The organism is Flavobacterium johnsoniae, assembly GCF_030388325.1.
GTDB classification, from domain to species: domain Bacteria; phylum Bacteroidota; class Bacteroidia; order Flavobacteriales; family Flavobacteriaceae; genus Flavobacterium; species Flavobacterium johnsoniae_C.
The window spans coordinates 4,152,350-4,210,020 of the sequence record NZ_CP103794.1; the positions used below are offsets into that span (position 1 = coordinate 4,152,350).

Annotated in this window: 40 protein-coding genes (2 of these 40 running past the window's edge); 14 read left to right on the forward strand and 26 right to left on the reverse strand. The window is 35.0% G+C overall.

Going from position 1 to position 57,671, the window contains the following annotated elements:
- The 10 genes from NYQ10_RS17815 to NYQ10_RS17860 form a co-directional block, all read right to left on the reverse strand.
- Window positions 1–669, reverse strand: the start of a protein-coding gene (locus NYQ10_RS17815; protein ID WP_289877574.1) for an aceric acid hydrolase. 1,353 nt of this gene lie to the left of the window's left edge; 669 of the gene's 2,022 nt are visible here — the first part of the coding sequence; it begins with the start codon at window positions 667–669; the stop codon falls past the left edge of the window.
- Between the two features lie 121 nt (window positions 670–790).
- Window positions 791–3,250: a pectate lyase family protein gene (locus NYQ10_RS17820; RefSeq protein WP_289877575.1), complete on the reverse strand. Its 2,460-nt coding sequence runs from the start codon at window positions 3,248–3,250 to the stop codon at window positions 791–793.
- 15 nt (window positions 3,251–3,265) lie between these two features.
- Window positions 3,266–5,593, reverse strand: a complete 2,328-nt coding sequence (locus NYQ10_RS17825) for a DUF5703 domain-containing protein (RefSeq protein ID WP_289877576.1) — start codon at window positions 5,591–5,593, stop codon at window positions 3,266–3,268.
- 165 nt (window positions 5,594–5,758) lie between these two features.
- Window positions 5,759–7,183 carry a sialate O-acetylesterase gene (locus NYQ10_RS17830; protein ID WP_289877577.1) on the reverse strand — a complete coding sequence of 475 codons (1,425 nt, stop codon included), beginning with the start codon at window positions 7,181–7,183 and terminating at the stop codon, window positions 5,759–5,761.
- Window positions 7,184–7,629: 446 nt separating this feature from the next.
- A complete protein-coding gene (locus tag NYQ10_RS17835; RefSeq protein ID WP_289877578.1) occupies window positions 7,630–11,019 on the reverse strand; it encodes a glycosyl hydrolase in 3,390 nt (1,129 codons plus the stop codon).
- Window positions 11,020–11,229: 210 nt separating this feature from the next.
- Entirely contained in the window at window positions 11,230–14,550 is a 3,321-nt protein-coding gene (locus NYQ10_RS17840; protein WP_289877579.1) for a glycoside hydrolase family 2 TIM barrel-domain containing protein, read from the reverse strand.
- 153 nt (window positions 14,551–14,703) lie between these two features.
- Entirely contained in the window at window positions 14,704–15,828 is a 1,125-nt protein-coding gene (locus tag NYQ10_RS17845) for a glycosylase (RefSeq protein ID WP_289877580.1), read from the reverse strand.
- Window positions 15,829–15,991: 163 nt separating this feature from the next.
- Window positions 15,992–17,671 (reverse strand): hypothetical protein, encoded by a 1,680-nt coding sequence (locus NYQ10_RS17850; protein ID WP_289877581.1) that lies wholly within the window; start codon window positions 17,669–17,671, stop codon window positions 15,992–15,994.
- Between the two features lie 132 nt (window positions 17,672–17,803).
- A complete protein-coding gene (locus NYQ10_RS17855) occupies window positions 17,804–19,990 on the reverse strand; it encodes an alpha-L-rhamnosidase C-terminal domain-containing protein (RefSeq protein WP_289877582.1) in 2,187 nt (728 codons plus the stop codon).
- Window positions 19,991–20,421: 431 nt separating this feature from the next.
- Entirely contained in the window at window positions 20,422–21,213 is a 792-nt protein-coding gene (locus tag NYQ10_RS17860; RefSeq protein ID WP_289877583.1) for an AraC family transcriptional regulator, read from the reverse strand.
- A 128-nt stretch (window positions 21,214–21,341) separates the two neighbouring features.
- On the opposite strand from NYQ10_RS17860, the gene NYQ10_RS17865 reads away from it, so the two are divergent.
- A complete protein-coding gene (locus tag NYQ10_RS17865) occupies window positions 21,342–22,556 on the forward strand; it encodes an MFS transporter (protein ID WP_289877584.1) in 1,215 nt (404 codons plus the stop codon).
- 325 nt (window positions 22,557–22,881) lie between these two features.
- Here NYQ10_RS17865 and NYQ10_RS17870 read toward each other — a convergent pair whose 3' ends face one another.
- The 3 genes from NYQ10_RS17870 to NYQ10_RS17880 all read right to left on the reverse strand — a co-directional run bounded on the left by NYQ10_RS17870 (window position 22,882) and on the right by NYQ10_RS17880 (window position 28,217).
- A complete protein-coding gene (locus NYQ10_RS17870) occupies window positions 22,882–24,462 on the reverse strand; it encodes a sodium:solute symporter (protein ID WP_289877585.1) in 1,581 nt (526 codons plus the stop codon).
- On the reverse strand, window positions 24,459–25,523 hold the full coding sequence (locus NYQ10_RS17875; protein WP_289877586.1) for a Gfo/Idh/MocA family protein: 1,065 nt from the start codon (window positions 25,521–25,523) through the stop codon (window positions 24,459–24,461). The genes NYQ10_RS17870 and NYQ10_RS17875 overlap by 4 nt, the downstream gene beginning before the upstream one ends.
- A gap of 177 nt (window positions 25,524–25,700) precedes the next feature.
- Window positions 25,701–28,217: an L-rhamnose mutarotase gene (locus tag NYQ10_RS17880; RefSeq protein ID WP_289877587.1), complete on the reverse strand. Its 2,517-nt coding sequence runs from the start codon at window positions 28,215–28,217 to the stop codon at window positions 25,701–25,703.
- A gap of 509 nt (window positions 28,218–28,726) precedes the next feature.
- Between NYQ10_RS17880 and NYQ10_RS17885 the strand changes: the two genes are divergently transcribed.
- Entirely contained in the window at window positions 28,727–30,403 is a 1,677-nt protein-coding gene (locus NYQ10_RS17885; RefSeq protein WP_289877588.1) for a glycoside hydrolase family 28 protein, read from the forward strand.
- Window positions 30,404–30,627: 224 nt separating this feature from the next.
- Here the strand turns inward: NYQ10_RS17885 and NYQ10_RS17890 are convergent, their stop codons facing one another.
- The 4 genes from NYQ10_RS17890 to NYQ10_RS17905 all read right to left on the reverse strand — a co-directional run bounded on the left by NYQ10_RS17890 (window position 30,628) and on the right by NYQ10_RS17905 (window position 34,526).
- Window positions 30,628–31,464: an amidohydrolase family protein gene (locus tag NYQ10_RS17890; protein WP_289877589.1), complete on the reverse strand. Its 837-nt coding sequence runs from the start codon at window positions 31,462–31,464 to the stop codon at window positions 30,628–30,630.
- Between the two features lie 6 nt (window positions 31,465–31,470).
- Window positions 31,471–32,268, reverse strand: coding sequence for an SDR family oxidoreductase (locus tag NYQ10_RS17895; protein WP_289877590.1), 798 nt, complete (start codon window positions 32,266–32,268; stop codon window positions 31,471–31,473).
- A 181-nt stretch (window positions 32,269–32,449) separates the two neighbouring features.
- Complete coding sequence (locus NYQ10_RS17900; protein WP_289877591.1) at window positions 32,450–33,463, reverse strand: zinc-binding alcohol dehydrogenase family protein; 1,014 nt, start codon at window positions 33,461–33,463, stop codon at window positions 32,450–32,452.
- A gap of 208 nt (window positions 33,464–33,671) precedes the next feature.
- On the reverse strand, window positions 33,672–34,526 hold the full coding sequence (locus tag NYQ10_RS17905) for a fumarylacetoacetate hydrolase family protein (RefSeq protein WP_289877592.1): 855 nt from the start codon (window positions 34,524–34,526) through the stop codon (window positions 33,672–33,674).
- Between the two features lie 366 nt (window positions 34,527–34,892).
- On the opposite strand from NYQ10_RS17905, the gene NYQ10_RS17910 reads away from it, so the two are divergent.
- The 7 genes from NYQ10_RS17910 to fucP all read left to right on the forward strand — a co-directional run bounded on the left by NYQ10_RS17910 (window position 34,893) and on the right by fucP (window position 42,648).
- Window positions 34,893–36,041: an ABC transporter substrate-binding protein gene (locus tag NYQ10_RS17910; RefSeq protein ID WP_289877593.1), complete on the forward strand. Its 1,149-nt coding sequence runs from the start codon at window positions 34,893–34,895 to the stop codon at window positions 36,039–36,041.
- A complete protein-coding gene (locus NYQ10_RS17915; protein ID WP_289877594.1) occupies window positions 36,038–37,189 on the forward strand; it encodes a CaiB/BaiF CoA transferase family protein in 1,152 nt (383 codons plus the stop codon). Before NYQ10_RS17910 ends, NYQ10_RS17915 begins: the two co-directional genes overlap by 4 nt.
- The gene (locus NYQ10_RS17920) at window positions 37,186–38,325 is read left to right on the forward strand and encodes a CaiB/BaiF CoA transferase family protein (RefSeq protein ID WP_289877595.1); all 1,140 of its coding nucleotides are present in this window, start codon (window positions 37,186–37,188) and stop codon (window positions 38,323–38,325) included. The genes NYQ10_RS17915 and NYQ10_RS17920 overlap by 4 nt, the downstream gene beginning before the upstream one ends.
- Window positions 38,325–39,581, forward strand: a complete 1,257-nt coding sequence (locus NYQ10_RS17925; protein ID WP_289877596.1) for an extracellular solute-binding protein — start codon at window positions 38,325–38,327, stop codon at window positions 39,579–39,581. The genes NYQ10_RS17920 and NYQ10_RS17925 overlap by 1 nt, the downstream gene beginning before the upstream one ends.
- Window positions 39,582–39,614: 33 nt before the next feature.
- Window positions 39,615–40,688, forward strand: coding sequence for a Gfo/Idh/MocA family protein (locus tag NYQ10_RS17930; protein ID WP_289877597.1), 1,074 nt, complete (start codon window positions 39,615–39,617; stop codon window positions 40,686–40,688).
- A gap of 97 nt (window positions 40,689–40,785) precedes the next feature.
- Entirely contained in the window at window positions 40,786–41,226 is a 441-nt protein-coding gene (locus NYQ10_RS17935) for a MaoC/PaaZ C-terminal domain-containing protein (protein ID WP_276173181.1), read from the forward strand.
- Window positions 41,227–41,340: 114 nt separating this feature from the next.
- Window positions 41,341–42,648, forward strand: a complete 1,308-nt coding sequence (gene fucP / locus NYQ10_RS17940; RefSeq protein WP_289877598.1) for an L-fucose:H+ symporter permease — start codon at window positions 41,341–41,343, stop codon at window positions 42,646–42,648.
- 281 nt (window positions 42,649–42,929) lie between these two features.
- Here fucP and NYQ10_RS17945 read toward each other — a convergent pair whose 3' ends face one another.
- The 4 genes from NYQ10_RS17945 to NYQ10_RS17960 form a co-directional block, all read right to left on the reverse strand.
- Complete coding sequence (locus NYQ10_RS17945) at window positions 42,930–43,403, reverse strand: hypothetical protein (RefSeq protein WP_289877599.1); 474 nt, start codon at window positions 43,401–43,403, stop codon at window positions 42,930–42,932.
- 179 nt (window positions 43,404–43,582) lie between these two features.
- Complete coding sequence (locus NYQ10_RS17950; protein ID WP_289877600.1) at window positions 43,583–44,989, reverse strand: efflux transporter outer membrane subunit; 1,407 nt, start codon at window positions 44,987–44,989, stop codon at window positions 43,583–43,585.
- Between the two features lie 18 nt (window positions 44,990–45,007).
- A complete protein-coding gene (locus NYQ10_RS17955) occupies window positions 45,008–48,178 on the reverse strand; it encodes an efflux RND transporter permease subunit (protein ID WP_289877601.1) in 3,171 nt (1,056 codons plus the stop codon).
- A 6-nt stretch (window positions 48,179–48,184) separates the two neighbouring features.
- Window positions 48,185–49,339: an efflux RND transporter periplasmic adaptor subunit gene (locus tag NYQ10_RS17960; RefSeq protein ID WP_289877602.1), complete on the reverse strand. Its 1,155-nt coding sequence runs from the start codon at window positions 49,337–49,339 to the stop codon at window positions 48,185–48,187.
- 266 nt (window positions 49,340–49,605) lie between these two features.
- Between NYQ10_RS17960 and NYQ10_RS17965 the strand changes: the two genes are divergently transcribed.
- The 4 genes from NYQ10_RS17965 to NYQ10_RS17980 all read left to right on the forward strand — a co-directional run bounded on the left by NYQ10_RS17965 (window position 49,606) and on the right by NYQ10_RS17980 (window position 53,270).
- Window positions 49,606–50,652 (forward strand): sensor histidine kinase, encoded by a 1,047-nt coding sequence (locus NYQ10_RS17965; RefSeq protein WP_289877603.1) that lies wholly within the window; start codon window positions 49,606–49,608, stop codon window positions 50,650–50,652.
- Window positions 50,649–51,380 carry a LytR/AlgR family response regulator transcription factor gene (locus NYQ10_RS17970; RefSeq protein WP_289877604.1) on the forward strand — a complete coding sequence of 244 codons (732 nt, stop codon included), beginning with the start codon at window positions 50,649–50,651 and terminating at the stop codon, window positions 51,378–51,380. The genes NYQ10_RS17965 and NYQ10_RS17970 overlap by 4 nt, the downstream gene beginning before the upstream one ends.
- Before the next feature lie 19 nt (window positions 51,381–51,399).
- Window positions 51,400–51,693, forward strand: coding sequence for a DUF3861 domain-containing protein (locus NYQ10_RS17975; RefSeq protein WP_276173173.1), 294 nt, complete (start codon window positions 51,400–51,402; stop codon window positions 51,691–51,693).
- 350 nt (window positions 51,694–52,043) lie between these two features.
- Window positions 52,044–53,270, forward strand: a complete 1,227-nt coding sequence (locus tag NYQ10_RS17980; protein ID WP_289877605.1) for a PQQ-dependent sugar dehydrogenase — start codon at window positions 52,044–52,046, stop codon at window positions 53,268–53,270.
- A 154-nt stretch (window positions 53,271–53,424) separates the two neighbouring features.
- Here NYQ10_RS17980 and NYQ10_RS17985 read toward each other — a convergent pair whose 3' ends face one another.
- From NYQ10_RS17985 to NYQ10_RS18000, 4 genes are all read right to left on the reverse strand, one after another.
- Window positions 53,425–54,039: a thioredoxin family protein gene (locus tag NYQ10_RS17985; protein WP_289877606.1), complete on the reverse strand. Its 615-nt coding sequence runs from the start codon at window positions 54,037–54,039 to the stop codon at window positions 53,425–53,427.
- A gap of 3 nt (window positions 54,040–54,042) precedes the next feature.
- The gene (locus NYQ10_RS17990) at window positions 54,043–54,519 is read right to left on the reverse strand and encodes a TlpA family protein disulfide reductase (protein ID WP_289877607.1); all 477 of its coding nucleotides are present in this window, start codon (window positions 54,517–54,519) and stop codon (window positions 54,043–54,045) included.
- A 132-nt stretch (window positions 54,520–54,651) separates the two neighbouring features.
- On the reverse strand, window positions 54,652–55,404 hold the full coding sequence (locus NYQ10_RS17995; protein WP_289877608.1) for a DKNYY domain-containing protein: 753 nt from the start codon (window positions 55,402–55,404) through the stop codon (window positions 54,652–54,654).
- Window positions 55,405–55,415: 11 nt separating this feature from the next.
- Window positions 55,416–56,036 (reverse strand): DUF1963 domain-containing protein, encoded by a 621-nt coding sequence (locus tag NYQ10_RS18000; RefSeq protein ID WP_289877609.1) that lies wholly within the window; start codon window positions 56,034–56,036, stop codon window positions 55,416–55,418.
- A gap of 380 nt (window positions 56,037–56,416) precedes the next feature.
- Here NYQ10_RS18000 and NYQ10_RS18005 point away from each other — a divergent pair, with 380 nt between their 5' ends.
- Window positions 56,417–57,334, forward strand: a complete 918-nt coding sequence (locus NYQ10_RS18005; RefSeq protein ID WP_289881047.1) for a DsbA family protein — start codon at window positions 56,417–56,419, stop codon at window positions 57,332–57,334.
- 284 nt (window positions 57,335–57,618) lie between these two features.
- Here the strand turns inward: NYQ10_RS18005 and tnpA are convergent, their stop codons facing one another.
- A protein-coding gene (gene tnpA / locus NYQ10_RS18010; protein ID WP_289877610.1) for an IS200/IS605 family transposase crosses the window boundary here: on the reverse strand, window positions 57,619–57,671 show its 3' portion. 409 nt of this gene lie beyond the right edge of the window; only the last 53 of its 462 coding nucleotides appear in the window; its start codon lies off the right edge, out of view; the stop codon is at window positions 57,619–57,621.

The following is a 57,671-nucleotide window of genomic DNA, read 5'->3' on the forward strand; positions in this document are numbered from 1 at the left end:
CATATAATGTGACGGGCAAATTGCATTTCGAGCCAATTCTGGTGAAGCTTTTTTGTAAAAATCATACAAGAAATCGGCAACACCTTTTGCGATGTTCAAAAAGTTTGTTTTTCCCGTGGCACGATAATGAACACAAGCTGCAGTCATTAAATGCCCCATATTGTATTTCTCAAAACCTAATTGTTTTTTAACTTCTTCTGGGCCTAAAGTTCCCCAACGTTCGTCGATTAAAACTGGCGTATGAATATAACCATCTTTGCGCTGTACTTTCGCGAAAAGCGCAATGGCTTTATCCATTTCTGCATCGAGTTTTTTATCTTTTGTAACGGCATAAGTCGCTGCCATTCCTTCAAAAATCTTATAGAAATCACCATCATGAAACGAAGGCCCTTTAAAAGTTCCTTTGCTTAATCCTGCAGCAATTTCGAAGTTTTTATAAGCATGAGAAGTTTCATTATGATACAAATCCCACATATATGGCAATGTGTTTTTGGTTTCTACATCAAATTGTTCTTTCCAAAAACCGTTTGTCCATTTTACGTCTTGTAAGCCTACACTTTGTAATTTAGAATACGGACTTTCTGAATTCGCAACCAAGCCTTTGTTTTGAGCAAACACTCCAGTGCTAACAAAAAACAATCCTAGGGAAACATTTAATATTTTTTTCATTCTTTTATAATTTTGAACCATATAAGCAATATAAGTTCATTTAAACTAACCTTTTTAAACTTTCGCAATACAGATTAAGTCAAACTTATAATATCTTATATCACTTATATGGTTTAATAATTTATTTTACGAAGAAATTAATCGTTCTGCTCATCGAATCTCCATCTGCATCTTTTACCGTTAAGACGAAAGATGCGAATCCTTTTTCAACTGTTGTAAACTGAATTTCTTTTCCTTTTAAAACAACTTTCCCATTTTTAACATCAGAGAAAGTATAAACCGGTTTGTTTTCGTATCCTTTAAAATAATCTGCAACACTTAAAGTTTTTTTCTCTCCCGAATTCACAAAATAATGAGGCTGAGCCAACCAATCTAAATAATTATCCAACTGCGTAAATCCGTCTTTATCAGTATCTGAATTTGCATCTGAAAAATCTCCTGCTTTAGAATTTTCATTCAAACCAAAAGCTTTTTCCCACCAGTTTGGCAAACCGTCATGATCTGTATCCCAATCTGTCGGACGAGTTTCCGATACAAAGTTTGGCCATCCACCTGCATCTTGTTCGTTATCAATCATTCCGCCTAAACCACTTTTACTTCCTTTATATGTGAAAGTACCTTTTAAAGTTTCCTCTACAATTCGGTTATCGTGTTTATCAAAAAACGGCTGATTGGCACCAACATCTGAAAGTACATTTTTATAAGCCGCTTTCGCTGATTGCGTTTCTACGTAAGAAGGAAAAAATGGTTTGTCTACAAAAGTTTCATATTCTACTTTCTCATTGTGACTTATAGTAGATTTTCTGCCTTTATCCTGAGATTTTTCATCAAAGTAACCTGGCATTATATTTCCGTTAAAATAATAACGTTGCATTCCTTTTCCAACACCTTCGTGCTGTGCATTTAACGCCACAAATATTTTAGTCGAAGCTCCTGGTTTGTAATAATTATTTACAAAATTCACTTCGTTAGCACCACCGTCAGTTGTTCTAGTTCCCCAGTTATAAACTACATTGTTTGTGATATCCAGTCTTCCCGTGTAATAACCGTCTCCATTTAAACCACCACCAATACTCCAGTTACGGCCTTGATTGTGCGCCAATAAATTGTGATGAAAACTACCAATATCTCCGCCAATTGTTGCCGCAAAACCATGCATTTTTCCAGCAGGATATTTGTCATGTCCGGCAATATTTAAAGCCTCTGAAATTAAAGTTCGCTGTAAAGTTATATGATGCGCGCCACGTGAACTAAACGATTCATCGATTGTCCAGCTAATTGAACAGTGATCTATAATACTGTAATCCGCGCCTGTTAATCCCATTCCGTCAAAAGTAGTTCCACCGCCAATGCGAACTGTCAAAAATCGAATTACACCATCATTTCCTGTCAATCCAATTGGAGCTCTACTGATCGTAATTCCTTCTCCCGGAGCCGTTTGTCCCGCAATAGTAATATAAGGCTGATTTGCGACTAATCTCGAAGCCAGTTTTATATTTCCCGAAACATTGAAAACAATCGTTCTCGGTCCAATTTCCTGATTAATCGCGTCACGTAAACTTCCTGGTCCGTCGTCATTTAAATTCGTTACTTCAATTACTTTTCCGCCACGACCTCCTACTGCATAACGTCCGTAACCTTCTGCACCTGGAAACGCCAATTGAGCAGGTTTAAACGACCAAACATTTCCTAATGTAACTTCACCATTATTATCTACTTCATCGACTCTCCAATAATAAGTTGTTCCCGAATATAAATCAGAAACCGTATACGATTTCTCAGTCAGTTTTCCTTTAAATTCTTTTGAAGATTCAGTTGCATTTTCTACCGCATTTTTATCTTCCCCGAAATATATTTTATGAGATGCTACATTTTTTACAGCGTCCCATTTTAGAGTTAAAGTTTTCCCAACTTCAACATGTTCGTCTCTATTTTTTGGTTCTGGAGTTCTGGCTTGATTCATTAAATTTGGCGTATCAATCTCAAAACCGTTGATTACAATCTGTTTTACAACATCAGGATTTGAAGTTGGATCAATTTCAAAACGAACGATTACATCTTTTCCTTTTTCAGCATTAAAAGTAATATATGCCATCGAAGCATCAATTTTAGCATTGGCTCTCTGACTTGCATTTACGGTTTCCTGAAGTTTTCCGTTTACGAAGATTTTTATCGGAGAAAATGTTTTTCCTGTAATGACATCAAAAGCGTTATGAAAAGTCAAAAGTGTATGTTTTCCCGCTTTTAGTCCACTGATTTTCAATTCTAAATTTTCGGCAGTAACCAAACCATCGCTTCCTAATTTGTTGTAAAACGGAGCGCTCATTCCAACTTTATACCATTTTGAAGTGAAGTTTCCTTTTAACTTAAATGACACATTATTAAATGATTTTTCGGCTTCTTTTCCTTCATTAATCACCCACGAATCATAACTTGGATCATGAACTTCTTCCAGTCTTCTTTGAAAAAAATCAAAGTCAACTTTTACAATTTGTTTATCAGTATTTGCGACTGATTGTGCTTGTCCATTTGTGGTCAAAAGCATGGACAAAACAGCACCACTTATTAATTTCTTTATCATTTTTGTTAGTAATAGTTAGTTTAATTTCGTTTTCTCTGCTTCAGATTTTCCAAGCAGATTTATAATGTCTTTTTTTCTTTCTTCTGGAATAACTTTTAAAACCTTTAATTCTCCGTTTAAGAGTTCGGCTTCAATTGTTGTATTTTGTTTGGCGTGTAATTTAAAATGTACATTCCAATCTTTCGGCCACGCTGGAAAAAGATAAATTTTTCCATCTGTTTCCTGCAAAAGCATTTCCTGCATGCCAATCATTCCTGATCCTCCCCAGTTATGATCTGGAACCCAGTCAAATCCAGGACCCCAAAAAGCTGGAAAACGTCTCTCTGAATTCGCCATTTTCATTGTATTATATTTCATTGCTTCTTCGGTTAAACCCAAACGAGCCGAAAAAATATTATCTTGTTTCCATCCTATGTGACTTCTGAATTTTATAGCATCAGAATCGTATTTCCAAGTATTTAAAGCCGTTTCTAAATCAGGTTTTCCAACGCCGTAAATTCCCCAAGGATAAACAGGATACAATTGCGGAACTTCAGAATTATTAACCCTTTCCCAAGTTTTAGCAGGAAGTAAAACTTTATGATTTTCAATCTGCCCGAAATTCAAAGGCGGAATTCTATTTTGAAATGCTTTTAAATATTCTGAGTCTTCTTTTGACAATTCATTTCCAGAAAGGTTTAAAAGGGTTCCTGTAATAATTTGTAACGCCGAAATCGTACTATTTGAGTTATTTGTCATTTTATAAGTTTCAGCACCAGAACCCGGATATAAAACTAATTTTCCATTTCCATCCAAAGCTTTTCTTCCTCTTTGTTTGGCTAAATATTGATAATGTTCATCAAAAAATCGAAGACAACTTATAATGAATTGATTGTATTTTTGAATGTCTTCTCCTGCATATTCTTTCTGTTGCAACATCATCTGGCAAAATTCCAAAACGGTATCCCATTCGTATTCCAGCCATGCATTATATTCCATTCCTGGATCGTAATCTGCTGGACGTTTCCATTCATATTCCGCTGGATTTGGCAAACCGAAATTTTCTAATTGTTCCGTAAATGATGCACCATTGTGTTTCCAATAGACTTTACTACGTAATTCAGCGTTTTTCTGTAAATCGAGATAAAAACTCAATTGTGATTTCATCATATCAAAATCACCGCTTTTAACCATTGGAAAATAAACCAATCGCTGGTTTTGAGCCGTCATCGTTCCTCCTCCCCAATTTCTAAAATCGGGTGTAAAATTCAGGTCTTTATTAGTATGAACAGGATCAACAGTAAAAAGTCCGCCGTTAAATTTTGTTGGATATTTTCCGTACGCATTGCACCCGAGCATATATCGAAACAACTGATAATTCTGTCCAATTTGATAAACTGAATCTTTTACAGTCGATTGATTTTTTTGCGTGAAAATAAAACTGCGGTTCCAGAAATTATTCCACCATTTTTGAGTATTTTTTTCTCCTTGTTTTGCTGTGTTTTTGTTTGCAGAAATCAGATTTTTCAATCCATTATCCCAAGTAGAAAAATCAGATTGATTGGTATTTAAATAAATTTCTAATGAATGTTTTTTGGATGGTTTTATGCTTGTTAAATTAAAACCTTTAAAATCGGTATCTTGATATTTTCCAAGATATGTTCCGTTTGGTTTTAAATTATTTCCAGTTATGAATCCGCCAAAAGTCAAATTTGCAATTGGATTCAGCATTTGGTCTTTTACCGATTCCATTTTTTGCTGTTTTACGGCAACATCAAAAACAGTATTTTCTCTATTTCTGTGATAGAATTTTATTCCATTATTTTCAAATGCAATCGAATCTTTAAAATTTATAAGATCACCTTGAGGTGCCCATTTATAAGAATTGGCATTGTTTTGTTTTCCTTTTGAAATACGATTTTGATAACGCCAACTTTCATACGAAGCAGTCATCTTAAGCGGATTTTTACTTGCTAAATCAACATGAATTATCGGTTTAAAAACATCTACCCAAAGTTTGATTTTAGTGTCGTTTTGCCCAACTAAAACATAACCATCTTTCAATTTTAATTCCTGATGAAATCCTTCTTTTCCTTCAAATGGATTAGGACTTAAAGTCACCTTCACACGACCTAATTTCAATAAAGTATTATGTTCATCGAAAGTTCCGCTTCGCGAAAAATAGAAATACAAATCACCTTTTTCTACCCAGACATTCATACCAATATCACCGCCGCCCAAAGGCATAGATTCTGATGAATTATTGCTTTGCGTTGTCCAAACCTGATTGTAATTATCAACCGCAGGAATTTGCGCTTTAAGGCAAAGCGTGGTGAAGAGAAGTATGTATTTAATATATTTCAATTTAATTTTTTTAGTATCGTTTGTCATTCTGAGGAACGAAGAATCTTCGCAAGTAGCTCCTCAATCAAAATCTCTAATCTTTGTCGATCCTGTAAACGAAGAATCTTCGTTTACAGCATCGACAAACTAGGTGTCAATTCACAATTCACAATTAACCATTATAAATTACCACTCATCCGTTCTAAATGAAGAAACCGGCAATCCTCCCGTGCTAAACAATTCCGCTTTAGCGAAATCTTTCCATAAATATCTTACGGCAACAGGATTTTTTACTTTATCTGAAGTCAGAACCACTGATTTTCTCCTTACAACCGTTTTCGCAGGATAAAAAACTTTGTCTGCTCCCGCTATTTCAAAACCCATAACTTCTTTTTCGTAAGATGTAATTCCGTTATTAACATCATCAAAAGAAACAGTTACAGCACCGTCTTTTATTTCCATCGATTTGTATTTCGGACTTTCGAATTCGAGACCTTCAATTCCGTACGTTCTTGCCAAAGCCTGAAAAGCCAGACGGTTTCCACCTTTTTCTTTGTCCATTGGATGAATACTGTTTTCTTCACCTACATCCATCAAAACTGCCATTGCTGAGTTCGGAATTGCTGTTGAAGCCTTAAACTGCGCTTCTCTCAAATATGCCGAATTGTATTTTTCCTGATAATCTTTTGGATGGAATGATGCGTAATTAAACGGTGCAATCTGAGCGAAATAAAAAGGAAAATCTCCCTGATTCCACAACGTTCTCCAACTGCTGACCATTTTCTTCATCAAAGCGGTATATTCATTCGCTCTTTCGTAATTTGATTCTCCTTGGTACCAAATACAGCCTTTGATTCCGTAACCAATTACAGGTGAAAGCATTCCGTTAAACAAAGTTGTCGGAACACGATTTGGATCTTTTGCCAATTCTTCTTTTGTGGTCGGAATTTTAGCGCTTGCAAAATCTTTCAGCATCTCTTTATTCATCCAAGCTTCCATGCTTGAACCTCCATAAGAAACATGAATTAATCCCACAGGAACATTTAAAACTTCCTGTAAAAGCGAACCAAAATACCAAGCTGTTGCGCTAAAACGAGAGGTAGATTTTGGAGAAGCTTCTTCCCATTTCCCCTCGAAATCTTGTAAAGGTTCCAAAACTGTTGCTCTTGGAATCGTAATTAAACGAATGTTTTTATTGGTTGATCTTACGATAATTTCATTTCCGTTTTTAACAGGTTGTCCCTGAAAACCTTTTAATGGCATTTCCATATTCGACTGACCTGAACAAAGCCAAACTTCACCTAACAAAACGTTTTTGATAGTTACTTTTTCGTTTCCTTCCGATACTTCAATCGTGTATGGTCCCCCAAAATCAGAAGTTTGTAATTCTGTTTTCCATTTTCCAGAATTATCTGCTTTTACTTTGTAAGTTTTAGAATCCCAAGAAGTTTTGATTACGATATTAGCATTCTTTTCTGCCCAGCCCCAAATTGGTGCGTTTGATTTTTGCTGTAACATCATGTTATCAGTAAACAATGCTGGCAGTTTGATTTTGGCATTGATTTGAAAATTCGCTAAAATCGCTAATAATACAATAATTGATTTTTTCATTTTTTATTTATTTTTTGCCACAGATTAAAAAGCTTATTTGGATTATTAATCTGTGATTTAAACTTTCAATATGCTTTTCTATTCTTTAAATCTTCTAAAGATATGTCGCTTCTCTGGAGCTAAACTAATTTCTAAACATTCTTTTCTATAAATATTTCGCTCTTCCAGAGCTTTTATGAAAGTCCCGGAGGGACGAAATATTTATAGAAAAATAACAACAATATACAAAAGCTCCAGCGGAGCGATATTTTTTTCAATTGTCTCCAGCTTTAGCTGGAGGTCATAAAGTATTTGCATTTCTAGGGCTTTAGCCAAATAATTAGCTTGGTTAAAGCCCAATTCTTATCTTCTTCTAAACCTCCAGCTAAAGCTGGAGGCAATTGATTTTTCTTTTCTTTCATCACAGATTAAATAATTCTCTTAATTCTTTAATCTGTGGCTAACTTTCATTTTTCTTTAAAAATAGTAACCGGCCCTAACAATCCCGCTTGTAACAACGGCTCTCCTTCTAAACGAAATGGTGCTGTTGTCCATGTTAATCTTTCTTCTTTTGGTAATTTTTGATCACCAATTAATCTATTTGCCCAAGTATTTGTAATTCTAATTTCTATTGTATTTTTTCCTTTTTTTAGAGCTTTCGAAATATCAATTTTGAAAGGGAAAGTCCAAAGTGTTCCGCAATCTTTTCCATTGATTTTGATTTCGGCAATATTTGAGATTTCTCCTAAATCCAGCCAGATTTTATTGGTATCTTTTCCATTCCAAACAAAATCTTTTTTATAAACTACAGTTCCCGAATAATATTTAATCTGATCATTATTTGAAGTACTCCAATCAAAAAGTTTGTTTGTTTTTACAACTTCTTTCGGACCTTTAAATTCTGGATCAAATTGCAAGTCCCAATTTTCATCTAAAGTCTGCATTTTTTCAAATTCTGAAGATTTTCCTTTAGATAAAACCTCTTTTGTTTCATTTTTAAAAATCACAAAACCAGATTCATTGGTATCTAAAGTTATGGAAACAATTGTTCTTCCACTTTCTATTTTCCAATTGGCTAAAGCCGAAGTCTGATCTGTAACGGGATTGTACCATTGAGGAACTTTTCCTGAAATTCTGAAAGACGCCTCAAAAAAGCGTTTTTCTGCTTTTTGATTGGAAATGTAATAAATATCTTCTGTATCCGATTTACGATGCGCCCAAGCCAATGTTTCTGAATCGGCTCGGTTTAAATTTGGAAAATAAACGTCTTGTGTGATTCCGATTGAAGCAAAATCGTTTCCTAAATACGGCAATTTAACAACCGTTCCTTTTCCGATTTTCCATGTTGAAGAATTGGCATTATTCCAAATTTCATCAATTACATGTTGCCATTTCTTTTGATCTGCTTCCGATTGAATTCCCGGTTGAAGATTTGGTTTTTCATCTACAAAAATGGTAGCTCCGTCTTTAATCAATTTCAATATTTTTTCGGCGGAAGCCGAAGACAAAATTTTATTTGGCGCCATTTTATGACTTCCAGGGAAGAATAAAGCGCCATATTCAATTCCGCCATCAAACGAAATTTTTCCGTTTACTACTTTCGCTCTATTAATTAAAACATCGGCATTAAAAGAATCATATTGATAACCATTTAGCGGATTAATCCATTGTGATAAATCGGTGATGTTTTTAGAATAGGTCACTTCTTTTGGCATTTTTCCAGTTGGCTGACCTTCATTTTCTAAACGGATTTTCTCACTTTCTAGTCTTTCTTTTCCAAAAACATTCGGAATAAATGGCACCAAACGATCTGGAACAAAAGAGCGAGAAGGAAAATCTTCGCCAATAAAAACCGCCAGATCGATTACAGGTTTTCCTTTTTGCAATTGAAACTGCACTCTTTGGCAATAATCAAACCATGCTTTTCCGGGTTTCCACCAAGTTTGATCTCTCTGGAAAAAAGTTCCAATATCATCTAAAGTCATTCCCGGTTTTCTATCCGTCCACGGATTATGCACAAAAACGTGGTAGAATAAACGGTTGATTCCTAAAGCATAATTGCGGTCTGCCGTTGTTTTTAAGTTTCCGGGATGTTCGTCCCAATCCATTCGCAGAGCCGTAAAAGATTCTGCCTGAATAATATATTTTCCGTAAATATGTCCTCCCGAAATGGCGTCAACCATATCAAAAGGTTTGTCGTGCGTTGGACTTTTCAGCCAAAACTCTCCACTTGGATAATCGACATATTTATAATGAAGTAATGCGTCACTTGTAACAACCGGCGCTACATTTTCGGCACTTAATTTTATGTTATTTTCTTTGGCGATTTGCGCTACAGTTCCGTAGAAATTATCGGCAACTAAATCGGCAATTGTTTTTCTAATATCGTATAAAACTTTCTCTGAGAAATCGGCACTTTCTACTGGAATTCCTGCCATTACAGGCAAATATTCTACAATATCGTAACCACGTCTCTTTTTAAACTCAGCCTGAAAAACCGAAGACCAATTTTGGCTTCCACATTCCCAGCTATCAAAATGAAGGATTTCCAACACTTTTGAAGCGAATTCTGGCCCAGCAGAACGAACGGCCTCTCCAAACCAATGGTCTAATTGAAAACGAATTAATTCTGGATTAAATTTATCTACTTCCAATCCTTTTCCTGCTCCGCCAGTTGCATTTTCATGTCCTGTAGAAGTATGTCCCATTCTGATAATTTTCCACTTTCCTTTCGGTGCTTTCCAGTTGAGATTTCCATCGACATCAACAAAATTGGAGATATTGATAATTTCTGATTTTTTGAATACATCAGAATTTGGAATTTCTTTGTCTGTAGTTTGCGGAGTTAAACGCCAGATTGCGCCTGATTTTCCTTCATAATTATTAATCAGCGATTGATTTGAAAGTGTAATTTTACTGACTTTCAGATTTTGTTTCCATTTTGCAAAATCTAAATCTTCTGCTCCAGGTTCTGTTCCTTTTGGATCATATACAAATCGAAAATATTTTGCTGTTACGGGTGTAATGGTATGTGTATTTGGGAAATCCATATCTTGCCAGCCGTGACGTGGCGCAATCATTCTTTCGTGGAATCTAAAATTGACTCCGTCGTCACTTACTTCCACAATCAGACGTTGTGCCTGAAAATCTCTTCCTTTGGTTTCAATTACAATTGATTTGCAGGTAAAAGGCTGTGCAAATTCATACTGAATCCAACCTGCATCAGCAAACTTGAAGTTTTCGTCTTTTTTAGGATCAGCCAAAAACGAAGCATCAGTATTGTTTGATGTTGTTACTTTTGGCAGTTGTATCTGCGAAGTAATTTGGTATTCTTTTATCGGAATAGCAAAAGTAGCAATGTCTTTATAATAGTCTTTGTAATGTGTTGGGACTGGCAATTTCAGCGCCACTTTTTTTCCACCTAAAATTTCAGTTGTTGACCAGACTACTTTTTGCATCGACATTTCTGGCGTAATCCATGGCCCGCCTGCAACTGCAAATCCGTCTGCTCCGTGAAAAGCCAATTTCAATCCTAAACGATCTGCTTCTTTAAAAGCCCAATGAATCATATCCCAAAATTCTGGACTCAACTGTAAAACTGGCGGATCTATCAATGGCGGATTTGCTGGTCCTTTTATGGTCATTAAATAAGCGCCCGCAATTCCAGCTTGTTTCATCGCTTCTAAATCGGCCGTAATTCCGGGTTTAGAATACGCCGATTTCATCCAATACCAATATACCCAAGGTCTTGAGGATTCTAATGTTGGGTGAAAATTGGTTTCTTTTTTATGGACTTCTTGTGCAGAGACAATGCTTGCTAAAAGAAGGACAAAAAAGAGGTGTTTTTTTTGAAACATGATTGTTTGTTTTATTTCGTTTATAAACCCGACAGGTTTTTGAAACCTGTCGGGTTTGATATATCGCATTTTTTTGTCATTTCGACGAAAGAGAAATCTCCACAAGTAGCTCCGTAACGAAAGTCAAATCTTTGCGGAGTTTCTTACGAAGATTTCTCCTTCGTCGAAATGACAAACTGTACTTTTTAATTCTTAATTTTTAATTATCAATTAATATTTAAACTTCTTCAAACTACTTTCCAATTCATTTTTTGAACCGTCGAAAGGCGTCAAATAAAAACTATACTCATAATTTCCAGACTTAATCTGATATTGTTCTAATGGCTGAGCTACAATCGTCCAGCTGTCGTTTCCTCCTACTCCCATCTGGATTAAATCGATGTTTACAGTCAAAAATCCTGGATCTTTCAAATCGTATGTATGACCAGATGAACTTAAGTTTTCCTGTGTAAACGGCCAGGCACTCATGCTTAAAACTTTTGAGTCGTTTACTACTAAGAATCCGTTATTTTTCTGTGGAGTGCTCAATGCCATCCATCTTACGCCACATCGGTTTCCGTTTTCTTGTGGTTTTGGATAATGTTCGATGAAATCATTTATTGGAAGCGAATATTTCCCAACAAACGAACCAAAACTTCTATCGCTGTAATTTTCCAATTCGCCTTTTCCGTACCATGAAATTTGATCGAATTTTCTCTGAACTCCCATCTGCATTCCGATTTTTGGAATGTTTGGCAATTTGTTTGACGCTATTAAACTGTAGTCTACTTTTATTAATCCGTTTGGTAAAATGCTGTAGATTACTTTTACACTTGCGCTGTCTTTTATGACTTCGTAATCGCTTGTGATTTTTATTTCCGAAGCTGATTTGTCAATTGCAATGTTTACCAATTTTGGTTTTGCTTTATACCATTGTTTCAACAACTTTTGCGATTTCCATCCGCGTTTATCGTTATCTGTAAGCGGTCTTATGAAGTTTGGTAAAAGCGGTGCAAAAACTTGTTCTTCTCCATTAAAAACATAAGAACTCAAAGCTCCGTTTGTTTTCCCAATTGTAATATCAAAAGCTTTTCCTTTGATTTTGAAATCTAAATCTGATTCAGAAACGTTTACATTTTCTTTTTTAGATTCAGGCGAAACTGCTTCTTTCTTTTTCAACACAAACTGATCTTCCGCGACAGCGTAACCTTTTGAAGCCCATAATTCATCTTTTGAAAGCTGGAATTCTATATTTAAAATATATTCCGCATCAGCTTTCATTTTTGGGAGATAAGAACTGATATCTAAAGTTGTTGATTGTCCTGCTTCTATTTTGAATGGTTTTAAGATGTGAGTTTTAATTACATTTCCATTTTCTAATATTTTTAAAACAGGAATATAACTTTCCAAAGATTTAACAGCTTGACGATTTTTGATTTCTAACTTATTTCCGTTTAAAGTTGAAATCGCTGGCTGACATACCCATTTATTCTCAAAAATGGAACCTTTTGGTTTTCCGTTAGAATCTACAATTCCTTTTGTATTGAAATTTCCGTCGTGGTATTTTTCGCCAAAATCTCCACCATGCACAAAATAATTCTGACCTGATCTTGAATCAAATTTCACAATTCCCTGATCTTTAAATTCCCAAATACAGCCACCTATAACTCTTGGAAGCGAACGGAATTCATCCCATAATTCTTTTAAATTTCCAACTGAATTTCCCATTGCATGCGAATATTCAACGAAAATAATCGGTCGAGTATCTTTCTTTTGATCAACCAAAAATTTCGGAGTAAAAACGCCAGGATAAAAGCGGCTGACCATATCGACATAAGAATCATCCTGCGGATTTTCGAATCGATATGCGTGATCGATTGTTTTTGGATATCTAGGATCAAGCGGATCGATATATCCGTCTAATTTGGCATTTCCCTGTGCTGGTTCATAATGAACTGGACGTGTAATGTCGAAATCGTGAACCCAGCCCGACATTGCAGAATGGTTTGGCCCTTTTCCGCCTTCGTTTCCTAAACTCCACATTACAACCGATGGATGGTTTTTATCTCTTTCGACCATTCGGATCATTCTTTCCATATAAGCATTTGTCCAAAGCGGATCGTTGCTTAATTTCCCGCCAATTCCGTGAGTTTCCTGATTAGCTTCGTCCATAACCATAATTCCGTATTGATCGCATAATTCGTAAAAATATGGATCGTTTGGATAATGACTTGTACGTATAAAATTGAAATTGAACTTTTTAATCGTAGTAATATCTTGTTTGATATCTTCTCTCGTAACGGCTTTTCCTCTTGTTGGATGATGATCGTGACGGTTTACGCCATAAACATAAGTTTCTTTTCCGTTAATGAGCATTTTTCCATTCTCTTTCGAAAATTCGATCGAACGAAAACCAACTTTACAGCTTTTGGCTTCGGTAACGTTTCCGTTTTTATCTTTTATCGAAATAACCATCGTATATAAATTCGGTTCTTCTGAACTCCATTTTTTTGGATTTTTGATCGTTTCTTGAAAGAATCCGAAACGAACATTGTCCAAACGAGGATAACTTTCGTTGATTAAATCAATCACAGGTCTTTGAAGCGGTTCTTTGAACATTGCCTTATTATTGGCATCGTACAACTGAACATGCATAGTATAATCTTTGATTTTTGCTCCAGTCAAGTTCTCCACTTTTGGACGCAATTTGAAGATAGCATCTGTATATTGTTTGTCTAATTTAGTCTGCACAAAGAAATCCTGAATACGTAATTTCGGCTCAGCCATAATGAAAACTTCACGCTGGATTCCGCTCATACGCCAATGATCCTGATCTTCTAAATAAGAACCATCTGTCCAGCGAATTACACGAACTGAAACTACATTTTCTCCTGCTTTTAAATAAGGCGTAACATCAAATTCCGATGGCAGAAAACTGTCTTCTCCATAACCTAAAAATTCTCCATTTAACCAAACTTCAAAACCTGAACTTACGGCTCCAAAATGTAAAGTCACGGTCATATCTTTCCAATTTTCGGGAACTGTAAAACTTCTTTGATAAGAACCTACTCCATTATAATCTTTAGGAATATAAGGCGGATTTATTGGTCGAAACGGATAAACGGCACTTTTGTAAATTGGATTATCGTATCCTTTCATTTCCCAGTTTGAAGGCACTTCGATTTTATCCCAACCTGAAACGGTGTTTTTATAGAAATCTTTTGAAGCTTCTTTTAAATTTACTGCATATTTAAAATTCCAATCGCCGTTTAGCATTTGGATTCGGCTTTTAGTTCTGTCGCCTTTTAGTGCGTCTTCAACACTCGCGTATGAATATGAAGTTGCTCTTGACGGTTGTCTGTTGATACTTGTTATTGTTGGATCTTCCCAAGGAGCAAATTCGTATTTTTTATGTAATTCTGGAACTCCCGCTGGTTCTCCTGTTACGGATTGGGCGTGAGTGTAAGTTGTAAATAGTAAAATTACAGTCAAAAAGTCGAACGTCGAAAGTCGAAAGTTGAAAAATTGCTGAATATGATTTTTTTTAAACATTATTTTATTTTTAGTTTTTTTGTCATTTCGACGAAGGAGAAATCTTCGCGCGATATTCTACAAAGATTGGTAATCATCCTGTGCGGAGCTACTTGTGGAGATTTCTCCTTCGTCGAAATGACAAACTAGGTCTTAATACTTAATTCTCTATACTTAATTCTTCTTCTTTTTCTCCGGCGGTGCCACAAAATTCAATTTGCTTTTTCCTAAATCTTTAGAAGTTGCAATGGCAATTCCTCTTTGCTCTGCTTTGTTAACGGCGCAATAAAAATGATAAACTACTCCCTCATGTTTTACCACAAATGACTTATGAGCAAACATATCATCGTAAGGTTCAGAAGATTTAACTAAATCGTCTCCTTTCCAGTCCGTCCAGTTTACTAAATCATTTGAAACGGCAAAACGGTTAAATGCACCTTGATTCCAACCCGTCCAAAAAGCTCCAAAATAGAACATCACCCAAGTATCATTAATACGCTGAATATAAGCATCTCCTGAGATTCCTTTATGATGATTGATTAAAGGTTTATTGCCATAACGCTTCCATGTTTTCATATCATTTGATACTGCCATAGCAATACGCTCAGCGCCTTTAGCCGGATTGATACTATCGCCACGGGCATTATAATACATTATAAAATTGTGTCCGGTTAGTTTATCTTTATCACGAATTACGCTGTTTTTATACATTGTACTATTATCCCACCATCTGGCGTCTTTGTCTTTTGGAGTTAAAACCGGATTTTCTAATCTTTGAAATTCGTGTGGTTTTGTCGGTGTTTCTTTGGTATACGCCATTCCGATTGATAAAACGCCTGCTTCGTAACCTTTACTGTCTCCACCAAAATAACTCATCCAGTATTTATCATCGTATTTTTCCCATTCGTAACTTCCGCCCCAAGTCATATCTTGCAACGAAATATATCCTGCTTTCTGGTTGACATCCCAATGTTTTTCATTTTCTGAAAAAGACATTACTTTTCCTAAATGTTTCCAATCTAAAAGATTGTCGCTTTCTGCAAGCCAGGTTTCGTAACCTCTTCCGTCGTAAATTAAATAGGTCATGTACCATTTACCATCTTTTCTAAATACACTTGGGCAATCCATTTTGTATGAGTTATCGGTAGGAACCATCACCAAACCGTATTTATAAGGCGTTTTGATTTCTTCGTAAATCTCCTGCATTACGCTATCGGTAATTTCTCTTTTCTTGTATTTGGTCGCACAGCTGGTTATGGCAAGTGCTGAAATGGCTACGATTAGATATTTAATTTTCATTTTTATGTTTTTTTTGCCACGAAGACGCTAAGGCTCTAAGTTTTTTTTGTTTTGGAACGACTTAATTTCGCAAAGTCGCAGTCCCGAGGCTTCGGGAGCAAAGTTTCTATTTTTATATTCTAAAAAATTTTTCTTTTTGCATCTTTCTTCTTCCCACTCTCTTCTATTTCTTCAATTCTTTTAAACGAGATTCCATTACGCCTCTGTTCAGTTTTACTTTTACCATTCCTGTTGGATGAAATCTTCTTTTCAAATCGATTGCATTGTACACTATTGTGTAAACGTCATTCCCTTCTGGGATTAGACAAAGCGGAGTTCTCATAATATCCCACCATTTATCCACTTTGGTTTCGATTGGAAGATAATGTGCTTCTGCCCAATTAACGCCATCTGCTGATAAGGAATACGCAATCATGTTCGGTAAATGATGTCCCCAGCCGTCTGGGCCTCCATCGAAAATCGCGATGTACATTCCGTTTGGCAATTGACTCACGATTGGATTTTCAACAAATAGCGGATGCATTGTTTTTATTGGTTCCAAACCTTTATTCATTCTTAACCAAGGACCTTCTAAACTTTTAGATTCGGCTAAAGCTACAAACCAGCCTTTTCCTGATTTTTTTGGATAATCTGCCCAAGAATTAAACGGATAAGCACCGCTGTAAAATCCGAAATATTTATCTCCAACCTGATACGGAAAAAACGAAGCAACGCCTTGACGACCTTCCCAAGGTTGAGAATCTAATCCCGGTTCCATAATGATTCCCATATCTTTATAAGGTCCGCCAATTCCGTTGATTCCTTCAACCGTTGATTCGCAACGCCAGATTCTTCCAAATGAATGATTTGGTTCAATTTCTTTACTTACGGTATAAGCCAAATAATAGCCATACCATTTATTTGCTTTTTCATTAAAAACAGGCATATACGACCAAATCGCTGCACGACGATCATTCATCGGGTTATCATCTTCTGTAACGGCGTAAACACCGCTTGCTTGATAAATTGTAGATTCTCTTTTCCAATGAATGGCATCTTTACTTGTCCAATGTCCAATTTTAGTTTTTACACGATCGTAATAATAATCTACTCCTTTTTCTCCTGCTCTTTCTGTTGGAAACATATGATACGTATCGCCCACTTTTACCACACGTCCGCCCTCAAAACCTCCTTGAATTCCTTCTGTTCCAGACATTCCTTCATCAATAACCGGTTTATTTTCTCCACCGATAATTTCAAAAAGCGGTTTCTCATCTGAAAATCCTTCAACGATAAAAGTTGGGTTCCAAAGTTTTCCATCTGGTAATTTAGCATCTCTGGCATTCAATTGCTGGTTGATTTTTAAAACTCCCAAAATAGCAAACAATCCTTTTTGATTTGGTAAAATAGTGTGAGTTCCTTTTCCGTAAGGAATTGCATAAACACTTACTGGCGATAAACCTGTAATTGTTACTCCGTTTTCTAGAATCTCATTATTATTTCCAATCTGATTTGCTTGTAAATATCCAGCATTTTTATCCTGAAAAACTCCAATTAAAACAGTTACTGGTTCTTTAAATTTTAATTGTAATGGAACATTATTTCCGTTTTTATATTTATCCAAAGGAAGTTCAACACCTCTTAATCCTTCCAATTCTGGAGCTAAACGAACAATATTATGTTTGCTTCCTGAAAATATATGAGCGTATTGTGTAGTTTTGAAAGTTTTGTAATTTGATTTTACAATTTCAAATGATGCTGGTTTCCATGCTGTGTTTTGTGCTGTGGCTTGAATGCAGACCGCCAATAGCATTAAGAATGCGGTTTTTAATTTGAAATTGTATTTTTTATTTTTTGAAAACATTGGTTTTTTATTTTTTTATTCTTGATTTTGCGTCATTGCGAGGAACGAAGCAATCGCATTTGCTATATCAAACTTTACGTAATCATTAGTGAGGTTGCTTTGTTCCTCGCAATGACATGCTGTATGAATAATTTACAAAGCCTTATAACTCACTTTATACTCCACATTCGGTTTTATAATCAACTGATATTTATTTTTTGCTAATTCTGTAATCGTTCCAGAGTTTGTTTTAGGTTTGCCGGCACTTTCAAAAATCAATTTTCCTTGTCCTTCGCCTGCTTTTACTTTGATTTCTTTGGTACTGCAATACACAGCAACTTCTCCGTTTGGTGTTGGTACTTTTCCTTCCATCCATTTTAAACCGCCAAGATTGGGTTTGATTTCATATTGGGAATAACCCGGAGCGGTTGGTTTTACACCTAAATAATATTTTCCTAATAAGTAAATCGGACTTGCGCCCCAAGCGTGGCAAAGGCTTTTTCCGTACGGACGCCCGTACATTGTTAAATGCTCTGTTCCTTTTTTGTTTGGATTATATTCTTCCCAGAAAGAGGTTGCGCCTTCATTCAACATTCCGCCCCAATAATCTTTCATTTCTTTTAAAACATAATTCTGTTCGCCCATTGCACACAAGGCTTCCAATTCGTAAAAACGCATATATGGTGTCGTGATTTGAAGAACGTCTTTATTGAGCAATACTTTATTTTTTACGCTTTGTTTTTGTTCTTCAGTAAAATAATTGAAGAAAATACCGAACATATTAGCGTATCTGGTTACAATATTTTGAATTTTTCCATCGATACGCTGGTGTTTCATGACGTTTTCTTTTTTATCCCAAAACACATCAAATAATTTCGTTTTTAAATCAGATCCTAACTTTTGATATTGTTTTTGATCTTCACTTTTACCAGCAATTTCAGCACTAACCGCCATTGCTTCCAAGCTTCTTGCTAAGAGCATTTGTTCAAAACTCACTTCTCCTGTTTTTGGAAGTCCGTCTGCCCAATCAATAAAAACCCAGTCACCTTCTAATGGTTCAAGGAATCCGTTTTTGTTTCTTCTTTCTAAACAGAAATCCATAAGCGATTTCATTCTTGGATAAAAAGTTTTGATGAATTTTGTATCGCCCGTGTGTAAGTAATAATCGTAAACGCCAACAAACCAATACAACGAATAATCCATTATGATATTTACGTGAGCCGTTACAGGATCTTTTCCGCGAAGCGCTAACAATGTTCTTTCTACCGAAGCCGAATCAAAGAATAAATAATAATTCATCAAATAACTTTGATAAGCATCGCCAGACCAAACCCAGCGATCACGTTTAATTCCGTCTATAAAAAATTCGCGAGAAGTTAAATGCATCGTATAAGCCGACACATCCCAAATTTTGTTCAGTTGTTCATCCGAAGATTTGAATGCACCACGATAGTCTAATGGCAAATATTCATAAAGCATCGAAATCGAATCGTATTTTACACCTGCATCTGCTTGCACCTGAACATAGCGAAATGCTTTCGAGCCATCATGTGTGTAGGTTTGAGATTGTTTTCCATCAAAAGTTAAATGATCTAAGGTTTCGCATTTAGCAGAATCCAGCGCTTCTTCACGAGATTCGCCATAATAAAGTGCGACTTTGCCTTTTCCTTTTAAACCGTGAATTTTAATGTAACCAAAAGTTTCTTTTCCAAAATCTACTAATTGGCCAGTTCCTATTTTTTCTGTTTTTTTAGCGCTTAAAGGTTTGGTTGTTAATTTAAATTCAGAAGGTTTATTTTCTGGCGAATTAAAATTCCAAGAACCAACAGGAACCCAAGGCGTACCAGATTGTTGTGCTTTTCCAGTTTCGTCAATCCAAAGCTTATCTTCGTTGGTTACTTTCCAAGAAGCATCAGATTTAATGTATTTTCCATTTATATAAATAGCCGGCAACACTTCCTGATTGTATACTTTAAAGGAAATTTTGTGTTTTCCGGCAGGAACTGCGATTGATTTTGGCTGTCCGTAAATTTGAACGCCATCTAATAGTAATTGAAAAGGTCCTTCTGAGAAGATTTTCACTTCGTCTGGCTTTGGAATATCTACTTCTGTTTGAAAAGTAACCAAAGCGTAAGGACTGTAATATTGCCAAAGCGGAGGAAATACGGCTTCACGTTCTGTACGTCTTACCTGCATTTTGTTGCTTAACCAAACTTCGAAATCTCCTGGATACCAGATCCATGTCGCTTCTTTTGGTTTTTCTTGTGCTGATGATAGCGAACAAAAAACAAGAGCAACAAAAAGAAGTAAAGTCTTAAAAATGGAAAAGCGGTTTAGCATAGTTAGTTTATTTTGGGACTAAAGATAAGTGTTATTTTTACATTTCACAACCTGCACTATCCTGCTATTTCATAAAAAATAATACTTTTTGATAATTTTTTAAGGGAAAAATTATGGCTTATCACTTTTTTAGTACTAAAAAAAATGATGTTATAATTTTATGGGACACTGATGAGACGGATTCGCTATCGCGAAGACGCTGATGAAAATGGATTTCTTTTTTCTCTTTATTGTCATTTCGACGAAGGAGAAATCTCCACGAGAAGCTCTACAAAGATTGGACTTTCGTTGCGGAGTTACTTGCGAAGATTTCTCCTTCGTCGAAAGGACAAAGATTATGGTTATCTTAGATAAAAACAAAAAAATCCGTCTAAATCCGCGTCTTTACGAAGTAAATCCGTTTTATCCGCGTTCTAATTTAGACTAACAATCTAAGCAATCATTCTTTCAGACTCGTTTTCATCTTCTAAAATATAATTAGAAGGAGTTTTACCTAAATGCTTTTTGAACATATAAATAAAAGCACTCGCTGTTTCGTAACCTAAATCTAAAGCGATTTCTTTTATGGATTGTTTTTCGCCCAAACGTTTTATGGCTTCGAGTAATTTTAATCGAGTGCGCCAATCACTAAAATTCATTCCCAACTCTTTGATGAATAAACGGGATAAAGTTCTAGCACTCATAAAAGAAAGTTCAGCGTAATATTCAATCGTTTTTTTGCTGGCAATATCTTCCATCAAAAGTTCGACTACTTTTTGAAGTCTTTCATGATTGGTTGTTGGTAAAAAAGTAGCACTTGGCTCAATTAAAGCTAGTTCATCCAAAAAAACGTCACTAATTCTTTTTTGCGATGGGGTGAGATTTCCATCTACTCCAAAAGAAATGATTTTAAAAACCAACTGCTTTAAAAACATCGAAATATCGAAAGAAAAACTATTTGTCGGCAATCCTTCCATAAAAGACGGATCGATAAAAACGCTGTAATAATTAACGTCTTTCTGAAAAGTAACCTGATGTTCAACTCCGCCCGGAAGCCACAAACCCTGTAACGGATTCACAACCCAGATATTATTTCCAACCACGACATTCATTACTCCTCGTGTGGCATAAATTAATTGTCCTCGCGGGTGTGAGTGCGAAATACACATTTCGTTAGTTACCATTTCGGTATAGCCAATAACAGGAATCGATGGATCTTCTCTGTATCCATGTTCTTGAGCCATTCGATATGTCCGAATCTGGTTATTCATTGTCCAAATATAGCAATTCTGACATTAGTATTCTTTTAATCTTTGCAAAAAATAATACAGCTGTTGTTTTTTAACCTAATTTAAAAATCAAAAAATATCTCATGGACACTATTAAAGCAAATCCTGACATAGTTAAAAAAACCACTTATTCGATCTTATTTATCATCAGTTTTTCTCATTTAATTAATGATCTTTTACAGGCTGTTGTTCCTTCAATTTATCCGCTTTTAAAAGACAATTTCAGTTTAAGTTTTACTCAAATTGGTATTATTACTTTGACTTACCAAATGGTTGCTTCTATTTTACAGCCATTTGTGGGAATGTATACGGATAAAAATTCTAAACCATACTCGCTGATTATTGGAATGTGTTTTACAATGGTTGGACTTTTCTTTGTTTCGATCGCTTCGAGTTTTATCAACTTATTATTATCAGTAAGTTTAATCGGAATTGGTTCTTCTATTTTTCATCCTGAATCTTCACGCGTGGCACATTTGGCTTCGGGCGGAAAAAGAGGTTTGGCGCAGTCTATTTTTCAATTAGGAGGAAATGCAGGAAGTGCCATCGGGCCTTTATTAGCAGCATTTATTGTAATTCCGCACGGACAATCATATATCGCTTGGTTTTGCATAATTGCGTTAGTTGGTGTTTTTGCTTTGTATAAAATTGCGATTTGGTATACGGCACATTTATCTGAGAGAAACGCTAATAAATCAGCATATAAAATTGAGACACATCATTTATCAAAAAATAAGGTAATTGTTTCGTTAGTTGTTTTATTGATTCTGATATTCTCTAAGTTTTTCTACATGAGTAGTATTACAAGTTATTATACTTTCTTTCTTATAGATAAATTTCACATCACAATTCAGCAATCACAAGTGTATTTATTCTTGTTCTCGGGTGCTGTTGCAGCAGGAACTTTAATTGGAGGCCCAATTGGAGATAGATACGGTAGAAAATATGTAATCTGGGTTTCTATTTTAGGTGTTGCTCCGTTTACTTTAATGCTGCCTTACGTTTCTTTATTCTGGGTTGGAACTTTATCTGTAATCATCGGATTGATTCTTTCTTCGGCATTCTCAGCAATTCTAGTTTATGCAACGGAATTATTGCCAGGAAAAGTCGGACTTGTAGCCGGTCTTTTCTTCGGATTTGCTTTCGGAATGGGCGGTTTAGGTTCTGCTATTTTAGGGAAAATTGCCGATGCTACAAGCATTGAATATGTATTTAAAATTTGTGCGTTTCTGCCTTTGATCGGGGTTATTACTGGGTTCTTGCCTAATTTGGAGAAGAAAAAGAAAACTCAGGAATAATTTAATCTCGCAAAGTCGCTAAGGCGCAAAGTTTTTTTTAAAGTTTTAATTGCGTCCCGATAAATCAGGATGAGAAAAAATATAAAGCACAAAAGGCTTTAGCCAAAATATCTACAATTTGGCTAAAGCCTTTTTCTATTCTTTTAAATATACCTCCAGTTAAAACTGGAGGCAACGTATAGAATAGCTTTGCTTTAATTTATAATATTTTTCAGAACATAGCCCGTGGTTTCAACCACGGGAAACGTATTTTGACAAACGTAATGTAATACATTGCGTTCCCGTGGTTCAAACCACGGGCTATATTTGAAATTCTTTGAATTTATCAATTCCCATTAAAAACCAAATACAAAACCAAAATCACCACTCCCAACAAACCAAACAAAAGCTTTACCTTTTTGCTAGTTTTAGGAATATCCGTTTCATCTGAAACATTAACTTGTGGATTTCTATCGGTTAAAGAAATAATAACGGCTGTAATTAAAAGGACAGCAAAAATGTAAAAGGAAATCAATAAAAAGTGAGGCCAAACTGGATATTTATCAGCAGGGAAAATCCATAAATATAAAACCCCAACAAACAAACTAAACGCAGAACCCCAAGAAAGTGTTGCATTTACAGCTTTTTTAGTCGTGCGTTTCCAGAAAACACTCAAAAGGAAAACAACAGATAACGAAGGCGCCAAGAAACCTAAAACCGCCTGAAAAATGTTGAACAAATTTTGTCCTTTAATATTGTCAATCGCCACGGCAATTAAAATCGCAAAAACACATCCAGCAGCAATTGTCAAACGGCCAATTTTAATTTGATCCTGAATCGTCGCCGATGGATTTATTTTCTTCACATAAATATCATTCGTAAAAACAGTGCTCAAAGCGTTTAACGAAGAACCAATTGTTCCTACTAAAACAGCAATCATCACGCAGATAACCAAACCGTTCATTCCACTTGGAAAAAGATTCGTAACCATGGTCATATAAGCCAAATCAGAATTGCTTCCTAATTCAGGATATAATGCATAACACAAAATTCCAGGTAAAATAAATAACGGCAAAGCCATAACTTTTAACCAACCAATAAAGTTTACACCCAATTGCCCTTGTTCTAGGTTTTTAGCTCCCAAAACACTCTGCACCATCGATTGATCGGTACAGAAAAATGCAACAGCAGCAACAGGATATCCTAATAAAATTGCAGGCCACGGATAATGTGCATCATCTGAAGGACGGACTAAATTCCAAAAGTTTGACGGTGTTTTAGCAATCAAAACATCTATTCCGCCTAATTTCTGTAAACCTAAAAAAGAAAGCGTTAACGAAACTACAATTAGCAGAATCATCTGAAAAACATTCACTTTTGCAATCGCTTTTAATCCTCCAGCAAACGTAAAAATTCCAGAGAAAATTACTAAAACGGTAACGCTCTGCCACATCGGAATTCCCAAAATCTGACGTACTAAAACACCTCCGCTGAATAATCCTAAAGACAACCAGCTTACTAATATTTTTACCAAAGCGTACCAAGCCAAAATATTCTGTGTACTGTCGCCGTAGCGTTTTCCCATATATTCGGGCATCGTGCTGACTTTACTCGCAATATATCTTGGCGCAAAAACCATTGCCAAGAGCAGTAAAAACACAAAAGCGTACCATTCGAAATTTCCCGCTACAATTCCCGTAGCGTAACCAATACTCGCAAAAGCCAATAATGACGAAGGCCCAACATTGGTTCCCCACATATTAAACCCAATGCTGTACCAGTTTAATGAATTTCCGGCCAGAAAAAGCGTTTCGTTTTTCTTTCTCTGCTTCATACTTACCACATATCCAATGACTAATAAAGCCACCAAATAACCCGCAACAATTACAAAATCAAGTGTGGTTAATTTATCGTAGATACTGTTCATAGTCCGTATTCGTTAAGAATATCGGCAATTTTAACCGGCATTCCAGTTTGCAAAGATTTATCCATTGCTTGTAATAAAGCTACCGTTCCAATTCCTTCTTCCATGTTTGGATAAGCTTCAAAACCTTGCTCAATACTGTCTGTAAAATATTCTAAATAATTCTGATATTCTCCGCCGTGATGACTTTGTCCTTCAAAACGGAAATAATATTTTATCGTACTGTCACCCCAAGTAATTACTTTTTCTTCGCCGGTTCTATCTGTAACGGCATAACGCAATTCGTGATAATCGGCTTGACTTGCCCCTTCTGTTGCTCTTAAAATCGTACTCATTCCGCTGTCACGTTGTGCTGGCTGAGTCGGCGAAGTATAAACACCGCTTACACGAGCAATTCTTCCATCGGTGGCTTTAAAGATAAAATGCATGGTATCTTCATTCTTCAATCCTGCATTTTGTCCGTTACTGCTGATCATTCCATAACCCATTACTTCCTGAATATTCGGCAAATACCATCTAATGAAATCTACAGGATGACTCAAACCTCCGTACAGCCATTTAAACGATTGCAAAAGCGACCATTCTTTCTTTAAAAACCATCTGTGATCGGCATGATATTGCGCTTCAATTGTAATTAAATCTCCAATTAAACCTGCTTCATAATCGGCTCTTTGTCTTTTTGCTGGTTCGAAGAAACGGGAACTTTGTCCGATAAAAACTTTCTTCCCTGTTGATTTGCTTAATTCTAAAAGCTCTTTAGCATCCGAAAGATCATCGATAAAAGGCTTTGTACAAACTACGTGTTTTCCATGTAATAAAGCTTGTTTTACGTGTTGCGCATGCAAATGATCTGGCGTATAAATGGCAATAATATCAATTGATGCATCGTTTAATAAATCTTCGTAATTGGTTGTATAAGAATGAAAATCGAATTCTTTTGCGCGCTGTTTACACAATTCTTCGTTTCGGTCGCATATTTTAACGAGTTCTAGTTTTGAACTTTCTATAGCAGCTGACATTGTGCTTCGTCCTTCTCCAAGTCCCAGAATGGCTATTTTTAACATGGTTTATTATTTTAGATTTTTGAGTTTAGATTTTAGATTATTTCCGAAATCTTCTCTGAGGTTAGTTTTGTTTTTTCACGCAGGTTCAGCAGATTGAGCAGATTTTCATTCTTCTTGATTCTCAAGAAAATCTTTCTTCTTGCCTCTTTCTTCTATTTATCTTTTCGGCTCTTTCTTCTACTTTTTCTCTTCCGCATTCACCTTATTCAAGAAAATCCATGTTTCGTCTGGTTTTCCACCTTCAATTCCCGATTGGTATTTTTTCATTAAGGCGTTCCAATCATCTACACGAGGATTATTTTGTGTTGTTTTCGGATTTAATTTATCCAGATTTTCGCCTTTCGGAATACTGATAACCAAAATCAATTGTCTGTCTTTCTTGAAAACCTGTAATTGCTGAAAATCGGCGTTACAGAAACCTTTGGCTACTTCTGGCCATTTTTCGAATTGCGTTTTATGATACTCTACATATTCTTTTTGCAATTTTTCATCAACAGGAAGATTTGCTGTTAAAACAATGTTTTCCCAATCTGATGCTGGTTTTGAATCTTTACATCTTTCAAAATTTTGGAAATCGTAAACCAAATCATCATAGATTTTAATTTCTAAAGAAGGAAAAGCGCCTGCCAATTTTCTCTTTGTTCTTTCAGGCTGATTCATTTTTCCGTAAATCACCAAATGATTTTTCCATTGATACAATTCCTGACCTACAATTCTAAAACCGGTTAAAGTCGATTTGATTTTTTCAATATCAAAATCAGAACCTATCAATTCGATCGTGTATGGTTTTGGCATTTCCTGCAATCCCCATTTTTCATCGATTACAACTTCTTTTTCTAAATCTTTGTAAGGTGCCCTAATCCCCGCAGCATCTTTAATCTTAGAACTTACATACGGATCGTTGTGTTCCCAAATATTTCCTTTTGGACCATTATGGTTTTTCAGGATTTTCTTTTCGGCAATCCAGTTGTTTTTAATGGTAAAACCTTCACTTCCTTCATCGGTATACAAATACAACCATAAAAACGGATCATGTGCATACGGACTGTTGTAAACTTTGTCGATATAATTTTCTTCTATTCGGCTTCCTGGTTGTGCCGAAAGTGTATAAATTCCAGCAACATCATGTAAATGTTTGGCGTAATGATGAATTTTATTACCCAGAATTTTATTGTTCTGCATCACATTTGGCGTGTGCGTCCAACCCCAGCCCATTGCCATTCCAGAGTACGATACATCCGAAATCTCGTTGTGTTCAATCGTAATGTTTCGAACAAAACCAGCGCTGATTCCTAAAGTTCCCCAATCTTCATTGGTTACGTTGGTGATTAAATTATCAGCAATTATTTCATCAGAACACATTTCTCTTTCATCTTTTATGATTAAAGGCAAATGCGCTTCAAAAGCTTCTTCGGAGAAAATTCCAACATTGATGGCACTTCCGCCGATATCTTTAAATAAATTTCCTTTTACGGTATTATGATTTGTTCCTTTATTTAAATCTAAACCAGTCGAAGACAAATGTTCAAAACGGCAGGATTCAAACTGAATGTTATTGGCATAATTTACTTCAACCGCTCCGCGAGGTCTTCCTACCCAAGCCTGATTTTCTAAACTTGCTTGATTTGGTGTTCCTGGAACTTTCAGTTTATAAGCATCCAACAAATACAAACCAGATTGCAACGGCACATGACCTTGCTGTGACGGACGAAGCCAGTTGCTGTATTGAAACGAAATTCCTTTAAACTGAAAATGATGTACAGGCGAATCAATTGTTCCTTTTACTTCAACCAGATTTTCTAAAACAGGTGCAGTTATAATTGCTGAATTAATATCTTCGCCAGCTCTTGGAATATAATAGATTTTAGCATTTTTCTTATCCAAATACCATTCTCCAGGCTCGTTTAAAAGCGAAAAAGCATTGTTTAAGAAATAAGCCGAATTTCCGTTGTTTTTAGAAATCCAAGGTGCAGGCCATGGATGCTCACTTTGAATACGGCTTTCTGGTTCTTCAAACGAAAGTTTTGCGCTGTCTTTTTGTACTTCGATATTTTTAATACGTAAGTTGGCATTCGACCACCATTGCACAATAAACATTTCCATTCCCGGTTGGAACTTAACCGATTTATCTTTAAACGGAATCCAGCAAGTTTGCTCTTCGTGATTCCAAGAAAGAATACGTTCCATTGTGGTTCCCGCAGTATTTTTGGCTCTTACGGCTTTTTTGCCGTTTACCCATAACTGTCTGTAATCAATCAGACTTCCTGCTTTTTTAGGAGCATCGGCTACCCAAACAGCACCTTTTTTAAGTCCGTTAATAACCGTTGTCGATTTTGTCCAATTTTTAATTTCGATTCCACCGTTTATAATTGGTCTTGCATTTACATCGGCTTCAATTGTTGTCGGACTATCTGCAGTTCCAGAATCTTCAGGACGCACAAATAAAGGTTCGTTTAAATAATACGTTCCGTTCATCACTATGATTCGGATTCCGTCTTTTATCGATGGATCTTTTAAGCGGCGAAGTTCTCTCGCTTTTCGCATTGCCATGTGAACCGTTGCCAACGGACTTGATTTTGTTCCGATATTCGAATCTTTTCCTGATGGTGAAACCCAGATTTCAGCTCCACTTGCCGAAATTGTAAATACCATTAAAAAAACAATCAGTAATTTGTTGAAGGAAGTTAAATGCATTATTTATAGTATTGATTTTTTTCTTGAGCTAAAATTACGAGGCATTTATTTAAAGCGCTATAATTTTTACAAATAATTGTATTTTTAACACTTTTACCAAATAACGACGACAATTTAAAAGAATATAAAATCACATGCATCCTGTACCCTCCTGTAATATTGACTTCAAGAAATTATCTTTGAAAATTTGACTTTTAATTATCTTCTGCTTTCTCAATCAAAAAAAGTTAAATTCATAAAAAATCTGTGATAAACCGCCAAAAACTGGTATTTCATAATATTTTTTTAATAGATTTGTGTAATCGATTACATTGAATATTTGAAATTAAAAAAGTATAATTTTATTTATTGAATAAAAATTCACAGAATAAAAAATTGAATTATCAGTAAATCGAAAAAAAGTTCCTAAGACACTAAATAACTAAGATGCTATGTTTCACAATTGAATCTTAGCATCTTAGCCACTTAGAACCTCAGAACCTTAAAATATTAACTATAATATAATACGAATGAAAACTAACCGAATAATCCTTTTATGTGTTGCTCTCACCTCTTTTGCTTTGAGTTTCAATACAATTTCAGCACAAAAATCTGCCGATACGTATAAAAACATTGAATTTAAAATGTCAGAAGTTCAAGAACCTGTTATTCCAAATTACAGTATAAATTTAAAAGATTTTGGAGCTGTAAACGGAGGTTATGTTTTAAACACAAAAGCTTTTGCTGATGCAATTGTCGCCCTTTCTAAAAAAGGCGGAGGAAAATTAATTATTCCACCTGGAATATGGCTTACAGGTCCAATCATTCTGAAAAGCAATATTGAACTTCACGCTCAAACTGGGGCTTTAATTAAATTCTCTACAGATAAAACTTTATATCCAATTATCGAAACCAGTTTTGAAGGTATAAATACTTGGCGATGCATCTCTCCTATTTATGGCAAAAACTTAGAGAATGTAGCTTTTACAGGAAATGGCGTTTGGGATGGTTCTGGTGAAGCTTGGAGACAAGTTAAAAAGAGTAAACTGACAGACGAACAATGGAAGAAATTTGTAGCTTCTGGCGGGGTTTTAAACGAAAAAAAAGACAGCTGGTTTCCTTCTGAACAATATTTAAAAGGGGCTAAAGGTGCCGATCAGAATATTCGTCATGATTTGAAAACTAAAGAAGATTTTGAAGCTATTCACGATTTTTTACGTCCGGTTTTGGTCAGCATTCAAAATAGTAAAAGAGTGCTTTTTGACGGACCTGTTTTCCAAAACTCTCCTGCATGGAATATTCATCCTTTATTAATTGAAGATTTAATTGTTCGAAATATAACGGTTCGCAATCCATGGTTTTCTCAAAATGGTGACGGACTTGATGTAGAATCTTGTAAAAATGTAGTGATTGAAAATTCAAGTTTTGATGTGGGTGACGATGCCATCTGCATTAAATCGGGTAAAGATAAAGACGGACGCGACAGAGGTGTTCCTTGTGAAAATATTATTGTAAAAAACAATATAGTGTATCACGGTCATGGCGGTGTTACGGTTGGAAGTGAAATGTCTGGCGGTGTCAAAAATCTGCACGTTTCCAATTGTACTTTTATGGGAACTGACGTTGGTCTTCGTTTTAAAAGTACTCGCGGACGTGGCGGTGTTGTAGAAAACATTTACATCTCAGACGTTTTTATGACGGATATTCCGTCTCAAGCAATTTCATTCGATTTGTATTACGGAGGAAAATCGATCGCTGAAACTTTAGCGGAAGGCGGAAATACCGTTAGCACAAAAGCAATTCCGGTAAACGAAGAAACGCCTGAGTTTAAAAATATCGTAATCAAAAACATCACAATTAAAGGTGCTCAGCAAGCTGTATTTTTACAAGGGCTTCCCGAAATGAATTTGGAAAACATTGAAATCACAAACCTAATTGCTAAAGCGCAAAAAGGTTTTTCTATAATTGATGCTAACGGAATTAAAATCAGCAATGCACAATTGGATATCGAAGCTAAAAATACTTTCGAAATTTACAACGCTAAAAACCTTTCGCTTAAAAATATCGAATTTAATCCATCTTCTTCAAACGCAATTACGATTAATGGTGAAGCGAGTAAGAATATTGATTTGAGTGGTTCTAAGATTAATTTCTCTAAGACTACAACTATTGATAAAAATGTTCCTAAAAAAGCGGTTAAATTTTAATTCGAAATTTTCAAATTCCAAATTTCAAACATAGCCCGTGGTTTCAACCACGGGAACACAATGTGAGAAATGCATTATGTGACAATCTTGCGTTCCCGTGGTTGAAACCACGGGCTATGTTTTTTTTTCATTTCTCCCTTCGGTCGAAATGACAAATTTGACTCTAAAATAAAAAGCGTGAATTAATCAATTCACGCTTTTTTTATAAATCTAAAATTGAATATTTAGTCATTCAAACTATAGAAAGCATTCGCATTCCCAAACCAAATCTTATTCTGTTCTTCAACAGAAAACTTCGAAATATAATCTTCTAAAGTTTTAACTACTTCATTATAATCAGAAGCTACATTTAAAACGGGCCAATCTGAACCATACATTAATTTATCAGTTGAGAAATTCTCAAAAATCACATTTAAATACGGTTTTAAATCTTCTAGCTTCCAATTTTCCCAATCGGCTTCTGTGACCATTCCAGAAATTTTACACCAAACGTTATCGTATTTTGCAATTTCTTCGATTCCTTTTTTCCAAGAATCAATACTTCCTGATTTGATTTCTGGTTTTGCAATATGATCGATTACAAACTTTTGATTTGGAAAATCTTTCACCAAACTTATTGCTGCGGGTAATTGACGTTCAAAAATCAATAAATCGTAAGTATAATTAAATGGCTTTAAAGCTGCGATTCCTCTTCTAAATGCTTCTCCGTACATAAAATCATCCGCTTCACCTTGAACAACGTGTCTGAAGCCTTTCAGCTTTTTTTGATTTGAAAAGAATTGCAAACGTTCTTCAATGTTTTCATTTCGCAAATCTACCCAGCCTACAACTCCTTTTATAAAATCATTTTTAGAAGCCAAATCTAATAGAAAATTAGTTTCTTCTTCCGATTGGCTTGCCTGAACAGCCACACAGCCTTCAAACTGATTGGCTTTTAGTAATGGTTCTAAATCTTCCGGAAGAAAATCTCTTTGAATATTCTTCATGGTTTCATCAATCCAGCTATCTCTAACGGGATCAAACTTCCAAAAATGCTGATGGGAATCTATTCTTTTACTCATAACTTTTTAATTAACATCGCTGATTAATGCGCGGTCTAAATGTACGTAACCTCCATCCACAAAAACAAATTGTCCCGTAGTATGTGATGATTTTTCTGAAATGACGAAAAGTGCTGTGTCGGCAATTTCTTCTGTTTTAGTCATTCGACTTTCCAATGGAATCGTTTTACTAATTTTTTTCAAGACCGCTTCCCCATCAGGCAAAGTTTTAATCCAATCCTCATAAGCTGGCGTATAACTTTCTGCAATAATAATCGCATTCGAACGAATTCCGAAGTGAATCAAATCTACTGCCCATTCTCTGGTTAACCCCAAAACACCACCTTTCGCGGCAGCGTAACCCGAAGTTCCTCCTTGACCTGTTAGCGCTACTTTTGAACCGATATTCAAAATATTTCCTTTTGATTCTTTTAAAAATGGAAGCGAATATTTAGCCAATAAAAAATAGCTTACTACATTCAGTTTCAAAGAATCCATAAATTCTTCGTAAGAAGCGTCTAATCCTGCACCGTCATTAACGCCGACATTATTTATGATGGCATCAATTCTTCCATATTTAGCTCCGATTACTTTTACAGCATTTTCTATTGCAACAGGATCGGTTACATCAGTTTGCACAAATAAAGAATTAATGCCCCTTTTTTGAAGTCTTTCTGCGTATTCGAAACCTCTTGCATTCCTGTCAACTAAAACTGGGATTGCACCTTCATCTGCTAATCTGTTGACGATGGTTTCTCCGATACTGCCTTCTTTTCCAGCCGAACCAGAAACGACAACTATTTTATTTTTTAAGTTTAAATCCATTTTTGTGGGTATTAAAGTTTAGTAGTGGTTAGATTTTTAAACACATAGAAACATAGTTTTTAAAACCGCTCAAAGGCGTTTCACTTGCATACATACACATAGCTATGTGTTAAGAAACTAGTTTCTTTTTTATTATCTTTTACAAAAAATAAAAATCTATGTTTCTATGTGTTAGAAAAAATTATTCTATTTCAATTAACGCTTTGATCACATTACTCTTCGGATCAATCAATTTTCCAAAATCAGTAATCATTTCAGAAAAACTCGTTCTATGTGTGATATATTTTTTCGGATCGATTTTTCCTTCTTTCAAACATTTCATTACATATTCGAAATCTTCGATTGTTGCATTTCGGCTACTCATTAAAGTTGATTCTCTTTTGTGGAAATCTGGATGACTAAAACTTAATTCTCCCTTTTGAAGTCCAACCAAAACAAATCTACCTCCATGTGAAATATAATTGAAAGCGCTGTTCATCACTTTCTGATTTCCAGTCGCATCAATAACCACATTTGCCATATCGCCGTTTGTTAATTCAGCTAATTTTTGAGCAACATCATCATTTAACGGATTAATCGTTTCATCTGCATTCAGTTCCGTTTTACAGAAGTTCAATCTGTAATCGTTAATATCCATAACAATCACTTTAGCTCCGGCAATTTTAGCAAACTGAATCAAGCCAATTCCGATTGGTCCTGCTCCCATTACCAAAACGGTGTCCGTTGGTTTTACAGCAGCTCTTCTAACGCCGTGCGCTGCAATTGCCAAAGGTTCAACCAAAGCCAATTCATCATAATCTAAACCTTGACCGTGCAATAAATATTGTTCTGGAATCGAAACATATTCAGCCATTCCACCATCAATATGAACGCCAAAAACTTTGATATTTACACAGCAATTTGTTAAACCGTTTCGGCAGGCAACGCATTTTCCGCAGTTAAAATAGGGAATAAAAGTTACTTTATCTCCCGGTTTAAAACCTGCTGCATTTCCTTTTACATATTCTGCCGCCAATTCGTGGCCTAAAATTCTTGGATATTCAAAATACGGCTGAGTTCCGCCAAAAGCGTGAATATCAGTTCCGCAGATTCCGATTCTTTTGATTTTCAATAAAACTTCCCCTTCTTTTGGTTCTGGAATATTGGTTTCTTTAAGTAAAAATTCCTGCGGTTTTTCGCAAACAATATATTTCATTTTTTTGTTTTGTTTAAATTTGTAATTAGACGCGGATTATACAGATTCGCTATCGCGAAGACACGGATTAAACGGATTTTTTTATTAATTTCCCTAAAAACTTAAATATAAAAATCCGTTTAAATCCGCGTTTTTACGAAGTAAATCCGTTTTATCCGCGTCACAACGTACATCATTGGATTATTAGTTCAAATAACAGATAGATGTGTTACTTTTTATAAGCAACCGCTTTCTGTTTGCTTGTTCCTAAACCTTCAATTCCCAATTCCACAACATCGCCCGCTTTAATGTAAATCGGATCTGGCTTGATTCCTAAACCAACTCCCGGAGGCGTTCCTGTACTGATAATATCGCCTGGAAGCAACGTCATAAACTGACTTAAATAATGTACCAGATAAGGAATTTTGAAAACTAAATTTAAAGTATTGCTGTCTTGGTATTTTTTACCGTTTACCGTCAGCCACATTTTTAAATTGTCCACATCTACGATTTCGTCTTTTGTAGCCAAAAATGGTCCAAGAGGCGCAAAAGTGTCACTTCCTTTTCCTTTTGCCCATTGACCGCCACGTTCCAATTGAAAAGCTCTTTCGCTGTAATCATTCAATAAAGCATAACCTGCCACATAATCTAAAGCTTCCGCTTCTTCAACATAACTTGCTTTTTTGCCAACAATAAAAGCCAATTCAACTTCCCAGTCTGTTTTTTCGCTATTTTTTGGAATAATCAAATCATCGTCTGGACCGCACAAAGAAGTTGTTGATTTAAAGAAAATAATCGGTTCTGTCGGAATCGGTGCATTGGTTTCTTTACAGTGATCGATATAATTTAAACCAATGCAGATAATTTTTGAAGGTCTCGCAACTGGCGAGCCCAAACGCACTGAAGCATCTACTTCTGGTAAATTTGGATTGCTTTCTAATGCTTTTTGTAATTTTTCCAATCCGTTTTCTTCAAAGAAACTTTCGTTAAAATCGGTTACAATCGCAGAAACATCATATCTCTTTTCTCCAATCAAAACTCCAGGTTTCTCTTTTCCGATTTCTCCAAAACGTATTAATTTCATAATCGTATATTTTTAGTTGTTAGTTTATCATTTGTTGTCATTCTTCATTTATAAATTCAAAATTCCTTAAAAAGAGCAAAGCAAAATTAATAAATGTAAAATTTACAATTACAAAAATACTTTTTAAAAATTAATATCCGAGCTATATTTTATTTTCCGTTAATGAAAATGACTAAACTTTAAATTTTTATAACATTTTTTAGACGGTTTGTAAAAAATCTATCACTAATTATCCATTTATGTAAAAAAGATTTCTTAAAAAGAAAGGATTTCTTGTGCATTTAAATCTTATTTCTACTTTTGTAATTGTATTTTTTACATTTATTATTTCAATCGATTTCACTACTCAAAAATTCCTATATAAAAATGATAAAATTAAAAGGCATAACTTGGAATCATACAAGAGGTTTGCTTCCTATGGTTGCCACATCGCAACGCTTTACTGAATTACATCCTGATGTTGAAATTTCTTGGGAGAAAAGAAGTTTACAAGAATTTGCCGATGCTTCAATTGAAGATCTTGCCAAAAGGTTTGATTTATTGGTAATTGATCACCCTTGGACAGGTTTTGGAGCGCAGACTAAAGCGATTCTTCCTTTATCTGATTATTTATCAAACGAATATATTAAAGATCAAGAAAGTAATACCGTTGGAAAATCGTACGGAAGTTATGTTTTTCATGATAAATTATGGGCGTTGCCAATTGATGCAGCAACTCCGGTTGCCTCTGCCCGATTAGATCTTTTAGAAAAAAACAATTTAGAAGTTCCTAAAACTTACGATGATTTATTGGCTTTAGCCAAAAAAGGTTTAGTTGCCTTTGCAGGAATTCCAGTAGATGTTTTAATGAGTTTTTATATGTTTTGCTGCAGTTTGGGCGAAGCTCCTTTTCTCTCTGAAGAAAAAGTGATTTCTGAAACTACGGGAATCAAAGCGCTTCAAATGTTTAGAGAACTGGCGCAGTTGATTGATCCCGCAAACTTTAACCGTAATCCAATTCAGGTTTATGAAGCGATGGTAAATTCAAACGAAATTGCCTATTGTCCGTTTGCTTACGGTTATTCTAATTATTCTCGCATTGGCTACAGCCAAAACCTTTTACATTTTTATGATTTAGTGAAACTGAATGAAAATCCAATGATTTCTTCTTTGGGAGGAACTGGATTAGCGGTTTCATCATTCAGCGAAAATATTGAAACCTCCATAAAATACGCTGAATTTACTTGTTCATCACAGGTTCAGCAGAATATTTATACCGATAATGGCGGTCAGCCAGGACATTTACAAGCTTGGAAAAGTGAGCGAATTAATAGTGTAACGCACGATTATTTCAAAAATACGTTGCCAGCTTTAGAGCGTGCTTTCCTTCGTCCGAGATATTATGGTCACATGTATTTCCAAGATCATGCTGGAGATGTTGTTCGCAATTATTTGATGAATGGCGGAGAAGAATTAAAAGTTTTGGAAGAAATGAATTCGCTTTACGCGGAATCTCTAAAAATCCAGACCGTATGAGACCTTTAGAAGGATTAATTGTTTTGGAATTCTGTCAGTTTTTAGCAGGACCTTCAGCGGGTTTAAAACTGGCTGATTTGGGCGCACGCGTCATCAAAATCGAGCGTCCTGTAAAAGGTGAAGCCTGCAGACAATTGAGCATCAAAGATTTATTTGTTGATGATAGCAGTTTGCTTTTTCATACGATTAACAGAAATAAAGAATCTTTTGCAGCCGATTTGAAAAATCCTGACGAATTGGTTTTAATCAAAAAACTAATCGAAAAGGCTGATATTATGACGCATAATTTCAGACCCGGAGTAATGGAAAAAATCGGTTTAGATTTTGAAAATACTTTAGCTATTAATCCGCAGCTTATTTACGGAACGATTACAGGTTACGGAAACGAAGGCCCGTGGGCAAAAAAACCGGGACAAGATTTGTTGTTACAATCGCTTTCCGGATTAAGCTGGTTAAGCGGACGCAAAAGTCAAGGCCCAGTTCCTTTTGGTTTGGCTGTAGCCGATTTAATGTGCGGCAATCATTTTGTACAAGGAATTTTGGCAGCGCTTTTAAAAAGAGCTAAAACCAAAAAAGGAGTTTTGGTAGAAGTGAGTTTATTGGAATCTATTCTCGATGTACAATTTGAAGCCATTACTTCTTTCTTAAACGATGGCGGACAACAGCCAGAAAGAGGTGATATCAAAGGAAGCGCACATGCTTTTTTAAGCGCGCCATATGGCGTTTATGCAACTATTGACGGCTATTTATCGTTGGCAATGGGCGATTTAATCTTTATAGGAAAAACTTTGGGATTGGATTTAAACGCTTACGCGGATAAACATCTTTGGTTTGAAAAAAGAGATGAAATCAGAACAATTTTAAGCGAAAGGATTAAAACCCAAACTTCTGATTACTGGATTGAAATCCTGCAAAAAGAAGGTATTTGGTGCGGAAAAGTTTTCAATTACGAAGAACTCGACAATCAACCTTTTGTAACTGAATTACAGCTGAAACAAACCGTAAAAAATACCGAAGGCGAAACTTTGGTAACCACCAGAAGTCCGATCCAATTGGATGGAGAAATTTTGCTAAGTAAAAAAGCAGCGCCAAAAGTAGGTCAAGATAATTTGAATATTCACGAAAAATTTTTAAACAGCCAGAAATGAAACCATTAGAAGATTATTTAATTGTAGATTTCAGTCAGTTTCTTTCGGGGCCGTCGGCGAGTTTGCGTCTGGCCGATTTAGGAGCGCGTGTGATAAAAATTGAAAAACCAGGAACGGGAGATATCTGCCGTACTTTATATACTTCTGATTTGATTATGAACGGCGAATCCTCTGTTTTTCATACCATCAACAGAAACAAAGAATCTTTTGCCATTGATTTTAAACAGCCTGAAGAACTTCAAAATTTAAAAAAATTATTAGCCAAAGCTGATGTTGTCATGCATAATTTCAGACCTGGAGTTATGGAACGCATTGGATTAAGTTATGACGATGTAAAAAACATAAATCCGAATGTGATTTACGGATCTATTTCAGGTTTTGGAGAACATCCAGATTTGAAAGATTTACCGGGGCAGGATTTGCTTTTACAATCATTAACGGCTTTAACTTGGCTGAGCGGTAATCAAGAAGATGGACCAGTTCCAATGGGATTGTCGATTGTAGATATGCTTGCCGGCGCACATTTAGCTCAAGGAATTTTAGCTGCTTTATACAGAAAAGCAACTCATAATATTGGAGCACAAATTCAGGTAAGTATGCTGGAATCGGCGTTTGATTTTCAGTTTGAAACTATTACGACTTATTTTAATGACGGAGGTGAATTGCCAGTTCGAACTAAAACGAATAACGCACACGCTTATTTGGGCGCGCCATACGGAATTTACAAAACTATAAACGGCTATTTGGCACTAGCAATGGGCTCGATTCCTGTTTTGGCTTCTTTACTTAAATGTGACGCTTTATTACAATTCCCTGAAAATAAATTTACACTTAGAGACGAAATCAAAAATATCCTTGCCGCTCATTTGCAAACGCAGGAAACACAATTTTGGCTGGATATTTTAGAACCCGCAGACATTTGGTGCGCAGGAGTTTTAAATTATCAACAATTATTTGCAGAAGATGGTTTTAAGGTTTTGAATTTTACGCAACAAGTCGAAATGCTTGACGGTTATAGTTATAAAACAACACGCTGTCCGATAAAAATTGATGGCGAATATCTGACTTCAGGAAAAGGTTCGCCGAAACTAGGTCAGGACAACGAGAAAATTATTAAAGAATTTATAGACTGTTAATGGAAAAAATTAGAATCGCCGTTCGTAAATTCGATCCTTTCGAAAGTACACTTCGAAAATTATGGGATGCATTTTCACTTCAAAATAATATAAAAATGGAAGCTGAAATGGTTGCCTTAGAACTTCATGATTTATATGAAACTACCATTTCAGATAAAGGTTTAAAAGAAGGAAAATGGGATATCGCTCATATCAATACCGATTGGATTTTTGATGCTGCAAACGAAAATGCGGTTCTTAATTTGTTTTCCTTAATTGGTGAAAATCCGCCAGAAAACTATCCTTTTGGATGGCATAAATCGCTTTTGCATTTGCAGAAATTAAGCAATGGCATTTTCGGACTTCCATTTCACGATGGCCCAGAATGTCTCATTTACAGAAAAGATTTATTCGAAAACGAAGCAGAAAAAGAGAATTTTAAAAAACAATTTGGTTACGAACTTGCTACACCAAAAACTTGGCAGGAATTTTCAGAAATTGCGACATTCTTTAATCGTCCCGAACAAAATTTATACGGTGCTGTTTTTGCCAATTATCCAGACGGACATAATATGGTTTTTGATTTTTGCCTGCAATTATGGACGCGAGGCGGATCTTTATTAAACAAAAAAAATCAGATTGATATTCATAATGAAGCGGCGATAAAAGCATTAGATTTTTATAGAAAAATGGTCAATGACAAAAATGCGGTTCATCCAAAATCGAGAGAATTTGGTTCGGTTGAAGCAGGTTTAGCTTTCGCCGAAGGACAAGCAGCAATGGCAATCAACTGGTTCGGATTTGCTTCGATGGCAGAAGTAATTGACGAATCGAAAGTGAAAGGAAAAATCGATATCACTTCTCTCCCAGCTGATCCTGGTTATAAAACGGCTTCTTTAAACGTATATTGGTTGTATACAATTGGTTCTGGAAGCAAACACAAAAAACTAGCATATGATTTTTTACGTTTTGCAACTACACCAGAAAGTGATAAATTATTGACAGCAGAAGGCGGAATTGGATGTAGAAAATCCACTTGGAAAGATGAAGAAATCAATACTTTAATTCCGTTTTATCATAAACTGGAAATGCTTCACGAAAATGCATTGACATTACCTCAAACGCCAATCTGGCCAAAAGTCGCAGAACTTATTGACGGAGCGGTTTTAAAAGCCATTGAAACTGATATTCCATCGGAAATACTTTTAGAAGAAACTCAAAAGAAAATAAGAAAACTAAGTCAAGGAACAACATTACACGGCTCTGTCAAAAATTAAAATTGACAGGCTTAATTTCAAAATATAGAACAAATGAATATTCCCTATAAACCTTTACTTCCACAAACAGAACAACCAATTGTGATTATTGGAGCAAGCGGTATTGTAAAAGATGCGCATCTTCCTGCTTATGAAATGGCTGGTTTTAAAGTTTTTGGTATTACTAATAGAACGATTTCGAAAGCATACGATTTACAGAAACAATTCAAAATCGATTATGTTTTTGAAAGTGTTGCCGATGCAGTTAAAAATGCGCCTTCAAACACTGTTTACGATATTACCGTTTTACCTGATCAATATATCGAAATTTTAGAGCAATTGCCTGATGGATCTGCAGTTTTGATTCAGAAACCAATGGGAAATGATTTATCACAGGCTCGCGAAATTGTCGAAGTTTGCGAAAGAAAAAATTTAGTTGCTGCTATCAATTTCCAGTTGCGTTTTGCCTCTTTTGTAAGTGCTGCCAGATATTTAATCGATCAGGGAATTATTGGCGAATTATATGATTTAGAATTTAAAGTTACCGTAAATACTCCTTGGGAATTATTTCCTTTAATAAAAGAGCATCCAAGATTGGAAATTCTTTTCCACAGCGTGCATTATATTGACTGCATTAGATCTTTTCTGGGTAATCCGAAAAGTGTTTATGCTAAAACAGCCAAACATCCGCTTAAAAAATTATCTTCAAGTCGATCTACGATTATTCTGGATTATGGAGAAGATAAACATGTTGTAATCAATACGAATCATGATCATCACTTTGGTCCAAAACATGAAGAAAGTTATATTAAATGGGAAGGAACAAAAGGCGCCGTTAAAGCAAAAATGGGATTGTTAATGAATTATCCTGACGGTTTGCCAGATGTTTTTGAATACGCTTTGCCAAAAAAAAGTAATGAAAATGAATACGAATGGACAGAAGTGAAATTAGAAGGTTCTTGGTTTCCTGAAGCTTTTATTGGCGCAATGTCTAATCTCATGCGTTACAAAGAGGGTTCTGACGATAAATTGTCTGCTAGCGTTCAAGATGTCTTAGGCACGATGAAAGTTGTAGAAGCCTGCTACGCGAGCAGTAAAAATGGCGGAATTTCTTTTGAAGAAGTGTAATTAAAACACTATATTTCAAAACCAAAAAAAAACAAATTTAAGCCTTCTTCAAAACAAACGTATTTTTAAAGTAAGGCCGACAAAAAATAACTATAATATGTATTTTAAATCGACTTTTTTCGAAGATTACCAAATCGACGACAAACGAGTAACATTAGGCAGAACAATCACAGAAACTGACTTCGTAGTTCATGCCGGACACACTGGAGATTTCTTCCCGCACCACATGGACGAAGAATGGTGCAAAACGCAACCATTCGGACAAAGAATTGCACACGGAACTATGGTTTTTGCCATCGGAATCGGATTAACGGCTTCAGAAATAAATCCCGAAGCTTTTTCTAGAGGTTATGACAAAATGCGTTTTGTAAAACCTGTTCATATCGGCGACACTATTCATTCTGAAATCACTATTTCTGAAAAAGGAGAAGCTAAAAATCCAGAAATGGGAACCGTAACAGAACATGTAGAAATCATTAACCAACGTGGCGAAGTCGTTTTGGTATGTGATCATTTACTTTTAGTAAAGAAAAAATAATTTTCTTCTAGGGACAAAGGTTCAGAGGTGCAAAGGAACAGAGGTTTCTTCACTTTGAACCTTTGTCGCTTTGAACCTTTGAACCTAAAAAACAACAAAAAAACTATCTAAAAAATGCAAATTACAAACCAAGCTGGCGATCAACACGACGCAACTTTAGAAACTGGAAAAGGTACTGCTAATTATAAAGTTCCATTTATTTTAATTACCAGCTTATTTTTTCTTTGGGGAATGGCGCACAATCTGGACTCAGTTTTGATTCCACACTTGAAGAAAGCCTGTGAATTAAATAATAGTCAATCTACATTGATTGATACTTCTGTTTTCTTTGCTTATTTTATCATGGCAATTCCTGCGGGAATGCTTATTAAAAGATTTGGTTATAAAACTAGTATTATCGTTGGATTATTAGTTTTTGCCGCAGGAGCCTTTTTATTTGTTCCAGCAGCAGATTCAAGAACATATGAATTATTTTTATTTGCTCTATTTGTAATTGGATGCGGTTTAACAATTCTTGAAACCAGTGCAAATCCTTATGCTACTATTTTAGGTCCAGCAGAGGCTTCATCAAAAAGGATAAATTTAGCGGCTTCTTTTAATGCTTTAGCAGCAGTTGTTGCTCCGTTTGTGGGTTCATTATTTATTCTCTCAGGAACAAATCATACAAAAGAACAAATGGCAGCAATGCCAGAAACTGAGAAAGCAGCTTATTTATTAGGTGAAGCACAAGCAGTAAAAATGCCTTATATCGTTTTGGGAACTGTTTTGGTTTTAGTAGCTATAGCTTTTTATTTCATGCATCTTCCTTCTATGAAACCAAAGCATACGGAAGTTGAAGTTAAACCTGGTTTTTTCTCTGTTTTAAAATTTAGACATTTAACGTGGGCTGTTGTTGCTCAATTCTTTTATGTTGGTGCTCAAGTCTGCGTTACTAGTTTCTTTATTAGAATTGCACAACAAGGAGCTGGTTTAGATGAAAAAACTGCGGCGTTTTATTTAGGGGGTTATGGGTTTTTATTTATGGCGGGGCGCTTTATTGGAACTTTCTTTTTGAAGTATGTAAAAGATTACGTTTTACTTTCTATTTACTGCGTAATATCTGCACTTCTTTCTCTAGTAGCAATATATGGATCAGGAATGGGAGTACTTTACGCTCTTGGCGGAATCGGGTTCTTTATGTCAATTATGTTTCCAACAATTTTTTCTTTAGGAATTAAAGGTTTAAAATCGAATACAGAAACAGGTTCTTCTTGGTTAGTAATGTCAATTGTTGGAGGCGCTATCATTCCGTATGGAATGGGAACTTTAATTGATATGAATCATGATGATATTCAGTCTGGGTATATTATTCCGTTAGTTTGCTTTTTAATTATTCTTTCTTTTGGAGTTGTTGGTCATAAGGTGAAAACGGTTTCAGAATAAGAAATTAAATTATATAAATAGAAAAGGCTTTCTTCACAAGAGAAAGCTTTTTTTTGTATTTAAAACCAAGTGCTTCGGAGAAGCAAAATATTTATAGCAAATAAAATTTCCTAGCACAAAGAAAAGCTCCAGCGGAGTGACATAATATCATCATAATACGTTTCCCGTGGTTGAAACCACGCGCTATGTTGAAACACATAATGATAAAATAATGGTATTATTTTTTATAAAATCAAAAACGCCTCCTAATTGGAGGCGTTTTTTTTTACTTATGTTTAGAATTAACGGTGTTTGCCGTTTCCGTGATCGTGATTTTTGGAGTTATTTTTTCCTTTGTTTCCTTTATCATTTCCGTAGTGGTTTCCGTTGTTTCCTTTAGGTTTTTCTCCTCTGTTTTTTTGAGGTTTTCCATGATAACCTTTCGGATAAGCTTTTACGTGTTTTGTATGATAATTATATGGAGAATCTCCTCTATAATCTGTCAATACAACTTTGTAACCAGAATACAAATCATAATTTCTATATCTTGAAGGAAGTCTTTTTTCACGAATCCATCTTCCTCCATTATCGTAGATAAATACGCTTTGATTTATATCATAATACACATCGATATCTGGCAGAAAATAGTATCTGCTGTCATCGTAGCCTTGTGGTCCCCAATTTGGCGGCGTTCCAATATCTACATTGATTGATACTTGCGCTTGGGCGAAAAATACACTCATAAAGAGTACTGAGGCGAATACTAATTTTTTCATGATCTTTAGTTTTAAATTTATTTTAGTAGATATGAATCGAAATTAATGCCAATATTTAAACTTATCGCATTCATTATACGGAAACACAAAACTAATCGACGAATAGTACTTTTCAGCCGATATGCATATATAAAAAAACGCCTCATAACTGAGGCGTTTCTTTTTATTATAAATAACAATTATTTCCAACCACCACCCAACGCACGGTACAAATTTATAACAGCTTGCAATTTTTGCAGATTGTCGTTAATTCCGCTTAATTGCGCTGCCAAAAGGTTTTGTTCTGATGTTAATACATCAGTGTAATTGGTTGCAGAACTATATTCTAAAAGTTGCTGAGTAAAGTCTACTGCTTTTTCTAAAGCTGCAATCTGTTTGGTTCTAGAATCTTCTTTCTCAACTGCCATTTGATACGAATATAAAGCATTCGAAACTTCCTGACCTGCCACTAAAAGAGTTTGTTGAAAATTATTATAGGCTTGTAATTGTTGTGATTGCGCCGTTGTAAGTCTCATTTTATTCAATCCTTGGTTAAATATTGGTTGTGTAAGTCCGCCAATAATAGAGTAAAAAATAGAATGACTAAAGAAATCTTTTAGCTCTAAATTTGAGAATCCAGTACTTGCTGTAAGTGTCAAACTTGGATAAAAATAGGTCTTAGCCAAATTTGTAGATTCGAAAGCCACCCTGAAATTAAATTCCGCTTGACGGACATCAGGACGATTGTTTAATAATTGAGCTGGCATACCAAGAGCGATTTTTTCAGGAATAATTTGTGTTCCTAATTCACCTCGATCAATTGGCCCTGGAGCTTGTCCTAACAAAATATTTAAAGCGTTTTCTGTCTCACGGATATTCTGTTTTAAATCTGGAATCAAAACTTCTGCTGCATGCTGATTGGCTTCACTCTGAACAACAGCTGCACCAGTTACAATTGCTCCTTCTTTTAAAGCTTTAATTGTTTCTACATTTTTAATACGGCTAGCTAATGTTTCCTCAGTGATTTTTAGCGATTTATCATAAGCCAAAAGCATAAAATAATTGTTGGCAATATCGGCAATCAATTGTGTTTGAACTGCTTGTTTTGCAGCATCAGTTGCTAAATAAGTTGCCAATGCGGCTCTTTTAGAACTGCTTAATTTTCCCCAAACATCAATTTCCCAAGACGTACTAGCACCCAATTTATAGGTTGTTGTCAACGTATTGATGTTGATTCCTGGTGGAAAGTTAAGTCCCGCCTGTGATTGTTTGTTATGAGTTGCACTTGCATCCAATTGTAATGTTGGGTAATAAGCTAATTTACTTTGACGTAATGAAGCTCTTGCTTGTACAATGTTTTCAATCGCATTTTTCAAATTAAGATTCTGATCTAAACCTTTTTGAATTAATGCATTCAGTTTTTCATCTTTAAAAACACTCTGCCAAGGCATATCCGCAATTGTAGTTGAATCTGTCGAAGATTGATCACGATACAATTGATCTGTTTTTAAAGTTGTGGGACGTTCGTATTTTTTGGTAACAGAGCACGCACTAATAAGTGCGGCTGTTATTACCAGTAAAATATATTTATTTGAACTATTCGTCATTTCTTTCTTAATTAAATTTTACTCTTTGTGAGCTTCTATTAAATGAATTTCCTCTTCATCGTCGTCCTCGTCATCATAACCGTCTTTAGCAGGTCCGCTGATTTTTTCTTGTAAGTTTTGAAAAATAATAAACAGAACCGGAATCACGAAAACTCCCAAGATTGTTCCGATTAACATACCTCCTACAGCTCCTGTACCAATCGATTTGTTACCAACAGCTCCCGCTCCTGAAGCAAACATCAACGGAACTAATCCTAAAATAAAGGCGAAAGAAGTCATTAAAATTGGACGTAAACGTGCTACGGCACCTTCAATTGCAGCTTGTACAACTGGCAATCCTTTTCGTCTTCTGTCCAAAGCAAATTCGACAATCAAAATACCGTTCTTGGCAAGAAGTCCGATAAGCATGATTAAGGAAATCTGCAAGTAAATGTTACTATTCAATTTGAAAATAATTGAGAACAAATAAGCTCCTGCCAATCCAAACGGAATTGATAATAATACTGCAAATGGTAAAATATAACTTTCGTATTGTGCACTTAACAAGAAGTAAACGAAAACCAAACATAATACGAAGATGAATATCGTTTCACTTCCAGAAGCTAATTCCTCACGCGTTAATCCAGAAAATTCGTAACCATAACCTGCAGGAAGATTTTCTGCCGCCACTTCTTGAATTGCTTTAATAGCATCTCCAGAACTATAACCTGGTTTTGGTGCTCCTGTAATCGAAATTGACGTAAATAAGTTAAATCTCGAAATAGATTCTGGTCCAAAAACTCTTGTCATTTTTACAAACTCTGTAATTGGCGCCATATTTCCTGCACTATTTCTAACGAAAATTTTATTCAATCCTTCTGTGTTAGCTCTAAATTCTGGAGCAGCTTGAACCATTACACGATATTGTTTTCCGAATTTATTGAAATTCGAAGCATACAATCCACCATAATATCCTTGCATTGTAGAAAGAATCGTGTTTACAGAAACCCCAGCATCTTTCGCTTTCGCTAAATTGATGTCCATCATATACTGAGGAAATCCAGGATTAAATGGGGTTGTCGCGTATTGAATTTCTGGACGTTCAGCCAATTTCGCTAAGAATTCGTTATTTACTTTAAAGAATTCAGCAGTTGTATGTCCACCTTTATCTTGCAATTGAAATTCGAATCCACCACTTTGCCCAAAACCTTGAATTGTTGGTGGCGAAATAAAGAAGATACTTGCCTCACGAATACCGCTTGTTTTAGCAAAAAGCTGTCCGATTACATCATCAACACTAAGATCACGTTCATCCCACGGTTTCAATTTTACAATAACCATACTGTAGGCACTACCCGCTCCAGCGGTAAAGTTCTGCCCAACGATTCGAAGTGTATTTTTAACTCCTGGAATAGTCTTAGCAATACTGTCTACTCTTTTTGCAATGATATCAGAACGCTCCATAGAAGCTGAAGGCGGCAAACTGATATTCGCGAAAACAGTTCCTTGATCTTCCGAAGGAACGAAAGCTGAAGGTGTTGTTTTCATCATATAAACTAATGCCAAACCAGCAATGATGATAGACGCTAAAGCAATCCATTTTTTCACAGAAAGGAAACTTACTGAACGCTTATATCTTTGTGTTACATTATCGAAAGCTACGTTGAATGAAGTATAAAAACGCTGTAAATAACTTTTATGTTTATGATCATCAGCATGCGGTTTCAATAAAAGTGCACATAAAGCTGGACTTAAAGTCAAGGCATTTACTGCCGATAGAATTATCGCAACAGCCAATGTAATACCAAACTGTTTGTAGAAAACCCCAGTAGATCCTGTAATAAATGTTACAGGAATAAATACCGCCGCCATTACCAATGTAATCGAAATAATCGCTCCCGAAATTTCGTCCATCGCGTGAATCGTCGCTTTTTTAGCCGATTTATATCCGTCATCCAATTTTGCGTGGACGGCCTCGACGACGACAATCGCATCATCGACGACAATACCAATGGCAAGAACCATAGCAAAAAGCGTCAATAAGTTGATCGTAAATCCGAATAAATTCAGGAAGAAGAACGTTCCTACAATCGCAACTGGAACCGCAATCGCTGGAATTAAAGTTGATCTAAAATCTTGAAGGAAAATAAATACTACGATGAAAACCAATATAAAAGCTTCAATCAAAGTATGAATAACTTTCTCAATAGAAGCATCTAGATTTTCGTTAACATCCACCATAATGGTGTATTTCATTCCTTTTGGAAAACTCTTCGCTGCTTCTTCAATTAATTTTTTAGAATTAATAATTACATCACGTGCATTCGATCCTGGAGTCTGGCTAATTGCCATTGCAGCCGATTCTACGCCGTTTGTTTTAATTGTTGAAGAATAACTTAAAGATCCTAACTCTACTTTTGCAACATCTTTAAGACGCAACATTTGTCCGTTTCCAACCGATTTTATAACAATATTTTCAAATTCCTGAGCACTTGTTAAACGTCCTTTGTATTTAATTACATATTGAAAAGCTTGATTTCCATTCTCACCAAATTTACCTGGCGCTGCTTCGATATTTTGTTCTGCTAAAGCTGCCGAAATATCGCTCGGAATCAGTTTGTATTGTTGCATTATATCTGGTTTCAACCAGATTCTCATAGAGTAATCTTTTGCACCAAAAACGGTAACATCACCTACTCCAACTACACGCTGAATTTGAGGTACAAGATTAATCTTCGCATAATTTTGAAGAAACGTCTGATCGTAAGCTTTATCATCACTATATAAAGAGAAAATCAACAAGTTACTACTCTGACTTTTCGTAACCGTTACACCCGCTTGAGTTACCTCAACAGGAAGTAAACTCGTTGCTCTAGAAACCCTGTTCTGAACGTTTACCGCTGCCAAATCAGGATTTGTTCCAACTTTAAAGAAAATTTTGATCGAAGCATTTCCGTCGTTTGTCGCTGTAGAAGTCATGTAAGTCATGTTTTCTACACCATTGATCTGCTCTTCTAACGGAATTACGATACTTTTCAATACTACGTCTGCATTCGCACCAGTATAACTTGCCGCCACGTTTACAGTTGGCGGTGCAATATCTGGATATTGCGAAATCGGTAACTCAATTAGGCCTAAAACACCTAAGATGACGATAATAACAGATATTACCGTCGAGAGTACGGGTCTTTGTATAAATTTTTTAAACATTATTTTTTATTTTAAATCGGCGTATACTGTTTCTGCACTTTGCTTTTGAGCTTTAATTTCAGTTCCTTCTTTTAGAGAAGCCACTCCTTCTAAAACAATCTCATCCCCTGCCTGTAAACCGCTTGTTACTACATAATAGTTTCCTGCTGTATTTTCAAGCACAGTAATGTTAGCGTTTCTTGTCTTGTTATCTTTTCCTAAAACTACCGCAAACATCTTATCTTGAAGTTCGAATGTTGCGCTTTGAGGAATAATGATTCCGTCTTTTACTTCTTTCGGAATTCTAACTGTAGTACTGCTTCCGCTTCTGATAATTCCTTTTGAATTTGGGAAACGCGCTCTCACATTTACCGTTCCAGTTTCTGTATTGATTAATCCGTTTACGGTTTCAATATGCCCTTTTTCATCGTAAGCAGAACCGTCAGAAAGTACTAAAGAAACTGCTGGCATACTTTTTATTGTTTGGTTTAATGAAGCTCCAGAATCTTTAGTAAAATTCAATAACGTTTTTTCATTCATGGCAAAATAAGCGTACACGTTACCAATACTTGAAACTGTCGTTAAAGGTTCAGTAGTATTTGAACTAACTAAACTTCCTAAACGAAACGGAATCGAACCCACAACTCCATTTACTGGACTTGTTACAGTTGTATATCCTAAATTAACTTTAGCATTTACTAAAGCTGCGTTTGCTTGCGCCAAAGAAGCCATTGCTGACTCATAAGTATATTGTGCTGATTCTAAATCGTATTTACTTATGATTCCTTTTTCAACCAAAGGTTTTACTTTGTTTACAGCCAATTTTGCTGAACTAACATCTGCCTGAGCACTTTTAATACTTGCTGTTGCAGTACGAACTTGCTGCTCATATTCTGGAGCGCTGATTTTAAATAAAGGTTGTCCTGCTTTTACAACTGCTCCTTCATCTACAAAAATTTTATCGATGTAACCTTCAACTCTTGGTCGGATTTCTATATTTTGTTGTCCCTGAATACTTGCCGGAAAGTCGCTATTTAATGTCGCCGATTCCTGTTGTAATGTCACAGTCTTATACTCTTTTATTTGTGGTGCTCCACCAGCCTGAGCCGATTTATCATTTTTACCGCAAGATGCGATAACAAGTGATGCTGCGAGAATACTTAAAAATGATTGCTTCTTCATTGTGAAAAATGTGTGATTTATCTATTATATGACAACAAAAGAAATAAATTATAACAAACGAAAATTTTCAAATAGACGAAGAGCGAATCAGAATCGACAAAGATTAGTTAAGAACCGATGGTTTTTCTATAAATATTAAACAAGTGTTTAATTTTTATCCCATCGGCTCTAAAACACTTTTTAGAGGCTCTAAAACAGGATTGGACGATTGCTTAAAAATCCTATTCAAATAAAATGTAATATTGCCTTTAAAATCACAAATTACAATGTCACCAAACTTTTTTAGACCCTACTTATTCACAGGATTACATATACTTGGATGGTTTTTACTAGGGTATCTTATGTTGTTTTATATTCCATTGACATGGAATGTAGTACTTCCGTCAGCATTTTGGCTTTGGCAGAGTATTATACTATTTCTATTGATTGTTCTTTTTTATTCAACAGCAAAAATCATAGTTCCTAGAACCATCATAAAAGACAATACTTCACTATTTTTATTTTGGGCATTTCTAGCAATTTTTACCATGCAGTTAATTGCTTATTTTTACACATCTCAAACAGATCTTCATTATCAAATTAGTAAAGCAATTGGTTTTACAAAATATAAAAATCCTTATTTTGACAATTACGTTTTTACACTAACATTATTAGTTTTAGGAATAAGCACAAGTTGGGCAATGTTGCAATATTGGCAAAAAGCAGCGCAGCACAAACAGAAATTGGAACAAGATAAAACTGTAGCCGAATTGGCAATGTTAAAAGCACAGATTAATCCACATTTTTTCTTTAATTCTTTAAATAGTATTTATTCACTTACTTACACCGATATTGAAGATTCTCGAAATGCATTGCATACGTTGAGCCGAATGATGCGTTACTTGCTTTATAGTACCGAAGAAAAAACGACCTTGCTTAAAGAAGCCGAATTTATGAGAGATTTTATCGCTTTGATGAAACTTCGTGCCAACAGCAAATTGACCATTACAACAGACATTCCCGAAAAAATACACGATTACCCAATTGTTCCGATGTTATTATTACCTTTAGTAGAAAATGCTTTTAAACATGGCGTTCATGCCACAGATAAAAGTGAAATTTATATAAAGCTTACACAAAATGGAAGCAATCTGGAATTTGAAGTTGAAAATACTTTCTTCGAAAAAACAGCAGTTTCTGATGTAGGCGGAATTGGTTTAACAAACACCAAACGAAGATTGCAGCTAATTTATCCGAATCAGCATTTTATCTCATTTGGCGTTACCGATCACGGAACATATAAAATTAAATTAAAAATAAATTTAGAGCAATGACAGTACTAAAATGCATAGCAGTAGATGATGAACCATTGGCTTTAAAATTGGTTGAAACCTTTATAGAACAAACTCCTTTTTTAGAATTAATTACCACTTGCGACAACGCTGTTGAAGCTATGGGAATTATTCGCGAAACAAAACCTGATGTTGTTTTCTTAGATATTAACATGCCTAATTTAACGGGAATGGAATTAGCAAGATTAATCCAAGATCAAGCTGCACCTTTGCCTAAAATCATCTTTACGACAGCATACAATCATTATGCGATTGAAGGATATAAAGTGAATGCCGTTGATTATCTTTTAAAGCCTTTTAGCTACGAAGAATTTCTACGAGCTTCTAGCAAAGTTTTACAATTGCATGAAGAATCTAACAATCAATTTCAAACCGTTACTTTAGACGACGAATTTATCTTTCTAAAAGTAGAATATCAATGGGTTAGAATTTCACTAAAAGACATTTGCTATATCGAAAGTTTAAAAGATTATGTAAAAGTACATTTAGAAGATTCTCAAAAAGCTTTATTGTCATTGATTTCATTAAAAGCTTTAGAAGAAAAACTTCCGTCTTCAAAATTTATGCGCGTTCATCGCTCTTTTATCGTTTCATTAGACAAAATCAGCGCCATTAGTAAAAACTCCATTTTTATCGATAAAATCGAAATTACAGTTGGCGAACAATACAAAGAAGCCTTTAAAATCGTAGTCGATAAATGGCTAAAATAAAATTAGAATTACAAATATCATGGAAAAAAGATCAAACAAATATTATCTGACTTTAAGTCTAAAAGAATATGCAAACGGAGAAACTGAACCTGCAAAAGAATTAGGAATCGAATTTGACAATCACGACGAAATTTTTGGAATTATAGATCGAATCAAAGACAAAAACATTTTTGCGAATGAATCTGAAGCCATTCAATTTGCTTTGGGACTTAAATTATTCAGCGAAATCAAATTAAAAAATCGTAAAAACCCACTTTTTGAGGAATTAAATGAAGTTTTTCCTGTTTTTATGAAAAAGCTAAAAAGTTTATAAAAACTCCTTTAAAAACAAGCGTTTAACGTTATTTACACTTGCGCTTTCAATATTAAATTTACTTTAAAAAAGAAATTATCTCAATTTTACTGGCAATATTTTGTAACAATTTTCCGTTAAAATTGAGCATGTCCCACTAAATGCTTTCCAAAAGAAGTTTAATTTCTTTTTTGAAATTGAATTATTTTTCATAGAAAAATGGAATAACATTTAGGCAATCTTAATTGAAAATAGAGAGATTTTTTTTGAAGCTGACCATTTCATTTTAATGAATCTCTAAATACAATCTTCACTTTCGATTTGTTCGATAATGCAAAAATTATTTTTTAACCATTAAAAATGAAAGCATTATGATAATTCAAAAAAGTATATTTCTTCTTGCTGGTCTGCTCGTCTTAGGCAGCTGTTCCAACAATGACAATGATGACAGCGCCAACACAGGACCAACTGGACCTCCTGTAGAAACAGGCGCTGCAAATACTACATATCAACCTGCATTTGCAGGACAGACACGTGCTGGAAGCATTCAAACTACTACAGAAATTGAATCTAAAGTTATCACCAACGGTTTAAGCGCTCCTTGGGGAGTTGCTTATCTTCCAGACGGACGCCTTTTAGTTACCGAAAAAGCAGGTAAAATAAAAATTGTAACACAAGCAGGAGTTATTGGAAATGCCTTAACTGGTGTTCCAGCTGTTAATCCTGCAGATCAAGGAGGTTTATTAGGTATTTGCCTTGATCCATCATATGCAACAAACAGATTGATTTACTGGGCTTTTTCTGAAGCTGTAGCCGGCGGAAATATTACCGCTGTAGCGAAAGGAAGAATCTCTGATAACGAAACTGCTGTTGAAAATGTTACTGTAATTTATCGTTCTAATACACCAAACGCAAGTACACTGCACTACGGAGGTCGTGTATTATTTGATAAAACTGGAAATTTATTTGTTAGTATTGGTGAAAGATCTGTATTGCAAACACGTCCGTTGGCGCAAGCTGTAAATAGCAGTTTGGGTAAAGTTGTCCGAATTACAACTAGCGGTCAAGCTGCGCCTGGAAATCCAATTATTACTGGAACTGGTGCTTTACCAGAACTTTATTCTATTGGGCATAGAAATCCGCAAGGATTGGCACTTCATCCAACAAGCGGCGAATTATGGCAAAGCGAACATGGTCCGAGAGGTGGTGACGAAATTAATAGAATTACTGCAGGAGCCAATTACGGTTGGCCAACAATTACATACGGAATTGAATACAGCGGAACTAAAATTGGAGACGGAATCACGCAAAAAGAAGGATTGGAACAACCCTTATATTATTGGGATCCTGTTGTTTCTCCAAGCGGTATGACTTTTTACGCAGGAAAACGTGTTCCAGAATGGCAAAACAATTTATTTATAGGCGCATTAAGCGGTCAGCATATTGTTCGTTTAGCATTTAAAGACAATAAAGTGTCTGGAGAAGAAAGACTATTAGCTAGCGAAGGACAAAGATTTAGAGATATTACACAAGGAAAAGATGAAGCATTATACGCCGTTACCGATCAAGGAAGACTTTACAAAATTGATAAAAAATAGAAAGTAATCTTGTTCATTATATTAGCCAAAAACGCCCCAGTAAAATGGGGCGTTTAGTATTTTATGGATTGTTTTGTTTCAAGTTTCAGGTTAGACGTTAAGTGAGTAACTTGAAACCTGAAACTTGAAACTTGAAACAAAAAAACATATTTTTTTAAGCTTTCGCTTTTCTTTTAACTGTACATCCAATTTCTTTGGTTTGAGTTACTGCTGGTTTTTGACCACTTTTTAAAGACGCAATTACATCTTCTGCATATTTTACTTTTTCCGGTTTATTTCCTTCTGGATCATTGTCGATTGCTCCAACATATTCAACAACATTTCCTTTTGAAGTTTTAGAAACGATGAAAATATGTGGTGTACGTTTTGCACCATATTCATCAGTAATTTTTTGTCCTGGATCAAATAAATATGGGAAAGGATATTTTTTATCTTTTGCTAAATCCTGCATTTTTGCAAAAGTATCTGCTGTAGAAGCTTCTGGATCGTTTGGATTAATAGCAATTACTGGATATCCTTGTGGTCTAAATTTTTTATCTAAATCGATAATTCTTTGCTCGTAACCTATTGCGTATGGACAAGTATTACAAGTAAAAACTACAATATATCCTTTTGCGTCTTTAAAAGTTCCGAATGAAACTTCTTTGTTGTCAACATTTTTCAGTTTGAAATCTGGTGCTTTGTCACCTGCTTTAAGCGTTACTGCATTTTGTGCTTGTGCAAGAAAAGCTGAAAATGCCAATGCTAATAATAAGATTATTTTCTTCATGTTTTATAGTTTTTTATATTCAGTTAATAATTGTTCGTAGGTAAATTCACTTTCAACAAATTTTCGTTTATCGGCTTTAATGAAAAGTGTTGCTGGAATACTTCCTGACCAAGACGGATCAATTCTGTCAATAAATTGCTGTGGATCGCTTTCGTTTAAAAGAAAAACTTCATTCTTCAAATTCTTTTTCTTTACAAACGGAATTACATTCGATTCTAATTTCGACTTAAAATCTAAACTCACTAATAAAACAGCCAATTTCTCTGATTTATGTTCGGCGCTTAATTTCTCAAAATGTGGTAATTCTTTTATGCAAGGCGCACACCAAGTTGCCCAAAAATTGACAACATAGGTACTATCTTTTCCGTTTTTGATTCTTTCATTTAATTGATCAATATTCAAAAGCTTTACGTTCTGACTGTAAGCAGAAACTGAAATGAAACTAAACAGAAATATATAAAAGAAGTACTTGATTTTCATGAGATATAATGCTTTAGATTTAATTAAGCCTTACAAATATAAAATAATGGAATCTTACTTTTTGTTAATGAAAGTTTAATGATTTTTTTTAAGGTTCTAAAAAGGCTAAGATTCTAAGTTGCTAAGATTTATTTATAGTTTTGTTCTTTTTCCTATATAGTAACTATACTCATTGTCAAAAGCATAACCTCTTTCATCAATAACTTTAAAGTGAAAATCATTTAGGCTTTTACTTTTTATAACTTTTACTTCATTATTTATTGTTCTAATGAAATAGGCATATTTATCATCTTTCGCATAAAATGCATTGTCACATTCCAAATAATAAGTTCCGTCTAAACAGCCTTCTAGAATTTTAAAAGTCTGAGCATTTGCTTTTGGAATTATCTTTCCTTTAAAAAAAACATGATTCTTATCAATCGCTAGGTTTTGAATCAAATCTGGATACGGAATCTTAAATGATTCTAAATCTACGTTTTCAATTAAAATTACATCACCAAAATACAATTGATCTTCAACTTGAATATGATAATCATTGAGGTGTTTTGCTTTGCTTAAATCAAAAGGCATTTTATCATTGTGACGATAATAGTTTCCGTTTGAAAAAGTATATCCTTTCTGAATATCTACTATTTTAAAATCATCAGGTTTAGCATTTTCTAAAATACAGAAACTGGTAAAGGCACTTTCTAAATAAATATGTTTTTTATCTTCAAAATAAACTGTCGAAGCAAAGCCGTCATTATCGAATTCAGCATTTGTTGCCGTGATTTTGAATGTTTCGAAATCTATAATCTTATAAAACTTTTTAAAAACTTCATTATCATAACGAAGAATAAATTTATTGTCTATGATTTTATAACCTTGTCCTAAATCTTTAATCATTTTTTCTTTTTTTATGATTGTCCCCAGTAAAATTCACAGTTATCAAAATTCAAATCCTTTAAATCATTTTTATCAATTAAAACACTAAAAACGCCTTCATCATTAAATCCGTTTTCTCCTATTTGCAAAAGCACTATCTTATCTGAATTTACCATATCTAATATTTCTTGTTCCTGTGCTTGACAATGTGTAAAGATTCCGAAGATTTTTGACGTTTCGCTTCCTTCAAAATAATCCCATAAAACACCGTCTTCGTTTGCATCTTCTTCTTCGTATTCATCTTCTGGCTGACGATAACGGCTAGATAATTTCTCAGTCGAAGAAAATGCTGATTTTATTAAAACACCTTCAAAGAAATTATCTTCGTGATCTTTCACAACTCTTTCTAATTCACTATTATCAACATCGCTGTAAACCACTAAACCTTTATCTTCCATTATATCTGCAAAGAAAAATAAATGTCCTGTTTTTGGTAAAAGTCCAGATTTGTCATGCGGAGCAATTTGTTTTAAATCTAATTGAGCGGCAAATCGCAAATCTTTTGGATATTCAAAATTCTTAGGAAGATCTGCAATTGGTCCGCCATAACGAGAATGACCAAGTGGAATTTCTAAAGTTCCTGCTTTTACCAACAAACCATCTTCTAAAAGTATTTCGGCATTTTTAAACTATCTCCATAATAGTGTTTCGTTGCAGGTCGTAATTCAATGATATCAAAAATTTCGTTTTTCATTTTATTCAAAAATTATAATATTGATTTTGGCTTTTAAATTATTAAATGTGAAAATAAACAATTACTTGTAAGATTGCAATTACTTTATTGCTCAAAATGAAGTTTTTAGAGAAAAATGACAATTTGTTAAAATTGAATAGTCATGTTTTTTTGACTAATTGACTTTCGTTTAAATTCAACTGAACTTTGCGAGAAATAAAAAACAAGCGTATGAAAATACTATCGCTTTTACTAATCCTGATTTGCAGTGCAAGCTGTCAATCGCAAACGAATTCAAAAATGAGTGAAGAAAAAATAAATCCGTTATTATGTGATCCTGCAAGCGGAATGTGTGAAATGCCAATCGGCGAAAAATCAAATGAAACCACAAATATTTCAACAGAAAATAAACCAATAAAAATTGTTTATTATACAGATCCGATTTGCTCTTCTTGTTGGGGAATTGAACCTCAACTTAGAAAACTAAAATTAGAATATGGCGATGCTTTTGAAATTGATTACAAAATGGGCGGCCTACTTCCTGACTGGAGTTATAACAGCGGCGGAATCAGCAAACCTTCAGACGTTGCGCATCATTGGGATGAAGCGAGTTTACATTATGAAATGCCAATCGATGGAAATGTTTGGCTAGAAGATCCTCTAGATTCTTCTTATCCGTCTTGTATTGCTATGAAAGCGGCACAAATGCAAGACAAAGAAAAAGCTGTAAAGTTTATGAGAATACTTCGTGAGAAACTATATCTGGAAAAGAAAAATATCGCTAAATGGGAAAACATCGCCGAAGCTGCAAAAATTGCTGAATTAGATGTTCAAAAATTAAAAATAGATTATGAAGGCGATGCAAAAACACTTTTTCAAGAAGATTTAAAACTTGGAAAATCACTTGGTGTTAGAGGCTTCCCTACTTTGTTTTTTTCTGATGGAAATCAAAACCAATTGACTGTTTATGGTTCTAAACCTTATGCATCTTATGAAAATGCTTTGTTAGCGTTATTTCCCGATGCAAAAAAGAAGAACATTAAAAATGAAAATCCGTTGGCTCTTTTTGATATTTTTCCAACTTTGGCTCCAAAAGAATATTCGATAATTTTAGATAAAACGTATTCTGATGCTCAAATTATTTTAGAGAAATTATATCAACAAGATTTATTGGATAAAAAGACAATAAAGAATGGATCGGTTTATAGTAGAAAATAAATGAAATAATTTTAAATCATGTTCCAGCGGAACATTTGGTCGGTAAAAAAAATAATACATATCTTAATTTCGTCCCGTAGGGACGTTTGAATTACATAATTAAAAACATTCTACATTAATCAAACATTCCTACGAAACCTAAAACTGAATAACTATTTAATTTCTACCGACCAAATGTCCCGATGGGACAATATCAGATGATTTAAAAAAATGTTCCAGCGGAATATCTCGTCGGTAGAAAAAATAATGTGATCCTATATTTCGTCCCGTAGGGACGTTTGATATTACGTAATTGGTTCTTTAAAAATGTATTGATAATCAAATTCTATTTCAAATG

What these genes read in the sequence shown, in the direction of transcription:
- NYQ10_RS17820 (WP_289877575.1), bottom strand. Translation starts at nt 3,250, where the DNA reads ATGATAAAGAAATTAATAAGTGGTGCTGTTTTGTCCATGCTTTTGACC.
- NYQ10_RS17830 (WP_289877577.1), bottom strand. Translation starts at nt 7,183, where the DNA reads ATGAAAAAATCAATTATTGTATTATTAGCGATTTTAGCGAATTTTCAA.
- NYQ10_RS17835 (WP_289877578.1), bottom strand. Translation starts at nt 11,019, where the DNA reads ATGTTTCAAAAAAAACACCTCTTTTTTGTCCTTCTTTTAGCAAGCATT.
- NYQ10_RS17840 (WP_289877579.1), bottom strand. Translation starts at nt 14,550, where the DNA reads ATGTTTAAAAAAAATCATATTCAGCAATTTTTCAACTTTCGACTTTCG.
- NYQ10_RS17845 (WP_289877580.1), bottom strand. Translation starts at nt 15,828, where the DNA reads ATGAAAATTAAATATCTAATCGTAGCCATTTCAGCACTTGCCATAACC.
- NYQ10_RS17850 (WP_289877581.1), bottom strand. Translation starts at nt 17,671, where the DNA reads ATGTTTTCAAAAAATAAAAAATACAATTTCAAATTAAAAACCGCATTC.
- NYQ10_RS17855 (WP_289877582.1), bottom strand. Translation starts at nt 19,990, where the DNA reads ATGCTAAACCGCTTTTCCATTTTTAAGACTTTACTTCTTTTTGTTGCT.
- NYQ10_RS17860 (WP_289877583.1), bottom strand. Translation starts at nt 21,213, where the DNA reads ATGGCTCAAGAACATGGATACAGAGAAGATCCATCGATTCCTGTTATT.
- NYQ10_RS17865 (WP_289877584.1), top strand. Translation starts at nt 21,342, where the DNA reads ATGGACACTATTAAAGCAAATCCTGACATAGTTAAAAAAACCACTTAT.
- NYQ10_RS17870 (WP_289877585.1), bottom strand. Translation starts at nt 24,462, where the DNA reads ATGAACAGTATCTACGATAAATTAACCACACTTGATTTTGTAATTGTT.
- NYQ10_RS17875 (WP_289877586.1), bottom strand. Translation starts at nt 25,523, where the DNA reads ATGTTAAAAATAGCCATTCTGGGACTTGGAGAAGGACGAAGCACAATG.
- NYQ10_RS17880 (WP_289877587.1), bottom strand. Translation starts at nt 28,217, where the DNA reads ATGCATTTAACTTCCTTCAACAAATTACTGATTGTTTTTTTAATGGTA.
- NYQ10_RS17885 (WP_289877588.1), top strand. Translation starts at nt 28,727, where the DNA reads ATGAAAACTAACCGAATAATCCTTTTATGTGTTGCTCTCACCTCTTTT.
- NYQ10_RS17890 (WP_289877589.1), bottom strand. Translation starts at nt 31,464, where the DNA reads ATGAGTAAAAGAATAGATTCCCATCAGCATTTTTGGAAGTTTGATCCC.
- NYQ10_RS17895 (WP_289877590.1), bottom strand. Translation starts at nt 32,268, where the DNA reads ATGGATTTAAACTTAAAAAATAAAATAGTTGTCGTTTCTGGTTCGGCT.
- NYQ10_RS17900 (WP_289877591.1), bottom strand. Translation starts at nt 33,463, where the DNA reads ATGAAATATATTGTTTGCGAAAAACCGCAGGAATTTTTACTTAAAGAA.
- NYQ10_RS17905 (WP_289877592.1), bottom strand. Translation starts at nt 34,526, where the DNA reads ATGAAATTAATACGTTTTGGAGAAATCGGAAAAGAGAAACCTGGAGTT.
- NYQ10_RS17910 (WP_289877593.1), top strand. Translation starts at nt 34,893, where the DNA reads ATGATAAAATTAAAAGGCATAACTTGGAATCATACAAGAGGTTTGCTT.
- NYQ10_RS17915 (WP_289877594.1), top strand. Translation starts at nt 36,038, where the DNA reads ATGAGACCTTTAGAAGGATTAATTGTTTTGGAATTCTGTCAGTTTTTA.
- NYQ10_RS17920 (WP_289877595.1), top strand. Translation starts at nt 37,186, where the DNA reads ATGAAACCATTAGAAGATTATTTAATTGTAGATTTCAGTCAGTTTCTT.
- NYQ10_RS17925 (WP_289877596.1), top strand. Translation starts at nt 38,325, where the DNA reads ATGGAAAAAATTAGAATCGCCGTTCGTAAATTCGATCCTTTCGAAAGT.
- NYQ10_RS17930 (WP_289877597.1), top strand. Translation starts at nt 39,615, where the DNA reads ATGAATATTCCCTATAAACCTTTACTTCCACAAACAGAACAACCAATT.
- NYQ10_RS17935 (WP_276173181.1), top strand. Translation starts at nt 40,786, where the DNA reads ATGTATTTTAAATCGACTTTTTTCGAAGATTACCAAATCGACGACAAA.
- fucP (WP_289877598.1), top strand. Translation starts at nt 41,341, where the DNA reads ATGCAAATTACAAACCAAGCTGGCGATCAACACGACGCAACTTTAGAA.
- NYQ10_RS17945 (WP_289877599.1), bottom strand. Translation starts at nt 43,403, where the DNA reads ATGAAAAAATTAGTATTCGCCTCAGTACTCTTTATGAGTGTATTTTTC.
- NYQ10_RS17950 (WP_289877600.1), bottom strand. Translation starts at nt 44,989, where the DNA reads ATGACGAATAGTTCAAATAAATATATTTTACTGGTAATAACAGCCGCA.
- NYQ10_RS17955 (WP_289877601.1), bottom strand. Translation starts at nt 48,178, where the DNA reads ATGTTTAAAAAATTTATACAAAGACCCGTACTCTCGACGGTAATATCT.
- NYQ10_RS17960 (WP_289877602.1), bottom strand. Translation starts at nt 49,339, where the DNA reads ATGAAGAAGCAATCATTTTTAAGTATTCTCGCAGCATCACTTGTTATC.
- NYQ10_RS17965 (WP_289877603.1), top strand. Translation starts at nt 49,606, where the DNA reads ATGTCACCAAACTTTTTTAGACCCTACTTATTCACAGGATTACATATA.
- NYQ10_RS17970 (WP_289877604.1), top strand. Translation starts at nt 50,649, where the DNA reads ATGACAGTACTAAAATGCATAGCAGTAGATGATGAACCATTGGCTTTA.
- NYQ10_RS17975 (WP_276173173.1), top strand. Translation starts at nt 51,400, where the DNA reads ATGGAAAAAAGATCAAACAAATATTATCTGACTTTAAGTCTAAAAGAA.
- NYQ10_RS17980 (WP_289877605.1), top strand. Translation starts at nt 52,044, where the DNA reads ATGATAATTCAAAAAAGTATATTTCTTCTTGCTGGTCTGCTCGTCTTA.
- NYQ10_RS17985 (WP_289877606.1), bottom strand. Translation starts at nt 54,039, where the DNA reads ATGAAGAAAATAATCTTATTATTAGCATTGGCATTTTCAGCTTTTCTT.
- NYQ10_RS17990 (WP_289877607.1), bottom strand. Translation starts at nt 54,519, where the DNA reads ATGAAAATCAAGTACTTCTTTTATATATTTCTGTTTAGTTTCATTTCA.
- NYQ10_RS17995 (WP_289877608.1), bottom strand. Translation starts at nt 55,404, where the DNA reads ATGATTAAAGATTTAGGACAAGGTTATAAAATCATAGACAATAAATTT.
- NYQ10_RS18005 (WP_289881047.1), top strand. Translation starts at nt 56,417, where the DNA reads ATGAGTGAAGAAAAAATAAATCCGTTATTATGTGATCCTGCAAGCGGA.